This is a genomic window from Lentzea sp. NPDC058436, assembly GCF_042721515.1.
Classification (GTDB): domain Bacteria; phylum Actinomycetota; class Actinomycetes; order Mycobacteriales; family Pseudonocardiaceae; genus Lentzea.
In genome coordinates this window covers 448,420-503,053 of record NZ_JBHXLF010000004.1, presented here as the reverse complement: position 1 = coordinate 503,053, position 54,634 = coordinate 448,420, and the positions used below count along the sequence as shown (strand labels likewise).

Genomic DNA, 54,634 nt, shown 5'->3' with positions numbered 1-54,634 from the left:
CCAGAGGTGGAAGACCGGTAACGGTTGGAGCTGACTGGTACTAATAGGCCGAGGACTTGTTACAAAGACGCTACGCATCCACTGTGCGGTTCTGGAAGAACCGAGCGGCATTCCGATCGCCGCAGGTAGAATTCCATAGAGTTTCGGTGATCATAGCGTTGGGGAAACACCCGGTCCCATTCCGAACCCGGTAGTTAAGCCCTTCTGCGCCGATGGTACTGCACTGGTTACGGTGTGGGAGAGTAGGTCGTCGCCGAACATTACTTCGAGAAGACCCCTGAGGGTCGAGCACTCCGGTGCTCCCCTCAGGGGTCTTCTCGCATGCCCGGATTTCCGCTTGCGCCCTCTGATCTGATGGACGGATGGACGCTGTCGTGCACGTCACGCTGGAATCCTTCGACGCCGCCACACTCGATCGGCTGACAGCCGATCCGGTGCGAAACACCGTGGCTTTGACCTCGCTGGACCGGATCCGCCGCTCGCCGGCCACCGAAGAACCACCGGTCCTGATCACCTTCCAAGACCAAGGCGAGGTGATCGGTTCCTTGGTCCGCACTCCACCCTGGCCGTGGCAAGCGGCAGACCTCCCCGCCGCCGCGGCCGAGTTCGCGGCCGGCCTCGCCGCCAGGATCGACCCGGACGCCCCCGGCGTGACGGGACCGAGGGAGAGGTCTGAGGCCTTCGCCACAGCGACGGGCAAGAACTTCAAGGAATCCCTGGCCACCAGGCAGTACCGGCTGACCGCTCTGGTCCCACCCTCCGTCGACGGCACCAGCCGCCTGGCTACCGAGGACGACGTGGAGCTCCTGGCGGCCTGGCGCGAAGCGTTCCTCGCGGAGGCCGTACCGGAAGCGCCCGCGGCCCCCGCCGCGGAAGCCATGCGCACCTCGTTGCGACTGGGCCAGGGCCACGCCCTCTGGGAGATCAACGGCACACCGGTCGCCTGGGCGGTGGCCAGCCGCCCGCAGGCAGGCATGACGAGGATTGGTCCCGTTTACACCCCTCCCGAACACCGCAGGCACGGCTACGGCGCCGCGGTCAGCGCCGTCGCGTCGCAGTGGGCACTGGACCAGGGCGCCGCAGAGGTCCTGCTCTTCGCCGACCTGACCAACCCGACCTCGAACTCGATCTACCAACGGATCGGCTACGAACCACTCGACGACTGGGCGGAGTTCTGGTGGAAGCACTGAGCCACAACGACATCAGGGATTTCCTCGCCGTGGCAGGGGATTTCCTAGACGCGGACCCCGTGAACCACAGCGTGCACCTCACCGGCGCCGACGCCGCGCTGCAGGGCTGCAGACCGGCGGTCACGCTGATCTCCCTGCACGACAACGGGAACGTCGTCGGCGCGGCGACCAGGATGGAGGGCCGCCCGCTGCACGTCGCCGCGATGCCGGTCGCCGCGGCACCCCTCGTCGCGGAGGTCCTGCGCGGCCAGGAGATCAACGAGGTCACCGGCACGCGCGAGAAGGTCGAGGCTTTCCGGCGGCTGTGGCGCGACGGCGGCACTGAGACCTACACCCTGCGCCTGTACCGGCTGGAGGACCTGGTGGTGCCGGACGTGCCGGGGGAGTCGAGGCTCACCACCCCTGCCGACGACGAGCTGATCACCGAGTGGTGGATCCAGTTCGTCGCCGAGCTCGACGGACTCCCGCGTGAAGAGGCCGAGAAGCGCGCGATGGACAGCCGGTGGATGGACGCGGGGCACGTCCTGTGGCTCGTCGACGGCGTCCCGGTGTCGTGGGCCGGCAGCACCGCCCCGGTCGGCGGCGTGTCGAGGGTCGGCCCGGTCTACACCCCACCCGAACACCGCCGGCACGGCTACGCGGCCGCGGCCACTGCGGCGGTCAGCCAGTGGGCGTACGGCCAGGGCGTCGACCACGTCGTGCTGACCGCGGACCTGGCCAACCCCACGGCGAACTCGGTGTACCAGGGCATCGGCTTCCGCGCGGTGTCCGACTGGTCCGAGTACCGCTGGGACTAGGGCCTGTGTCGAGGCCCGGTCCGCGACAGCCGGGCCCGAGGCGGCCCCTGGCGGCACGGCCGGAACGCCCACGTACAACACCGGTACGCGGCCGTCCCGGCCGCACCACCAGGAACCACCTCAAGCGCGGCTCCCGTCGAACCGGGCCTCGACACAGGCCCTAGCCGAAGAGCTCGGGTGACAGCGGGCGGTTGCGCACGTGCGACGAGAACACCAGCGACGTCGTGGTGTCGCCGTACCGCTGCATCACCTCGACGAGCTCCTCCAGTTCGGCCATCGACCGGCAGACGACCCGCAGCAGCCAGCAGTCGTCGCCGGTCACGTGGTCGGCGTCCAGGATCTGAGGCAGCACCAGCACCTGCGAGCGGAACCGAGGTGTGTCGAGCGACCGCACCCGCACCCGCACGATCGACTCGATCGGCAGGCCCAGCCGGGCAGGCGACACCACGGCCGTGAAGCCCGTGATGACACCGAGCGTCTCCAGGCGGCGCACCCGTTCGGTCACCGCCGGCGCGGACAGCGAGACCTCGCGCCCGAGCGCCGTGAACGACATCCGCCCGTCCTCCTGCAGCAGCGACAGGATCTTCCAGTCCACAGCGTCCAGTTCCACCTGGAAATCATAAGGAGAACAGCTCCAACGCCTGGAGTTCCGCATGTCCTCAGAGGACCGGCGTCAGCAGGATCAAGGGCATGACGAACGCACTGCGCTTCCCCGCCGCCGCGCCCGAGACCGCCGCCGCCCACTTCGCCGCCGAGCTCGCGTTCGAGGCCGACCCCGACGACGTGCACCGCGACCTCCAAGACGGCGGGACCACCGGCTACGTCCTCGTGGAGACGCGGGCGCCGGAAGCGTTTGCGCAGGCCCGCATCCCCGGCGCCGTCAACCTGCCGTACCGCGACCTGCCCGCCGACCTCGACCTCGATCCGGACCTGGTCTACATCTGCTACTGCGAGAGCTTCCAGTGCAACGCGGCGACCAAGGGCGCCCTCGCGCTCGCCCAGCGCGGCTACCGGGTGAAGCGGCTCTCCGGTGGCATCACCGCGTGGCGTGAGGCGGGCTACCCGATCGAGTCGGACCAGCTGGTCAGCGCAGGTGTTGCCAAGGTCGCGTGTCACTGCTGACCTGCATCCACCTAGGCTCGGGTGCGTGAACGCACCACGCCTGCTCGTTCTGCAGCCCTCGGAGTCGGACCCGCTGGCCAAGCTCGGTGGCTGGCTCGAAGCCGAGGGCGTCGAGCTCGACCTCGTGCGGCTGAAGAACGAGCCCGCGCCCGCGACCCTCGACGGCTACCAGGGCGTTATCTGCCTCGGTGGCGAGATGGGCGCGCTGGACGACCTCGACCACCCGTGGCTCGCGGACGCGCGCAAGCTGCTGTCGAGCGCCGTGTCGAAGAAGCTGCCGACGCTCGCGATCTGCCTGGGCGCGCAGCTGCTCGCGGCCGCGACGGGCGGTCAGGTGCGCAAGGGTCCACAAGGGCCGGAGGTCGGCGTGCTGCTGGTGGCGAAGCGGGACGCGGCGGGCATGGACCCGCTGTTCGCCGACCTGCCGTTCACCCCGGACGTCCTGCAGTTCCACAACGACGAGGTGCACCTGCTGCCGCCCGGCGCCGAGCACCTCGCGGCGTCCCCGAAATATCCGAATCAGGCGTTCCGTGTCGGTGCGAGTGCTTACGGCCTGCAGTTCCACATCGAGACGACGCCCGAAATCGTCTTGAACTGGGCGGCCAAGGACCCCGATTCGGCGGCCTGCGCGCGGGCGCACCACTTCGACCAGGAGTTCCTCGAAGAGGCGCACCGGGACTTCGAGGAGGTGTGGCAGCCGTTCGTCGCCCGATTCGCCAAACTCGTTCGGGGAGAACTGTTGCCCGCAGGCGGTATGGGCACACAACTTCCGTTGGTGTGACGTTACTTTCGTAGGTTTTAAGACATCCTCCGTTAGCGGTACCGTAATCTCCTGGACAGCTTGTTCGATCCAGCCGGAGGATCAGTGTGGATCCCGCACTTGTAGTGATCATCGTCGTTGTCACTGCTCTCATCTTCGATTTCACCAACGGGTTCCACGACACGGCCAACGCCATGGCCACCTCCATCGCCACCGGTGCTCTGAAGCCCCGCACGGCGGTCGCGTTGTCGGCGGTGCTCAACCTCGTCGGCGCGTTCCTGTCCGTCGAGGTGGCCAAGACCATCTCCGGCGGCATCGTCGACGACGCCCAGATCACGCCCGCGATCATCTTCGGCGGGCTGGTCGGCGCGATCATGTGGAACCTCGTCACCTGGTACGTCGGCCTGCCGTCGAGCTCGTCGCACGCCCTGTTCGGCGGCCTGATCGGCGCGGCCTGGGTCGCGTCCGGTGTGGACGCCATCCACTTCGCCAAGGTCGTCGACAAGGTCCTGGTGCCCGCGATCGTGGCGCCGCTCGTCGCCGGCCTGGTCGCGGCCATCGCCACGATCGTCGTCTACCGCCTCAAGAAGGCGGCTGACCCGCGCGTCGCGCACACCGGCTTCAAGGTCGGCCAGGTCGCGTCCGCCTCGCTCGTCTCCCTCGCGCACGGCACGAACGACGCGCAGAAGACGATGGGCATCATCACGCTCGCGCTGATCACGTCCGGTTCGCTCGCTCCCGGCTCCGGCCCGCCCACCTGGGTGATCGTCAGCGCCGGACTCGCGATCGCGGCGGGCACGTACCTCGGCGGCTGGCGCATCACGCACACGCTGGGCCGCGGCCTGACGACCATCGAGCCCGCGCAGGGCTTCGCGGCGCAGACCTCCACGGCCACGGCGATCCTCGCGTCGTCGCACCTCGGCTTCGCGCTCTCCACCACGCACGTCGCGTCCGGCGGCATCATGGGCTCCGGCCTCGGTCGTGACCGCCGCGGCGTCAAGTGGGGCACCATGGGCAAGATGGCCGCGGGCTGGCTGTTCACCCTGCCCGCAGCCGGCATCGTCGGCGCGCTCGCGGGCAAGTGGGCGTCCACCGGCACCGTCGGCATCATCGGCGTCGCCGTCATCGGCATCGTCGTGTCGGTCGTCATCTGGATCATGGCGCGGCGCGAGCCGGTCAAGCCGGAGCACATCGTCGACGAGGTCGCGGCCCAGGCCGAACTGCACAAGGTGGCGGCATGAAGGTCGACTGGACGGCGCTGCTCCAGGTCTTCGGCGCCACGTTGCTGGTCACGGTTCTGGTCGTGACGTTGTTCGTCGTCGGGATCCGCGCTCTGTCGGGTGACAAGAAGGTCCCCGCGTACGCGAGCTTCGCCGGTTGCGTCGCCGTGGTGCTCTACGGACTCTCACTGATCGTCTTCTGATGCCGTGAGGGGATTAGGGTTGGCTCACGATGAGCGAACCAGTCCGCCACGCGTCCCCAGCAAGATTCGGGCTCACCGAGCCGCGCAGCGAGGAAACGCTGCGCGGCCTCGGCCTCTGGGCTGACCGAAGGCCCGCAGACGGTTCCGAGCCGGTGCTGTCGGCGCTGTCCCGCTGCCCCGACCCCGACCTCGCGTTGCGGGGTCTCGAACGCCTGCACGCCGTCGCCGACTGGGACGCCCTGTCGGCCGCGCTGCACGAGGACGTCGTGGTGCGCGGGCGGCTGCTCGCCGTGCTCGGCTCGTCCACCGCGCTGTCGGACTTCCTGGTCGTGAACCCCGACCGGTGGCGTTCGCTGACCGACGACGTCGACGTGTCGCTGGAACTGGCGGACGGCGACGTGCTGCGCACCGAGTACCGGGCGAAGCTGCTGCTCGTGGCCGCCAACGACCTCGCGCACGTCGTCGAGGCCGATCTGCCGTTCGTCCCCTACGACACGGTGGCCGCCCAACTGTCCGATTTGGCCGTGTCGGCTCTGCGGGCGTCGCTGAAGCTCGCCGCGGAACGCGTGAACGGCGCTGATCGCTGTCAGCTCGCGGTGATCGCGATGGGCAAGTGCGGCGCGAACGAGCTCAACTACGTGAGTGACGTGGACGTCGTGTTCGTCGCCGAGGGCGATCTGGGCGTGGCGACCCGGCTGGCCAGCACGATGATGCAGATCGCAGGCCAGTCGTGCTTCGAGGTCGACGCGGCGCTGCGGCCCGAGGGCAAGGCGGGCGCACTCGTCCGCACCGTGGACGGGCACGCCTCGTACTACAAGAAGTGGGCGCGGACCTGGGAGTTCCAGGCGCTGCTGAAGGCACGGCCGGTCGCCGGTGACGCCGAGCTCGGGCAGGCGTACCTCGACGTCGTGCGGCCCTACGTGTGGACGGCGGCGGAGCGCGAGAACTTCGTCGAGGACGTGCAGGCGATGCGGCGCCGGGTCGAGGACCACGTGCCGACCGGGCTCGCGGACCGCGAGCTGAAGCTCGGCCGCGGTGGCCTGCGCGACGTCGAGTTCGCGGTGCAGCTGCTGCAACTCGTGCACGGGCGTTCCGACGAGGACCTGCGGATCCAGGCGACGACGGCCGCGTTGGCCGTGCTGGGTCAGGGCGGGTACGTCGGACGGGAGGACGCGGCGGAGTTCGGGCGCTCGTACCGGTTCCTGCGCACGCTGGAGCACCGGCTGCAGCTGCAGCGCTTGCTGCGCACCCACCTCTTCCCGGCCGACGACGACGTGACGGCGTTGCGGTGGCTGGCGCGGTCGGTGGGGCTGGCCGCTGACGGGCGGAAGTCCGAGGGGCAGGTGCTGCTCGCGGAGTTCCGCAGGCACGCCAACCAGGTCCGGCGGCTGCACGAGAAGCTCTTCTACCGGCCGCTGCTGCAGTCCGTGGCGGGGGTGCCGACCGAGGCGTTGCGGCTCACCACCAAGGAGGCCGTGGCGCGGCTGGCGGCGTTGGGCTACACCTCGCCCGACGGCGCGTTGCGGCACATCCAGGCGTTGACGCAGGGAATGTCCCGGCGGGCTCGCATCCAGGGCGCGCTGCTGCCGGTGCTGCTCGACCTGTTCGCCGGCACGCCCGATCCCGACGGCGGGCTGCTCGCGTACCGGAAGGTGTCCGAGGCGCTCGCCGAAACCCCTTGGTACCTGAGGCTTCTGCGCGACGAGGGCGCGGTCGTCGAACGGCTCGCGGTGCTGCTCGGCACGTCGCGCCTCGTGCCAGACCTGCTCGTGCGCGCGCCGGAAGTGTTGCGGTTGCTGGCAGATACCGACGCGCTTGTTGGTGGCGATCCGCACTCGATCGGGAAACCCTTGCGCAGCGCCGTTTCCCGGTACGGCGACGCGGCGCGGGCCATCGCGGCCGCGCGGTCGTTGCGGCGCCACGAGATGTTGCGGATCGCCGCCGCGGACCTGCTCGGGTTCATGCCGCTGGACACGGTGTGCGTCTCGCTGTCCGAGGTGTGGGCTTCGGTGCTGCAGAGCGCTTTGGACGCGGCGGTGCGCGCGTCCGGTGACCCTCTCGCCGCACTGACCGTGATCGGCATGGGCCGGCTCGGCGGCCACGAGCTCGGGTACGGCTCGGACGCGGACGTGCTGTTCGTGTGCAGGCCGGTGGAGGGCGTGACCGACGCCGACGCGGTGAAGTGGGCGAGCGGGGTCGTGGAGAAGATCCGGCGGCTGCTCGGCGCGCCGTCGCAGGACCCGCCGCTGCAGGTCGACGCGGACCTGCGGCCGGAGGGCCGGCAGGGGCCGCTGGTGCGCACGCTCGACTCCTACCGCGCCTACTACCGGCAGTGGGCGGAGATCTGGGAGAAGCAGGCGCTGCTGCGGGCTCGGTTCCTCGCGGGCGATGCCGCTCTGGGAGCCGAGTTCGAGTCGTTGATCGAGCCGTTGCGGTATCCGGCGGACGGCCTGGACGCGGCGTCCGTGCGGGAGATCAGGCGGATCAAGGCCCGCGTTGACGCCGAACGGCTGCCGCGCGGCGCCGACCCGAGCACGCACACCAAGCTCGGCCGCGGCGGGCTCGCGGACGTCGAGTGGACCGTGCAGTTGTTGCAGCTGCAGCACTCCGGGGCCGTGCCGGGACTGCGCACACCGTCCACAATGGCCGCGATGGCGGCCGCGGTGGAGGCAGGGCTGCTGGCCGCCGAGGACGCCGCCGAGCTGACCGCCGCGTGGAACCTGGCGACGCAGGCCCGCAACGCCGTGACGCTGGTGCGGGGCAAGGCTTCTGATCAACTGCCGACGTCCGGACGTGACCTCGTCGCGGTCGCGTCGGTGATGGGGCACCCGCCCGGCGGCGATCCGGGTGAGTTCCTGGAGGAATATCGCAGGACCACCCGCCGTGCGCGTGCGGTGGCGGAGCGTGTCTTCTACGGTGAGAAACCGTGAAAGCAATCGCGCTGACCGCGTTCGGCGACGCCGAGGTCATGTCGTTGCAGGAGTTGCCCGACCCGTTGCTCGGGCCCGACCAGGTCCTGGTGGAGGTGCGTGCGGCCGGGGTGAACCCGGTGGACTACAAGATCAGAGCCGGTTACCTGCAGGGCCTGATGCCGCACCACACACCGTTGATCCCCGGCTGGGACGTGTCGGGTGTCGTGCGCGCGGTCGGCATCGGTGTGCAGGACTGGAAGCCGGGCGACGAGGTGCTCGCCTACGCGCGCAAGGACCACGTCCAGTTCGGCACCTACGCCGAGCTGGTCGCGTTGCCGGACCGGCTGGTGGCGCGCAAGCCGTCCAGCGTGGACTTCGTGACGGCGGCCGCGTTGCCGCTGGCAGGGCTCACGGCGTTGCAGTCGCTGAAGGTCGTCGGTACCGGTTCCGGTGACGTCGTCCTGGTGCACGCGGCCGCTGGCGGCGTCGGGCACCTCCAGGTGCAGATCGCGCGGGAGCTCGGCGCGTCACGGGTGATCGGCACCGCTTCGCCGCGCAACCACGAGTTCGTGCGGTCGCTGGGAGCGGAGCCAGTTGCTTACGGTGACGCGCTGGTCGACGCGGTCGCGGAACTCGTCGGCGGCGACGGCCAGGTCGACGTGGTGGCCGACAACGCGGGAGGACTCGCGTTCGACCAGTCGTTGCAACTGGTGCGCGACCGTGCGCGGATGACGTCCATTGTGGACGGACCGCGGGCGCTGGAGAACGGTGTCGTCAACACCTGGGCGCGGCCGAACGCCGAGCAGACCCAGTGGCTGGTGGACCTCGTCGCGGACGGCAGGTTGCGTGTCGAGGTGCAGCAGACATTTCCCTTGGCGGAGGCCGTGAAGGCGCACAGGCTGCTCGAAGGTGGTCACGTGCGAGGAAAAGTCGTGCTGACCGTCTGAAATCTTCAGGTATTTCTTCAGGTTTGGGGGCGTTCCGCGCGGAACGCCCCCGGTCTGATCTGCTCAGTCCTCGTCGGAATCGGGGTCCACCGCCGGAGCGCTGGTGTAGACCTCGATGACCCATTCCTCGACCAACGTGTCAGCGTCGTCGGTGTCGGGAACGAGCCTGTTGTAGACGCGGACACCGAGGTCGAGCACGTCAGCGGCCTGAACCGCTTCGAGAGCCTCGGTTGCCGAGTCGACGATGTGGGTGGTGAGCAGCTGCGGAGCCGTGAATTCGGCGACATCTTGAGACACGGGCGGACACTAGCGCATTGACGTTTCACCCAATCGAGATGAGACTGGAGCGCGCTCAGCGGGGGAGCTGTAGTTGTCGCGGGGGTCTAGCAGAGGAAGTCATGCAGCATCGCAGGGTCACGCGCGGAGGAAAGACCGTGATCGCCATCGCGGGCGTGGCTGCCGGAGTGCTCGCACTACTCGGCGTGATCGAGTACGCACTGAGCGGCAACAACTCCGCCGCTCAGCCCAACGCCACCGCGACGACCACGTCGAACGTCGTAGACACGCCTGACGCCGCACTGGAAACGACCGAGCCCTCCGCTGACGTGAAGGTCCAGACGGGTTCGTTCAAGCAGCAACGCGGCATGCTGACCATAGAGGTCAACCGAGTCGAGGCGGCGAACGGCCGCGTGAAGCTCTTCGTGACGGCCACCAACGCCTCCCAGGCGAGAATGACCCTTCCCGTCGTGGGAATCGCGGTCCTGGACGACCTGAACCGCACCTACGCGGCGTCGAGCAGCAAGTGGGACGGCCTCGTCACCCAGGGCACCAAGACCTCGGGCACCGTCGTCCTCGACGAGAAGATCGCCAACGGTGTGAACTCCCTCACCCTGACGTTCTCGTCGATCTCCGGCCAGTTCGCACCCACCGGCGCCGCCATCACGGTCACGGGAATCCCGCTCCCTAAGTGATTTTCTGACCTATGCGGGTACGCCTAGGTGCATGACTCAACGCGGAAGTGACACGCACGGCTTCGCGAAGGACGACCACCTGAAGAAGGAGGTCGAGAACGAGCTGCGCGCCAACGGCCCGACGCGATCCGAGGCGTGGCGCGAACCGGAGATGCCGGAGCCGGACGAAAAGCCGGAGGAATCCCGCTGAGTCGTCGCCTAACCTGCCGGTGTGAAGTACCTGTTCTTCTGGGGCCATCAGCCCGAACGAGACGGCAGCGTCGGCAAGGGCTGCCTCTCCCAATGGTGGCCGTGCACATTCGTCGTGGACGGCCAGTCGTTCGCCTCCGCCGAGCACTACATGATGTGGCGCAAGGCGTTGCTCTTCGACGACACCGCTGTGGCGTCACGCGTGCTGGCCGCCCGAACCCCGGCCGAGGCCAAGTCCCTGGGCCGCCAGGTGACGGACTTCTCCGGCGACGTCTGGGATTCCGAGCGCCTGGCCATCGTGGTCGAGGGCAACCTGGCGAAGTTCGGCCAGGACCCCGCGCTGCGTTCGTACCTGCTGGGCACCGGTTCCCGCGTGCTGGTCGAGGCCAGCCCGCAGGACCGCGTGTGGGGCATCGGCCTCGTGGCGTCCGACCCGCGCGCGTCGGACCCGTCGCAGTGGCTGGGGCTGAACCTGCTCGGCGAGGCCCTGATGGAGGTCCGCACCCGGCTCTCCGGGTGAGTCCTCTGTGGATCATCGTGAACCCCGCGGCCGTCCCGCACGTGTGTCAGGGCGTCAGGGACATCTCGCAGGGGAGAACTGATGTTCAGCTATTCCGGACCGGCCAGGCTCATCTACGCGGACGGCAACGCGTTCGCGATGGAGCGGGTCGATCTGATCGAGACCGTGAACGACGGCGGTGAGTGGCAGCTGTCCGGCGCCGGCACCGCCGCCGAGGAGCTCACCGGCGGCGAGGCCAGGATCAAGCTGCCGACCGGAGGCGAGGCCGACGTCCTGGTCTCCAACGTCCGGGTCAGCGGGGCGTCGTCGACCGTGACGTTGCTCGGGGTCTAGACAGGCCGAAGGCCCGGCGGGAGTTCCCGCCGGGCCTTCGACACAAAGCTCAACCGATCACACGTCGTAGGTTTGTCGGCGGTGGCCGGCTAGCTGCGGTTCGCCTTACTGCACCTAGTTTGACCTGCTGGTTTGTTCTCGACGTTTGCCGTCGTTGATCGACGCTGATCTACGTCTGACGGCCTGGAGACGGCCTGATCTTGGTGTGCCCACGACTTGCGCCCCCCTCACCGTTGGCCGTTGACGCGGAGCGTTGACGGGCGTCGATCGCCGTGCCCAGCTCGGTCAGCTTCGCCCCAGGCGATCGTCCCGGCCGATGCTCGCTGACAGCCAATGGGTTGATTCCGCTGTCGGCGGCGCGCTGCCGTGCGTCCAGGAGGACCGCGCCGCCGTGGCCGGCGGGCGGAGCGAAGCGGGAGCCCGACGTGCCCGGATGGATGCGGGCCACGCTGGTAAGCGACCGGCCCGCTGCGCGCCGCCGACGGCGGCGCCTTGATCCTATATAGGTGAATTCAGCAGTCCATCATGTCGTTCACCCGGCGCGACGTCCCTAGTGCGAAGGGCCTAGGTTCGTACTGGCAAGTAGTCACCTGACAGGCGTAGTGATGGCGTGCGAGGAATCGCTTGTTCGTGCATTAGCTTGTGTGGATGTCGCCAATCAACATCAACATCTCTGATGATCCCGATCAGGAGTGGTCGTCAGCTTTCTGGAGTTACGTGCATCGCGACAACGATGCGTTGTTCGGGAAGATTGACATGATCCGCGAAGATCTTCAGTCGATCTACTCGCTTGAGACGGGTGAGTCGTTGAAGATCTTCGTTGACCGAGAAGATCTTGGTTGGGGTGAGCAATGGGAAGAATCTCTGTTGGCTGGTGTGGGGACATCGGTTTTCTTCATTCCAGTGGTTACGGCGAGATATCTCAATAGCGAGTACTGTCGGACTGAGCTGCTCACCTTCTATTCGCACTGTAGGGCGAGAGGGCTGCTTGACCTGATTCTGCCAATTGTCTTGACTGGTGCTGACAAGATTAAAGACGACAGCACCGACGAGGTTGCTCGTATTATTGCGAAATCGCAATACGTTGACTTCTCGGAAGTCTGGCCCCGTGAGCGAGGTGGCGAAGCGTGGACCACGGCGATCCGTGAAATGGTACGGAAGTTGGTCGCTGCCGAAGCGCGTGTTGGGCCTCGTCTTCTTGCGGCGTTGGAACGCGAAGTGCAGCAGCGGTCCGCAGTTGATGTCGCGCAAGCGGGCGGGAGTCCGGGAACATCGTTGAGCTCGATATCCGCTGATGACGACGGAGACGACGATGACCCTGGGCTTCTTGAGTTGGCCGAGGAATTGGAGCCGTCAATGCGTGCCAGTACTGAGGCGCTGGGCGAAACGATGGAGAAATTTCAAGAGGTATCCGAAATTCTTTCCCGTTTTGGGGCTGAGGTGCGGGAAGCAAATGAAGATACTCAGAAGTACAAGCTCACCTTGATTCGAATGGCTGAGGCGATTCGGAAGCCGGCGGAGGATTTTGAGCTTCTAGGCAGTAATGCGCTTGACAAGATTCTATCTACTGACAGCCTGATGAAGCGGCTGTATTCGGTGCTAGATAGTGGATTCGCGGGAAGTATGGGATCGGAGCTGAAGGAGCAGATTGTTCGAAGCATGGGCGACATGGGGGGAGTTGTTGACAGTATCGACAGTCTCGACAAACTTGTTGTGATGATTGCCGATGCTGAGAAAATCAGTGTTATTACTAAGAAGGCGTTGCGTCCTGCGCGGCGTGGCGCTCGATACCTTCGTGATGCGGCGCGAACGTTCGCAAGCTGGTCCTCCTGACTTGCTCGAAGATCTAGAAAGGGCTCGCCGAGACCTACCGTCGGACGATCTTCGCCAACGTTTCAGCAATCCTGACAGCTGCGGTGGACGACGAGCGCATCCGCAAGAACCCCTGCAACGCCAAGTCGGTCAAGAAGCCGCGCGGCGAGTATCCGAAGATCGTGCCCTGGACGCCTGAGCGGGTGCAGGCGGGTCGGGCCTCAATCGGGGAGCGTTACCGCGTTGGCGTAGACCTCGGCGCGGGTGCCGGCCTGCGGCAGGGAGAGGTCTTCGGCTTCTCGCCGGACGACGTGGATGAGTCGGAGGGTGTCATCCACGTCATGCGGCAGATCAAGATCGTGCGCGGCAAGATGATCTTTGCTCCTCCGAAGCACGGGAAGACTCGGGACGTACCTCTGGCCAGCAGCCTGGGGGAGTCGATCGACGCGCACGTCCAGAAGTTCGAGCCGCTTCCGGTCACGCTGCCGTGGGGGACACCTGACGGCAAGCTCGTGACGGTGCCGCTGTTGATCTACACGCGGGAGTCGAAACAGATCTATCGGCATTCGTTCAACCACCACGTGTGGAAGCCGGCGCTCGTGGAGGCCGGTGTGCTCGCCCCTGGGCGTGCGGAAGGCTTCCACGCGCTGCGGCACTTCTTCGCGTCGATGATCCTGGATCAAGGCATCAGCATCAGGGCGCTGGCGGAGTTCCTCGGCCACGCTGACCCGGCGTTCACGCTTCGGGTCTACACCCACCTGATGCCTTCGAGTTTCGAGCGGGCTCGGTTGGCGATAGATAAGGGGATGGCGTCCGCGAGATGACTTCAGTGACGTGCATCTGTGGTGGCCTAGGGGCGCCTGGCCCGTTGAGGTCAGTTGCTGTCCTCTCCGTTGAGCTCAGCCCTCATCGAGTCTGCCAATGCTTGCAGACTCCGTTCGATTGCGGGCAAGTCAGAGTCGGCCTCGTCGCCACCGGAAGCAAGCTCGAAGGTGGCTACATCCATCAAATCGACTTGATCATCAACTCTCTGCCACATCTGTTGGGAGACAAGCCGCACCCGGCCAACGAGAATGTCAATATTCCGCCTGGGTTCGATCTCATCGTGCGGCGCATTGATCCAGTTGAGCCACTGATCGATGCTATTCCGCTGTCCGGAGTTGTTCGAGAGTTGATCTACGTTGACGGCCTTGAGGTCCTTGAGCCAGCGGTCAAGGCTGCCGATCAGGTTGGAGTACAGCTCGCTCTTGTGCATCGTGAACCGGTGACGGTCTTCGCGCTTCCACAACTCCGCGCGGTTCTCTCGTTCCCGTTGAGTTTGCAGCCACTGTCCGTAGTGGACGCCAATCAGGGTGAAAATCGCAGCAAGGACTGTGGCCGCCGCTCCGGCAAGAAGTACCCAAGGGTTAGGCATGTGGGCACACTAGGAGAGTTGCTCCGTAGTGGGCGGCAAGACACAAAGGCCGAGGGCCGGGCGACTGAAACAGTCACCCGGCCCTCGGCCTGTGGTCGATCAGGCGGCCTCTCCACGGCGGACGGCCTGGAGACGGCCTGACTGGGGCTTCAACCGGTGAAACGGCTGGTCAAAGCTCCGCGCCGATCACACGTCGTAGTAGAGCGCGAACTCGTAGGGGTTCGGGCGCAGACGCAGCGGGTCGATCTCCTCGGAGCGCTTGTACGAGATCCAGGTGTCGATGACGTCCGGCGTGAACACGCCGCCCTCGAGCAGGAACTCGTGGTCGGCCTCCAGGTTGTCGAGCACCGCGTCGAGGGTGGCCGGCACCTGCTTGACGTCGCGGGCCTCCTCGGGCGGGAGCTCGTAGAGGTCCTTGTCGATCGGGGCCGGCGGCTCGATCTTGTTCTTCACGCCGTCGAGGCCCGCCATGACCATCGCCGAGAAGGCGAGGTACGGGTTGCCCGACGAGTCGGGGCAGCGGAACTCGATGCGCTTGGCCTTCGGGTTGTTGCCCGTGATCGGGATGCGGACGCACGCCGAGCGGTTGCGCTGGGAGTAGACCAGCGAGACCGGGGCCTCGTAGCCGGGGACCAGGCGGTGGTACGAGTTGACCGTCGGGTTGGTGAAGGCCAGCAGCGACGGCGCGTGGTGCAGGATGCCGCCGATGTAGTGGCGGGCGGTGTCGGAGAGACCCGCGTAGCCGCTCTCGTCGTGGAACAGCGGCGAGCCGTCCTTCCACAGCGACTGGTGCGTGTGCATGCCCGAGCCGTTGTCGCCGAACAGCGGCTTCGGCATGAAGGTGACGGACTTGCCTGCCTGCCACGCGGTGTTCTTGATGATGTACTTGAACAGCATCAGGTCGTCCGCGGCGTGCAGCAGCGTGTTGAACTTGTAGTTGATCTCGGCCTGGCCGCCGGTGCCCACCTCGTGGTGCGCGCGCTCGACCGTGAAGCCCTGGGCCTCCATGTTGAGGACCATCTGGTCGCGCAGGTCGGCGTAGTGGTCGTTCGGGGTGACGGGGAAGTAGCCGCCCTTGTACTTGACCTTGTAGCCGAGGTTGCCGCCCTCTTCCTCACGGCCGGTGTTCCACCAGCCGGAGACCGCGTCGATCTTGTGGAACGCGGAGTTCGCGGTCGTGTCGAACTGCACCGAGTCGAAGATGTAGAACTCGGCCTCGGCGCCGAAGTACGCGGTGTCGGCGATGCCCGAGTCGGTGATGTACTGCTCGGCCTTGCGCGCGATGTTGCGCGGGTCGCGGCTGTACGCCTCACGCGTGAACGGGTCGTGCACGAAGAAGTTCACGATCAGCGTCTTCTCGATCCGGAACGGGTCGAGGCGCGCGGTGTACAGGTCGGGCAGCAGCAGCATGTCCGACTCGTGGATGGACTGGAAGCCGCGCACGGAGGAGCCGTCGAAGGCGAGACCCTCTTCGATGGCGTCGGCGTCGAACGCCTTCGCCGGCAGCGTGAAGTGCTGCATCACGCCAGGCAGGTCGCTGAAGCGCACGTCGACGAACTTGACGCCCTCGTCGGTGATGAACTTCAGCACCTCGTCGGAATTCTTGAACACCCTCGTCGACTCCTTGACTATGGACAACGGCTTGTCATCACGAGCGACCGTATGCGGGCGGTGTTGCCCGTCCGTCACTCCGATGTTTCGCCAGTGTTAACGGGGCCGCTCCAGGGGGCAAGGCGACCTGCCCGTGCTCACCCGTTGAGCACGGCTTTACTCTGGTGGGGTGAGCAGGTGGACCGGTTCGTGGCTGTCTGGACCCAATTCGGTGCTGTCGCCGGGTGACGACTCGAACGACGGCACGCAACAGCGCTGGCGTGGCGAGCGCCACGGCTTCCCCAAGGACGGGCCGGGCTCCATCGCCTCGATCGGGCGGCGCACGTTCGCCATCCTGGTCGACTTCTTCCTCGCGGCGGGCGTCGCGGGCCTGTTCACCATGCCCGACCTGCCGAAGAACTGGAGCCTGCTGGCCTGGTTCGTGATCACCACGGTCGCGGTCGCGTTCTTCGGGTTCACGCCGGGGCACGCGCTGCTCGGGCTGCGGGTGGCGCGGATCGACGGCAAGACGTTCGTGCACCTGCCGCGCGCTCTGCTGCGCACCGTGCTCATCTTCCCGCTGATCCCGGCCCTGGTCTGGGACTCGGACGGGCGGTGCCTGCACGACAAGGCGGCCGGCACCGTCGTCATCAAGGTCCGCTAGTTCCGCGCCGGAACCTGCCGGGCGCCACGCCGAACTCCCTCTTGAACGCCGTCGCGAAGGCGAACTCGGACGTGTAGCCGACCTGCCGCGCCACCGCGGCCAGGGTCTCGTCGCCGTCGCGCAGCATCCGCGCGCCGCTGCTCAGCCGCCACCAGGTCAGGTACGCCATCGGCGACTGGCCCACCAGCGCCGTGAACCGGCGGGCGAAGGCCGTCCTGGACATGCCCGCCCGGCCGGCGAGCTCCGCGACGGTCCACCTGTGCGCCGGTTCGCGGTGCACGTGGCGCAGGGTGGCGGCGATGACCGGGTCCGTGAACGCGGCGCACCAGCCCGCGCCGGGGCTGCGTTCGGACTCCTCCTCCAGCCACGCCCGCAGCAGGTACACGAGCAGCAGGTCGAGCAACGCGGGCAGCGCGGCTCCCGCGCCGGGCTTCGACTCCACGACGTCCGCGCCGAGCAGGTCCACGGCGGCGCGCAGCGCGGGATGCCTGCCGGGCCGGGCGCGCAGGTGCAGCACCTCCGGCAGCGTGCGCAGGAACGGGTGGGCCTGGCCGCGGTCGAGCCGGTAGGCGCCGCACACCAGGTGGGTGTGCGCGTCGGGATCGTCCGGGGCGTCGTCCGTCTCGCGCGCGGGCGGTAGTTCGGTGGCGGTGCGGTCCGGGCGGTCGCTCAGGCCGTGCATCGCGCCGTGCGGGAGGAAGACCACGTCACCGGCGTCGAGACGCGTCGGTTCGCCGGTCGGAGGGATCAGCCAGCACGACCCCCGCACCACGACGTGGAACCCGGCGCCGGGGTACGGGCCGAAGCGGTGGCCCCACGATCCGCTGAAGCGCGTGCGCGTGAACTTGGCGCGGCCCACGCGCATGGTGGCGATGACATCGGTGAAGACGTCCACCGTGTCAGCCTATAGGTGGGTGGATCGCGTATTTTTCAGGCCGTTTTGGACATGGGAACGACCGCGTGCCGGTACCTATGGTCGATCTCATGACCGCTTATGTAGTGATCGACTCGGACATCGCCGACGACGAGGGTTTCCAGCAGTACGTGGACCAGGTCTTCCCGCTCATGGAGAAGGTGGGCGCGCGCAACGTCCTCGACGAGGCCGCGCCGCTCGTGCTGGAGGGCGACTGGTCGTGGCGCAGGCTCGTGGTCCACGAGTTCGAGAGCAGGCAGGCCGTGCAGGACTTCTGGGACTCGCCGGAGTACCAGCCGCTCAAGGAGCTGCGCAGGAGGTACTCGACGGTGCGGGTCGTCGTCGGCGGGGCCTGAACATGCGCAACGGCGCCCGTCCCCGCTGGTGAAGGGGACGGGCGCCGTTGCGTGAGAACTGCTGGATCAGCCCCGGCGGCGCATGGCGCGCTGGACGTTGCGCATCTTGGCGCCCGCCGGCATCGGGCCCTTGGGCAGCGCGGCACCGCGGCTGGCCAGCGCGGCGAGGCGGGTCTCCAGCGTGTCGACCTGGGCCGCCGTGATGTTGCGCGGCAGCTTCATCAACGTCGACTGCAGCTTCTTCAGCGGGATCTGGCCGTCGCCGGAGCCGATGATGAAGTCGTAGATCGGGGTCTCGCCGATGACGCGCGAGATGCGCTTCTTCTCCTGCGCGAGGAGCGGCTTGACGCGCTGCGGTGCGCCCTCGGCGACCAGGACGACGCCCGGCCGGCCCAGCACGCGGTGCACGGCGTCGAGCTGGGTGGTGCCCGCGACGGCGGGGGTGACGCGCCAGCGGCCGCGCAGGTTCTCGAGCGCCCAGGCGCCCGCGCCCGGCTGGCCGTCCGCCTTGCGGAAGACGTTGCTCTGCACGCGACGGCCGAAGATGATCACGGCCAGCAGCGCGCCGAGCGCGACGCCCAGCGGCACGACCATCCAGACGATGTCGAAGATGATGCCCAGGACCACGGCGATCGCGGTGACGCCCAGCAGGGCGCCCAGCATCATCGGAACGAGCGCCTTGTCCTCGCGGCGCTGCATCTTGAACGCCTCGAAGATCTGCTTGCGCCGTTCGCGCGATGCCGCGCGGCGAACCTTCGCCGCTTCCTTCGCCGCCGCTTTGTCCTGCTTACCAGCCATGCCCATCAGGATACGGCGCGCTGGTATCGGTGTTGCATCGGCGGTCTGCGAGACTGCCTGGCTATGGACGCGTTGCTGGAGGGTCTTGATCCGGAACAGCGTGCAGCGGTCGAGGCTCCGCGCGGCCCCGTGTGCGTGCTCGCGGGCGCCGGTACCGGCAAAACGCGCACCATCACGCACCGCATCGCCTACCTGTGCCAACGCGGCCACGTCGCTCCGTCGCAGGTCCTCGCCGTCACGTTCACCAAGCGCGCCGCGGGGGAGATGCGCACGCGTCTGCGTTCTCTGGACGTGCACGGCGCACAGGCCGTGACGTTCCACGCCGCCGCCTCACGCCAGCTGCGTTACTTCTGGCCGCGCGTCATCGGTGGACCGCGCTGGGACCTCGTCGACCAGAAGATCCGCGTCGTCGCCCGTGCCGCGTCCCGGCTGGGCATGCCGACCGAGACCGACGTGCTGCGGGACCTGACCAGCGAGATCGAGTGGGCGAAGGCGTCGCTGCTGACGCCGGAGGACTACCCGGTCGCCGCCGCTCGCGCCGCGCGGGACATCCCGGCGCCCGCCGAGCAGATCATGAAGCTCTACACGACCTACGAGCAGCTCAAGAACGAGGCGCAGCTGCTCGACTTCGACGACCTGCTGCTCTACACGGCGGGCGCGCTGGAGGACAGCGCCGAGGTCGCGCAGGAGTTCCGCGACCGCTACCGCTGCTTCGTCGTGGACGAGTACCAGGACGTGACGCCGTTGCAGCAGCGCGTACTCGACTCGTGGCTGGGCGCGCGCGACGACCTGACGGTGGTCGGCGACGCGAACCAGACCATCTACTCGTTCGCGGGCGCCTCGCCGCAGCCGCTGCTGAACTTCGGGCGCCGGTTCCCCGAGGCGGTCGTCGTGCGGCTGGAGCGCGACTACCGGTCGACGCCGCAGGTCGTGGAGCTGGCCAACGACGTGATCAAGTGGGCGCGGGGGCGTCCCTCCGGGTCGCGGTTGCAGCTGATCGGGCAGCGGCCGGACGGGCCGAAGCCGCGGTTCCACGAGTTCGACGACGAGCCGAGCGAGGCCGACGCCGTCGCCGGCCGCGTCAAGACGTTGCTCGACGAGGGCGTCGCGGCGTCCGAGATCGCGATCCTCTACCGGGTGAACGCGCAGTCCGAGGTGTACGAGCAGGCACTCGCGTCGCTCGGCATCCCGTACCTGGTGCGCGGGGGTGAGCGCTTCTTCGAGCGCGCCGAGGTGCGCCAGGCCATGATCACGCTGCGGTCGGCGGGCCAGGCCGAGGGGAGCCTGCCCGAGGTCGTCCGCTCGGTGCTGGGCCGCGTCGGGCTGACCGACGAGCCGCCGACCGGTGGCAGCGCGCGCGAGCGCTGGGAGTCGCTGCTCGCACTGGTCGAGCTCGCCGAGGAGTTCGCCGTCTCCTCTCCCGATGCCGACCTGCCGCGGTTCTGCGTCGAGCTGGACCTGCGCGCCGAGGCGCAGCACCCGCCGACGGTCGAGGGCGTGACGCTGGCGTCGCTGCACGCGTCGAAGGGCCTCGAATGGGACGCCGTGTTCCTCGTCGGCCTCGTCGAGGGCACGATGCCGATCCAGTACGCCGACGGTGACGACGCGAAGATCGAAGAAGAACGCCGCCTTCTATACGTAGGTGTCACGCGCGCGCGTGAGCACATCTGGCTGTCGTGGGCGCTTGCGCGCGCGGCCGGTGGACGCAAGTACCGCCGCCGTTCGAGGTTCCTCTACAGCCTCGTTCCCGAGAACCACCCGGCCGCGCGGGTATCCGGCGGCGCCCAGCGGCCTCCTCTCATGAAGAAGGAGAAGCCGACCTGCAGGGTGTGCGCGTCGACGCTGGTCGAGGCGCAGGCCGTCAAGCTCGGCCGGTGCAGGAGCTGTCCGTCCGATGTGGACGAAGAGCTGCTGGACTCGCTGCGCCAGTGGCGTGCGGGACGGGCGCGGGAGCTGAAGGTGCCCGCATACGTCGTCTTCACGGACGCCACCCTGATGGCGATCGCGGAGCAGCGACCCACGGATTCGGCCGGACTGGTCGCGATCTCGGGCATCGGCGCCTCGAAGCTCGACAAGTTCGGTGACGACGTGTTGGGCCTGGTCCGAGCCGGTGTCGGGTACTCCGCCACCTGATCGGGACAAGTTTCGTTAAATAGGTTGCGAGCCCCAGGTACGGGGTCATAACCTGCTCATGCCGGGTCCGGAGGACCCGTCTGGGGAAGAAGAACTACTACTACACGCTCTAGCTCTCTGCAGCAGAGCTCTCTATGGAGGAGGTGGCCGTTGTGAAGCTCAACATGACTTCGCGCGCGCTCGGCCTCCCCGTGTCCGAGGGCTTCTGCGCGTCTGCCAACGCTCAGGCCATGTGGCAGGAATCTGCCCTGAAGCCAGTCGCACCGCAGACCCGCGAGCGGGCCACCGGACTGCGCGGCACCAGCCTGCGCAGCGAGCAGCCGATCGTCGCGCTGCCGGTGATCGATGGCGTCCACAACTACACGAATGCGCTGTCCGCGCATCAAGTGAGAAGGCTCCTGCCGACCCCGTAGAGGGGTCGAAGGACCACCAGGCTCACGAAAGCCGCGGACTCGCCAAGAGTCCGCGGCTTTCGTGTTTTTGCAGTACCCCACACAAGGAGAAAACCCTGATGTTGACCGCGACTGTCCCGCTCACGGGCGAGGCACTTCCGGACCTCGCGGAGGGGCTCGACATCCCCTGCCGCACCCACAACCCCGACCTCTGGTTCGCCGACGCACCTGCTGACCTCGAGAAGGCGAAGTCCTTCTGCGGCACCTGCCCGGTGCTCGCGGAGTGCCTCGCCGGCGCGATCGCACGTCACGAGCCGTGGGGCGTCTGGGGTGGAGAGATCTTCGAGCGCGGCGTCGTCATCGCGCGGAAGCGGCCGCGTGGCCGTCCGCGCAAGGACGCGGCAGTCGTTCCGGCCAGCAGGACGGAGTCGGCGGCATGAACACCGTGCAGCTCAACCACAACGCACTGCCCGCCTACCTGAACGAGGGCCTGACTCCCATGTCTCTGAACGAAGAACTCGTGCGAATACGAATACAAGAAGCCCAGAGGTTCGCTGAAGAGCAACGCCTGGCGAACCGCCTCGCGTCAGCGCAACGTTGGCGCAGGTTGTCGCGATGGGCGGGACGCAGAGCGGCTCGCTTCGACCTCTGACAGTCTCGAGCTGAGGCCGTCATCCACGAGAAGGTGGATGGCGGCCTTCGCCGTTCCTCCGTACCGTCCCCTGTGTGCCGCACCACACTCACGACGGAATCGACTGGTCCTCCCGCCTCCACGCGATGAGGCGCTACGGCTCGCTGCAGGCGGAGGCGCTGACCGCGGTCGCGCGCCGCCTCGTCGAACCTCTGCCCGACTCACCGGTGGTGATGGACGTCGGCTGCGGCGCCGGCTCCATGAGCGTGCCCCTGGTCTCGGCCCTGCGCGAACACGGCGGCGGCGTGCTGGTCCTGGTGGACGCCACCCCCGAACTGCTGGACGCCGCCTGTACAGCCGCACGCATCGAAGGCGACGGCGTGGTCCAGGTGAAGCCCGTCCTCGCCGACCTGTCGACGGAAGACCCGCTGTCGTTCGCCGGCCCGGTCGAGCTCGTCTGGGGCTCCCGCGTGATCCACCACCTCCCCGACCAGCTGCGCGGAGTCCGCCGCCTGGTCTCGGCACTGGCTCCCGGCGGCTGGCTGGCCCTGGCGGAAGGCGGCCTCGAAACCCGCTTCCTCCCGTGGGACCTCGGCGTGGGCGAGCCAGGACTCCAGGACCGCCTGGCCGCGGCGCGCGCGTCGTGGTTCGTGTCGATGCGCGAGAACATGACCGGCACCGTCCGCCTCCCCGTCGGCTGGAACGTGGCCCTGGCCGACGCCGGCTTGGGCGAGATCAGCGCCTTCAGCTTCGTGGTCGACCACCCGGCGCCGGCGAAGCAGCTGGTCCGTGACTGGGCCGCCGACCGCCTGACCTGGCTCACCGAGATCACGGGGCCTTCGCTGCACCCGGCTGACCGGGAGGCGTTGCGCCGCCTGCTCAACCCTTCCGACTCGGAGTACGTCGGGGGGCGGGAGGACGTGTTCCTGTTGGAGACCGACACCGTGCACGTGGGGCGGCGCCGGTGACCGCTGGGCCGGCCGGGTCTGGCGGGTCGGCTGGGTCTGGCGGGTCGGTCGGGCCTGCCCGGCCTGCCGGGTCTGGTGGGCAGGTCGGACCGGTGGGGTCAGCTAGGCCTAGCGGGTCGGTCGGACCTGGCAGGCCTGCCGGGTCGGCTGGGTCTGGCGGGGCTACTGGGCCGGTCGGGCCTGGCGGGTCTGCAGGGCCGGTCGGACCCGATAGGCCGATTGAGCCTGCTGGGCCGGTCGGGCCTGCTGGGCCTGTGCCGGTGGCCGCGTGCGGCAGGTGTGGGCGGCTGCGTTCCTCCGTTTCCGAGCTGGAGTTCCTGGCCTGGTCTTCGGAGCGGGTTGGTGGGGCGCTCCGGTGGTTGTGTCAGGTTTGTTCGAAGGCCCACGTTCGGGACATCGAGGGCAAGTTGCCGGACGAGTACTGGCGCTGACTCACCTGGGTTCGCGGATCGCGCGGGGGTGAGGTGGCGCTTTGTCCTGTGAGAGCAGCGCTGTACTAGCGGCGCCGTGGGTGGACCGCTGGGTCTGAAGTGGGGCGCCGGGTAGGTGTGAGAGTGGTGCGGCCTGCGTGAAGTCGGGCGGGCCGCCTGGCTGTAAAGGCCTGGCTGGTTGTGGGATCAGCGGCCGTCAGGTCGGGTAGCGGTGCGCTAAGGCCTGCCTGACCAGCGCCGTTCCCCGGCGGCTGCCCGCCCCGACCTCCTCCCGGAGGTCCGCCGGAGTGCACAGCCGTGCCGTCAGGACGGCGTCGAGGATCGCCATGACGGTGTGCGGGTTCAGCTCTCTTCGGGCCATGTCCACGGCGGCCCGTGCGGCTGTTGCCAGGCGCAGGTCGTGGCGCTCCACGACGGTGGGTGGGCGGCTTGTGCGTTCCAGCAGGATCCACGGGTGTGCTCGGCGTGCGTTTCTGCCTGCCAGCACGTGGATGTGCCGGGGAAGGGGTAGCGCCGCGCCCTGGCGGACCAGTGCGTCCGCTCCTGTGATCATCGCGGAAGGGCCGGCGTAGGCCAGTACGGCGCGCAGGCGGTCCAGGCGGGTCGGAGGGGTCGGGGAGGTCAGGACCACGCCTGGCAGCAGGCGCTGCCACGGTCCGAGAGGTGAGCAGCGGTGCAGGGTCTGCCGTGGGGAGATGCCGTGTTCGCGCAGGTCAGCGAGGGTTGCGATGGGTGCCATGGGTTCATCTTGGCCCAAAAGCAGGGGGCGAAATGGGGTGCAGGCGCAACCTGTGGACAACTTTGCCCGGGTTCACTCGGACGAGTCAGTCGTCGAATCCCGGCTGCCAGCGGGCGACGATCTCGCGGGCCGTCACGTGGGCGTCGAGCTGGCAGAGGATGCCCGTCGCGCCCAACGTCACGCGGTGGATCAGCAGGTACTGCGGCGGCAGGTTCAGGGAGCGGCCTGTCTGTGAGTCCGGGCTGCGCAGGTCGCCTACGCGTTCTGCCTGGGACTGCAGCCAGCGGCGGGTGAAGTGGAACGACTCGGTGCGCAGCGGCTCCACGAACGGCGCCAGGTAGCCGAGCACGTCCTCGCCGTGCAGTTCCATGCCCTCGCGGATGAAGTTCTCGGTACGCAGCAGCTCGACCAGGTCCGCGGAACGGCCGTCCAGGGCGAGGCGGGTCATCAGGCCCAGCGTCTTCGGCAGGCCGTCGGGGAGGCGGGCCACGGCACCGAAGTCGAGCACGCGCAGGCGGCCGTCGTCGCCCAGCATGAAGTTGCCGGGGTGCGGGTCGGCGTGCAGCAGGCCCGAGCGCGACGGGGCCGAGAAGTGGAACTCGGCCAGCAGTTGGCCCGCCAGGTCGCGGTCCTCGGCGGAGCCCTCGCGGATGATGTGCGCCAGGCCGACGCCGGACGTCCACTCGGTCACCATGACCTTGGGCGACGAGGCGATGACGCGGGGAACGACCACGTGCGGGTCGTTCTCGAAGGCCTTCGCGAACGTGCGCTGGTTCGCGGCCTCGTCGCGGTAGTCGAGTTCCTCCAGGTACCTGTCGCGCAGCTCCTCGAGCAACGGGCGCACGTCCGCGCCGGGCATGATCGCCTGCAGCAGCCTCGAGAAGCGCAGCAGCTGCTTCAGGTCGGCGCGCAGGGCCTCGTCCGCGCCGGGGTACTGCACCTTCACCGCCACGTCGCGGCCGTCGTGCCACACGGCACGGTGCACCTGGCCGATGGACGCCGACGCGGCGGGCTCGTCGTCGAACGACTGGAAGCGCTTCGTCCAGGACGCGCCGAGCTGCTCGGCGAGCACGCGGTGGGTGGTGCGGGCGGGCATCGGCGGGGCCGCGGTCTGCAGCTTCGTCAGCGCCTCGCGGTACGGCGCGGCCATCTCGTCCGGGACCGCGGCCTCGAACACGCTCAGGGCCTGGCCGAACTTCATCGCGCCGCCCTTGAGCTGGCCGAGCACCGCGAACACCTGCTCCGCCGTCTTGGCCGTCACCTCGGCGTTGACCTCGTCGGCCGCGCGTCCGGTCAGTCGCTTCCCCCAGCCGCCGACAACCCGGCCGGCCACCCCGATCGGGAGGCTCGCCAGCTTGGCGGTGCGCTGCACGGCCTTGCGCGGAATCTCGGTCACTCGGCCATGTTATGTGCGGAGCACTGACAGTCAGGGTGCGGATACCAGCTTCGCCTCTCAGTTACCCCGGTCGAGAGGTCGAGTTCGAGAGTGGCGTTCAGCACGGACGGGGGTGCCGGCTCGTGGCCGTTGACGTAGATCAACGACTCCAGGACCTGCGCCACGGCCAGCGCCGCGGTGCCCGAGGCGAACAGCACGTCGGTGGACGCGGGCCTGCCCACGAGCTGGGCCGCGATGACGGGCCAGGCGGGATCCTGGTCGGCGCGGTGCAGGTCCGCGCAGTTCAGGCACGAGGTGCGGCCGGGCAGCACCAGCGGTCCGACGATGCCCACGCCTTCACGCACGCGCACGGCCAGATGGGGCGTCCGGAACGCCATCAGCGTGCTGACCAGGTTCGGATCGGGGACGAGCGTCGCCGCCAGCACCGTCAGATCCGCGTTGTGCGCCAGCTGGACGCTCGACTCCGCGAGGAGCGAGGTGATGGAGAGCGCGAGGTGACCGGAGCCGTGGACGGCGGCTGTCCCACCCCTCGCGGGGGAGTCGCCGTCGAGCAGACCGGCTTCGTCGAGAGAAGCGAGAACTTCACCCAGCTGGGTGGGGTCCTCGCCGCGGGATTTCAGCCTCTCGCCCAGTTCGGCGACCGTGTGCCGGCCGTCCAGGGTGATCAGTTCGTCGACCAGCGCCTCGGGCAGCGAGTCGATCACCACCGCGTGTTTGGGGTCGATCCCGACCTGGACGACGCCGGGGGCTCTGCGCACCACGGCCAGTCCTGCACGCACGCGAGGTCTCATGTCCACGACGGCAAGACTGGCAGGGGGCGGCGCCCCCTGCCAGCGCGAACGTCAGACCTTGGCCTTGCCGAGGATCCGCGTCATCTTCGTGCCACAGACAGGGCAGGTGCCCTTCGCCATGCGCCGACCATTGGTCTCCTCGACGTTGCCGTCGAAGTCCCGCTTCTCGCGGCACTTGACGCAATAGCCGTTGTAGGACTCGGCCACAGCCCCTCCCTTGCAGTTGTGAGTGCGGACACACTCGGGGACCTTGGCGCGACGGTACCTCTGCGGAGGCGGGAAACCGCGCATGTCGATTCCGCGCGTGTCCAGCCGCCGTTCGGTGGAACTTCACCCGCCGGGTGCGCGCCTGCCGCCGGTTGGGGGCCGAAAATTGTCGGTGACGACGTTTACGGTGACTGCATGGCCGAACCGCGGGTGGAAGTGCGGCGGAGCCCCCGGCGCCGCCGCATGGTCAGCGCGTACCGGGAGGGTGACACCGTCGTCGTCCTCCTACCGGCACGGATGACCAAGGGGGAAGAGAAGCACTGGGTGGCGGAGATGTTGAGCCGCCTCCAGCGCAGTGAGACGCGCAGGAAGTCCCCTGCGCGGACATCGGACGAGGCGTTGATGGCGCGGTGCGCCGAGCTGTCGGCGCGCTACCTGGACTCGCTGGCCGAGCCTGTGAGCGTGCGCTGGGTGCCGCCCATGCGCACGCGCTGGGCGTCGTGCACGCCGACCGAGGGCACGATCCGCGTGTCCGAACGGCTGCGCGACGTGCCGCCGTGGGTGCTCGACTACGTGCTGGTGCACGAGCTCGCGCACCTGCTGGTCCCAGGGCACGGCAAGGACTTCTGGGAGTGGGTCCACCGCTACCAGAAGACCGAGCGGGCCATGGGCTACCTGGAGGGTCTCTCGGCCGCCGCAGGCCTGGGGATCACCGAAGACTGATCACGCCGCACCGGCTCGGCGGGGGTGTGCTCGCCGAGCTTCTCCGAACGACAGCGACGCGCCCGGCGAGGAGATCCTCACCGGGCGCGTCGCACGTTCTGGAACGAGGGGGTCAGCTGGCGTCGGACTTGCCGCCCTCGCCCTTCTCGCCGTCCTCGCGCATCGTGCGCTCCAGCTCGGCGATGGGGTCTTCGAGGGCGTTGCGGGTGTTGGTCAGGCGCTCCGCGAACTCCAGCGGGTCGTCCAGGTCCTCGGCCGTCGGGACGAGCTCGGCGTGCTCCCAGACGCTGTCGCGCACCTCGACGCCGTGCTGGTCGCCGATGAGCTTCCACAGCGCGGAGGCGGCCCGCAGCTTGCGCGGGCGCAGCTCCAGGCCGACGAGCGTCGCGAACGTCTGCTCGGCAGGGCCACCGGAGGCACGGCGGCGCCGCAGCGTCTCGCGCAGGGCGGGGGCGCCGGGCAGGCGGTCGGCGACGGCGGAGTCGACGACGACGTCCACCCAGCCCTCGACGAGCGCGAGCAGCGTCTCCAGGCGCTCCAGAGCGGCCTTCTGCTCCGGGGTGGTCTGCGGTTCGAGCAGGCCGGAACTCATGGCCTCCTCGATGGAGGCCGGGTTCGACGGGTCGATCTGACCCGCGAGCTGCTCCAGGGCCGAGGTGTCGACCTTGATGCCCTTCGCGAACTCCTCGACGGTGTCGAGCAGGCGCGGACGCAGCCACGGCACGTGCGTGAAGAGGCGCTGGTGCGCGGCCTCGCGGGCGGCGAGGAACACCATCACCTCGGACGCGGGACGCTCCAGGCCCTCGGTGAACTTCTCGATGTTCGCCGGCAGCAGCGCCGCGGTGCCCTCGGGTCCGAGCGGCAGGCCGACGTCGGTCGAGGTGAGGACCTCGGAGCCGAGCTGCGCGAGCGCGTTGCCCAGCTGCGAGCCGAACGCCATGCCGCCCATCTGCCCGAGCATGGACAGCAGCGGACCGGCGGCCTGCTTCGCCTCGGCGGGCATGGCCTCCACCCAGGCACCGGACATGCGCTGCGCGACCGGGTCGCACAGGCGCTGCCACGTGGGGATGGTGCGCTCGATCCAGTCGCGCGCGGTCCACGCCTGCGTGGTGCGGGTGCCGGCGGGCAGCGACGTGACCGGGTCGAGCCACATCTCCGCCAGGTGCACGGCGTCGGTGACCGCGCTCGACTGGTCGGCGGCGAACCCGATCGTCGTCGCCGTCGAGGACAGCTGCTGGAACGCGATCTGCTTGGCGAGGTCGTAGTTGACCGGCCCGCTCGACGTCCCGGCGCTGCTCAGCATCGCGCCCAGCTGGCTCAGCATGTTGCCCAGCTGACTGAAGTCGAACGGGTTGTCTCCCGGCTTCCCGCTCTTGTCGTCGGGGTCGTGCGGGCTGAACCCGAACGGCACGTCACTCATGCCTCTACCGTACGCGGATAGACATGGTCGTACGCTGTTCAGCCGTGAGTGAAACCGTCACGACCGCACCCCCGCCCGCGCCCCCGCCGAGGGAACGCGGACTCACCCGCCGGACGTGGACGCTGATCGTCAGCTTCCTGGTGGTCGCGATCCTCGGAACAGCGGGCGGCTTCGTCCAGGTTCCGTACGTCGCGCTGGGCCCCGGCCCGACCTACGACGTGCTCAGCAAGGTCAAGGACGCCGACGTCGTGTCGGTCGACGGCCAGGACACCTTCCCCACCGGGGGAACCCTGCGCATGACGACGGTCTCGCTCACCGACGACGTCTCGCTGCTCGGCGCGCTGGGCCTGTGGCTGTCCGGCCGCTACGCGCTGGCGCCGCGCGAGGAGTTCTTCAAGCCCGGCGAGTCCGAAGAACAGGTGCAGAAGAACAACGAGCTCGCGTTCAGCGAGTCGCAGACCTCCGCCGAGGTCGCCGCGCTGCACTTCCTCAAGTATCCGGGCATGGTGATCGCGAACCAGGTCACCAAGGGCAGCCCCGCGGAGAACGTCATCCCGCTCGGCGCCCGCATCATCTCGGTGAACGGCAAGCAGGTGCAGAGCGCCGCGGACGTCAGCAGCGCGCTCGAGAACACCAAGCCGGGCGACCGCATCGAGGTGGCGTTCGAGAAGGACGGCACCTCCCAGTCGACCCAGCTCACCCTCGGCACCCGCGACGACGGACGCCCGGCGGGCTTCATCGGCATCTCCCCGGTCGACCGCGCCGACGTGCCGTTCAAGATCAAGATCAGCCTCTCCGACGTCGGCGGTCCGTCGGCAGGCCTGATCTTCGCGCTGGCGATCGTCGACAAGCTGACGCCGGGCGAGCTCAACGGCGGCAAGGCCATCGCGGGCACCGGCGAGATCACCGGTGACGGCACCGTGAAGCCCATCGGCGGCATCGCGTTCAAGATGGTCGCCGCGAAGGAGGCGGGCGCGGAGGCGTTCCTCGTGCCGTCGGCCAACTGCAACGACGCGAAGCAGCAGGCGCCGGACGGCCTCAGGCTGATCAAGGTCGAGAACCTGTCGGACGCCGTGTCGTCGCTGGAGGCGCTCAACTCCGGCAAGGAGACGCCAAGCTGCTGACCGCCGCCGCGGTGTCCGCTCGCCGCGAACAGCGCACAACGAGTTGACAACCCCGGCGCGATCACGCGCCGGGGTTGTGCCAGCCTGGGGGCGTGACGACTAGGGCCGCAGCGTGGCGAGCAACGCGTCGGTGAGGTTGGGAGCCAGCTCGGGGTGCTCGACGAACTCCTCTGGCACCTCGACCGTGCCGCGCAGCCGCAGCACGCAGGAGACCGAACCGTCGCGCAGCACGGCCGCGACCAGCCGGGCCTCGCGGCGTGACGGGTGCTCGGCCGCGAACCTGCGGGCCGCCTCGTCGTCCAGGTCGCCGTGGCTCAGCTCCGTCTCCGCCTCCGGGGGGAGCACGACGATCTCCTGGGCCAGGGCGCAGCCGGTGACGGTCTGCGGCCACTCGATGCCCGCGAGCGCGTCGCCGAGATCACCTTCCAGGGCGTCCTGGGCGATCGGGGTCAGCGGACTCGACTCCGGGTCGAGCTGGCTGCGCAGCTCCGGCTGCTGGTCGAGCAGGTCTGCGGTCGCCACGAGGGCGAAGAGTTGCGGCGGCTGCTCCCAGCCACCTGCCGCTACGAACTCCTCAACCTCGCGGGCGACCGTCGGGAGGATGACCGCTGGCGTTTCACTCGCTGACACGCGTGTCATCGTAAGACTGCGGACTTCACGGGAACCCAGGGCGTCGTCCGTAGAGTTGGACTAAACGTACGTATCGATTTACCGCGATCCAGGAGCGTGCCTCGTGGCCACACGGCCTCCGGTCGAACTGCCGAAACTGTCCCGGCGCAGCCGAATACTGCTCATCGTGGGTGTAGTGCTCCTGTTCGGTCTCATCACGGGATCGCGGCTGCTCGACACCTACGTGAACTGGCTGTGGTTCGGCGAGGTGAAATTCCGCGACGTCTACAGCACAGTGCTGTTCACGCGCCTGGGGCTCTTCGTGGCCGTCGGCGCCGTGGTCGGCGGCATCGTCGCGCTCAACCTCTACCTCGCCTACCGGGCGCGGCCGGTGTTCGTGCCGGTGTCCGGGCCCGACGACCCGGTGGCGCGCTACCGGACCGTCGTGATGCGGCGGATGCGGTTGTTCGCGATCGGCATCCCCGTGTTCGTCGGCCTGATCGCGGGCGCGTCGGCCCAGGCCGACTGGCAGCAGATCCAGCTGTTCATGAACTCGCAGCCGTTCGGCGTGACCGACCCGCAGTTCGGGCACGACATCGGCTTCTACGCGTTCCAGCTGCCGTTCTACGAGTGGCTGCTGTCGTGGCTGTTCATCACGGTCGCGGTGTCGTTCATCGGCGCGGTGATCGCGCACTACCTGTTCGGCGGCATCCGGCTGGCCGGTCGCGGCGGTCAGCTCTCGGGTCCCGCGCGACTGCACCTGGCGCTCGTCGCCGGCACGTTCGTGCTGCTCAAGGCCGTCGCGTACTTCTTCGACCGGTACACGCTGCTGCTGCACGAGAACGAGAAGTTCGTCGGCGCGAGCTACACCGACCTCAACGCGGTGCTGCCGGCCAAGCTGATCCTGCTGTGCATCGCGGTGTTCTGCGCCGTCGCGTTCTTCGCGGGCGCGTTCATGCGCAACGTGCAGCTCCCCGCCATCGCGACCGTCCTGCTGGTGCTGTCGAGCGTGCTCGTCGGCGCAGCGTGGCCCGCGGTGCTGGAGCAGTTCTCGGTCAAGCCGAACGCCATCCAGAAGGAAGCCGAGTCGATCACGCGCAACATCGCGGCGACGAGGCAGTCGTTCGGGCTCACCGACGACAAGGTCGAGACGAAGCCGTACGACGGCAAGCAGAACGTCAGCAACGACCAGATCAAGACCAACGACGCGGCGACCCTGGGCAACATCCGCCTGCTCGACCCCGCCGTGCTCTCGCGCACGTTCACGCAGTTCCAGCAGCTGCGGCCGTTCTACGGCTTCCCGAACAAGCTCGACGTCGACCGGTACACAGTGGACGGAAAGCTCCGCGACTACATCGTCGCGGTGCGCGAGCTCAAGCTCGACAGCCTGCCGCAGGGCCAGCGCGACTGGATCAACCAGCACCTCATCTACACGCACGGCAACGGCTTCGTCTACGCCGAGGCGAACAAGGTGAACGCGGTCGCCGACGAGTCCAACGGCGGCTACCCGGACTTCAAGACCGGTGAGGTCAAGTCCAACGGCGACGTCGGCAACGTGCAGAACGGCATCAAGGTCGACCAGCCGCGCACGTACTACGGCGAGCTGTTCGGCGTGAACGACTACTCGATCGTCGGCGGCCGCCCGGCCGGTTCGGCGGCGGAGTACGACACGGACGCCAAGTCCTACACCTACACCGGCACCGGTGGCGTTCCCATCGGCAGCCTGATCAACAAGCTCGCGTTCGCCGCCTACTACGGCGAGCGGAACATCCTCTTCAACCAGTCGATCGCCGACGAGTCGAAGATCCTGTTCAAGCGCACCCCGCGCGACCGCGTGCAGGCCGTCGCCCCGTGGCTCACGGTGGACAGCGACCCGTACCCGGCCGTCGTCAACGGCCGCATCACGTGGATCGTCGACGGATACACCACCCTGGAGAACTACCCGTACGCGCAGCGCACCCAGCTCGGTGACGCGACGAACGACTCGCTCACCGCGGACGGCGTCGTCATCTCGCAGGTCAACAAGCCCGTCAACTACATCCGCAACTCGGTCAAGGCCACTGTGGACGCTTACGACGGCTCGGTGAACCTGTACCAGATCGACGAGAAGGACCCGGTCCTCAAGGCGTGGATGGGCGTCTTCCCCGGCACGGTGAAGCCGGGCAGCGAGATCTCCAACGAGCTGCGCCAGCACTTCCGCTACCCCGAGGACCTGTTCAAGGTGCAGCGGCAGATCCTGTCGAAGTACCACGTCTCGTCGCCGTCGGACTTCTACTCCGGTGTCGCCTACTGGGCGCCGCCGCAGGACCCGACGATCGACAACGTGACGACGGCCGACGCCCAGCGCGACGCGGCGAGCAAGCGCCGCGACGCCCAGCCGCCGTTCTACGTCCTCGCCGGCGACCCGAGCGACCCGAGCAAGGTCCGGTTCCAGCTGACCAGCCCGTTGGTGCGTGAGAACCGCGAGTTCATGGCGGCGCACGTCTCCGTCGGGTCCGATCCGGACAACTACGGGAAGATCAGCGTCCTGCAGCTCAACCAGGACGCGAAGGGCCCGCAGCAGATCCAGACGCAGTTCCTCACGTCGGACAACGTCAGTCGTGAGCTCAACCTGCTGACCCAGCAGAAGACGACGGTCGTCTACGGCAACCTGCTGACCCTGCCGGTGGGCGGAGCGTTGCTCTACGTCGAGCCCGTTTACATCGAACGGGCGTCGAACAACACGTCGTACCCGCAGCTGTCCAAGGTGCTCGTCTGGTACGGCGACAGGGTGGGCTACGCGTCCACGTTGAACGAGGCGCTGGACCAGGTGCTCAGCGGCGCCGGCGCGGTCGTGCCGCCTCCGTCAGACGGCAACAACAACGGCAACGGCCAGACCTCGACGCCACCGTCGTCCACGCCGCCTGCGAACGGGACGCTCAGCCCCGACCTGCAGAAGGCCGTCAACGACATCGACACGGCGCTGGCCGACATCAAGCGGGCGCAGTCGAGCGGCAACTTCACCGAGCTCGGCCAGGCGTACGCGAAGCTGGACGACGCGACGAAGAGGTTCAAGCAGTACAACACCGGGGCGGCCACACCGCCGCCCACGGGCCAGTCGTCGGTTGTGCCGAGCCCCACACCGTCCGGCTGACCTGACGATTTGCATTAAGTGCTCCGCCCCGCGTAAGGTTCTAATTACCGACGCGGGGTGGAGCAGCTCGGTAGCTCGCTGGGCTCATAACCCAGAGGTCGCAGGTTCAAATCCTGTCCCCGCTACAAGGCAGAAGCCCGGAGCCATCAGGTTCCGGGCTTCTTGCTTTTCGACAACTGCACGCACCACGACGTCGTTGACGCGGCTTTCGCCGGCCTGATTGCTTCGATGGCGTCCATGAGGCCCTTGACCTGCGGTGACGCGGTTAGAGGGGGGTGGTGAAAAAGCGGTTTTCGAAGGGTGTAGAGTTCTACTTACAACAGCAAGACAGCAACACAAGCTAGAAGCGGCGCGGGGTGGAGCAGCTCGGTAGCTCGCTGGGCTCATAACCCAGAGGTCGCAGGTTCAAATCCTGTCCCCGCTACTAGACAGAAGGCCCGGTTCACGGACAACGTGAACCGGGCCTTCTTCGTTTTGTGCTGAGCGCTGCGCCCTCCGGCCTCTGTGCCGGGAGGGCAAACCCTCTGGCTCTGCCGGTGGTGGCTGAAGGGACGATCCCCAGGGCCCCGCGGGTGACTCGGGAAGGCAAGCCTCCTCGGGCCCGTCCGGGGCCTGGACGCAAGCCCCGGACCTCGTGGCCGTCTTTCAGGTCATGTTCTCCGCCCAGTACTGGGCGCACAGCATGCTGGAGCAGATGCGGCCCTGGCCGTTGACGGTGCGGTGCTTGCGGATCTGCTTGCCGCACACCATGCACTCGTCCTTGCCCGCCTGCTCCGGGATGCCGCCCGTCACCCACGCCCTCGTGTGCGCCGCCACCTTCTTGTGGTCCAGCCACTTCAGGTTCAGGTTCTTCATGGTTCCCCGACCTCCGTCGTCGCGCCTGTCTGGCAGTGATCATTTTCCCGGAGACGCGGGCGTGGGAAAGAGGTCCGCGCGGACATCACCAGGTCGTGCGACGACTGGCCCCGACCGTCCATTCGGGTGGCTCCGGCCGGTGAGTCCCGTACCGCCGATCGAGTGAGTGCGGGGACTTTCGTTTCTGCGAAAGGACTTTTCCATCCGGGATGGACACGGACGGTCAAGCGGCCAAACGCGTGAGGCTGCGAAACTGCCGCTTACTCAGCGAGACTTTTCGTTGCTCCGCACGGCCCATCAGATTAGCCCGGTGATCAGCCACTGTGGACAGAACGGCTGACCATTGTGGACAGCTTCCCCCGGACGTGGGAACGTTGTCGTTGTGTCAGACCTGAATGCGACCGCAGCCGCCCTGCTCGGGCTGCTGCACGACGGACCCAAGACCGGTGGCCAGTTGGTGGCGGAGGCAGGAGACCGCTTCGGCGCGTTCTTCAGCGTGACCCGCTCCCAGGTGTACCGCGAGCTGCCCGCGCTGGCTGACCAAGGCCTGCTTCGCCTCGGCAAGCAGGGACCGCGGTCCAGCCAGCAGTACGTGCTGACGGCCGCGGGCAAGAAGGCCTTCAAGAACTGGCTGCTGTCCGAGCCGGGCCCGGACCACCTGCGCAGCCCGCTCATCCTGCGCCTGGTGCACGCCGGCTCGCTGACGGCGAAGCAGCGCGAGTCCCTGATCACGACCGCACGCACGACGTACGGTCAGGAACAGGAGAGCGCGAAGAGCGCGGCCAAGACGGCGGAGGACCCCTACGCCAAGGCGGTGGCCGAGTTCGGCCTCGCTCACGCGAAGGCGGTTCTCAAGCTCCTCGACGCCATCCCCACGGCGTAAGACGTCCTCCCCTTTTCACGCGAGAGGGGACGCCAGCGAAGCACCGGTCGTCACCGACGACCGGTGCTGGCGTAATCTTTTTGCGTGAACCCGGACGTCGAAGCAGACATCAAGGACCTCTCCGCGACGCTGTCGAGCATCGAGGCGGTGATGGACCTCGATGCGTTGCGCGCCGCTGTCGCGGACCTCGAGGCGCAGGCGACCCGCCCGGACCTGTGGGACGACCAGGAGAAGGCGCAGAAGGTCACCAGCCAGCTCTCCCACAAGCAGGGTGAGCTCCGCCGGGTCACCGGCCTCCGCTCCCGCCTCGACGACCTGCCGCTGCTCTACGAGCTCGCGGAAGAGGCCGAGGACGCCGAGGCGCAGGCCGACGCGGACAACGACAGGGCCAAGCTGCGCGACGAGATCGCGAGCCTGGAAGTGCGCACGCTGCTGTCCGGCGAGTACGACGAGCGCAACGCGCTGGTCACCATCCGCGCCGAGGCCGGTGGCGTCGACGCCGCGGACTTCGCCGAGATGCTGCTGCGCATGTACTCGCGCTGGGCCGAGCGCCACCAGTACGGCGTCGAGGTGTTCGACACCTCCTACGCGGAAGAGGCCGGCATCAAGTCCGCCACGTTCCGCATCACGGCCCCCTACGCCTACGGCACGCTGAGCGTCGAGCAGGGCACGCACCGCCTCGTGCGCATTTCGCCGTTCGACAACCAGGGCCGCCGCCAGACGTCGTTCGCCGGCGTCGAGGTCGTGCCCGTCGTCGAGCAGACCGACCACGTCGAGATCGACGAGAAGGACCTGCGCGTCGACGTCTACCGCTCGTCCGGTCCCGGCGGCCAGGGCGTCAACACGACGGACTCGGCCGTGCGCCTCACGCACATCCCGACCGGCATCGTCGTGTCCTGCCAGAACGAGCGCTCGCAGCTGCAGAACAAGGCCACGGCCATGAACGTCCTGCAGGCGAAGCTGCTCGAGCGCCGCCGGCAGGAGGAGCAGGCGAAGATGGACGCGCTCAAGGACTCCGGTTCCAGCTGGGGCAACCAGATGCGCTCCTACGTGCTGCACCCGTACCAGATGGTCAAGGACCTGCGCACCGAGCACGAGGTCGGCAACCCCGGCGCGGTGCTCGACGGCGAGATCGACGACTTCCTCGAAGCCGGCATCCGGTGGCGCAAGCAGTCCCAGCAGGGGTAGCGCGCTGATCTGAGGCGAAGAGCACGTTCGGCCCGGAAGTGGGCGGGACGTGCTCTTTTCGTGGACGGGTCGTGCCTGATCGGACACGGCGGGTCGAGGTTCGAACCGCCCTTCCGGGGCGGGAAGTAACCGGAACGGGGGCTTTACCCCGGCCATGAGTAGACTCGCGCCTCGTGATTCGTCTCGAACACGTTTCCAAGGTCTACAAGACCTCCACGCGTCCCGCGCTCGACGACGTGTCCGTCGAGATGGAAAAGGGCGAGTTCGTCTTCCTGATCGGGCCCTCGGGGTCCGGCAAGTCGACGTTCCTGCGCCTGCTGCTGCGCGAAGAGGTGCCGACCAGGGGACGCGTCTACGTCTCCAACTTCGACGTCGCCAAGATGTCGCGGCGCAGGGTCCCCCGCCTGCGCCAGTCGATCGGCTGCGTGTTCCAGGACTTCCGCCTTCTGCCCACGAAGACGGTCGCCGAGAACGTGGCGTTCGCGCTCGAGGTCATCGGCAAGCCCCGCAACACCATCGTCAAGGTGGTGCCGGAGGTGCTGCAGCTGGTCGGCCTCGACGGCAAGGAGGACCGGTTCCCGACGGAACTGTCCGGTGGTGAGCAGCAGCGCGTCGCGATCGCCCGTGCGTTCGTGAACCGCCCGCTGGTGCTGATCGCGGACGAGCCGACCGGAAACCTGGACCCCGACACGAGCCAGGACATCATGTTGCTGCTGGAGCGGATCAACCGCACCGGCACGACCGTCATCATGGCCACGCACGACCACGGCATCGTCGACTCGATGCGCCGCCGAGTGGTGGAGCTCTCGTACGGCAAGGTCGTCCGTGATGACGCGCGCGGCGTTTACGGCGTTGGCCGTTAAGCGTCCCTAGATCCCCGACCCCCAAGGAACCCCGCCCCCGATGCGTACCAGCTTCGTGTTCAGCGAGGTCATCACCGGACTTCGCCGGAACGTCACGATGACGATCGCGATGATCCTCACGACCGCCATCTCGCTCGGGCTGCTCGGCGGTGGCCTGCTCGTCGTCCGCATGGTCGACAAGATGCAGGCCAACTACGCGGGCAAGCTCGAGGTCTCCGTGCTGCTGACGAACGATGTCAGCGCCAACGACAAGGACTGCACACAGCAGCCGTGCGCGGGCCTGCGCTCCGCCCTGGAGCAGACGTCCGGCGTCGAGACCGTGGTGTTCCAGAACCGCGACGAGGGCTTCGAGCGCTTCAAGCGCATCTTCGAGGCCCAGCCGGAACTGCTCAAGCTCGCGCGCCCCGAGGCCATCCCGGCGACGTTCCGCGTGAAGCTGGAAGACCCGGAGCGCACCGACGTCATCAAGCAGGCCTTCGAGGGCAAGCCCGGTGTGAAGGGCGTCGACGACCAGGGCAAGTTCCTGGAGAGGTTCTTCGAGGGCCTCAACGGCCTGCGCGACGTCGCCCTGATCCTCGCGCTCATCCAGGCGTTCGCCGCGCTGCTGCTGATCTCGAACACCATCCAGGTGTCGGCGTTCACCCGCCGCGTCGAGGTCGGCATCATGCGACTGGTCGGCGCGACCCGGTGGTACACGCAGCTGCCGTTCCTCATCGAGGCGGTCGTCGCGGGCATCATCGGCTCGGTCACCGCGGTCGGCGGCCTGGTGCTGTTCAAGGCGTTCTTCCTCGACCGGATCACCAGGAACCTCACCGAGTCGGGCATCATCCCGCCGATCGGGTACCTGGACATCCTGATCGTGTCGCCCTGGCTGTTCCTCGTCGCGATAGTCATCTCGGCGACGACCGGCTACGTGACACTCCGTCTCTACGTGCGCCTTTAAGGATTTTGCCGAGCATTTAGACTGGTCGTCATGGTCAAGGAACGCGGGCAGAAGGTCATCGCGTCGAACCGCAAGGCTCGGCACGACTGGTCCATTCTGGACACCTACGAGGCGGGCATTCAGCTCGTCGGCACCGAGGTGAAGAGCCTGCGCATGGGCCGGGCGTCCCTCGTGGACGCCTTCGCCCAGGTCGACGACGGCGAGATCTGGCTGCACGCGCTGCACATCCCGGAGTACGTCGCGGGCACCTGGACGAACCACGAGGTCCGGCGCAAGCGCAAGCTGCTGCTGCACAAGGCGGAGATCGAACGGCTGATCGGCAAGACCAAGGAGTCCGGTCTGTCGCTCGTGCCGCTGCAGATGTACTTCAAGGACGGCTACGTCAAGGTCGAGATCGCCCTCGCGAAGGGCAAGAAGGCCTACGACAAGCGCCAGGACCTCGCGAAGCGCGACGCGAACCGCGAGATCGCCAGGGCGCACGGACGCGCCCTGAAGGGTCGCTACTGATGGCATTGGTGGACGTCCACGTCCACTTCATGCCGAAGAACGTCCTGGACAAGGTCTGGGCGTACTTCGACCGCGTGCGCGAGTCCGGTGTCGACTGGGTCATCTGGTACCGCACTGACGAGAACGCCCGGCTCACCGCACTGCGGGAGCTGGGCGTTTCCGCGTTCGCGCCGCTGGTCTACCCGCACCGGCCCGGCATGGCGGAGTGGCTGAACGACTGGGCGGCCGACTTCGCGACCCGCGTTCCCGAGGCCGTTCCGACGGGCACCTTCTACGCGGAACCGGGTGCCGAGGCGTACGTGCGCAAGGCCCTGGAGGCCGGTGCGCGCTGCTTCAAGTCGCACGTCCAGGTCGGTGCCTACGACCCGCGTGACGAGCTGCTGGACGGCGTCTGGGGCCAGCTGGCGGAGGCCGGCGTGCCGGTGGTCGTGCACTGCGGCGACGGGCCGTACCCCGGCGAGCACACGGGGCTCGGTGTCTTCGAAGCCGTCCTGCGGAAGCACCCGCGGCTGACGGCAGTCCTCGCGCACGCCGGGATGCCGGACTACTCAGGCGCGTTGGACCTGGTGGAGCGCTATCCGAACGTGCACGTCGACACCACGATGGTGGGCGTCCCGTTCGCCGAGCGGATGGCGCCGCTGCCCGCGGACTGGCGTTCGCGGATCGCCGGCCTCGCCGACAGGGTGGTGCTCGGCACCGACTTCCCGAACATCCCGTACCCCTACGAGGTGCAGCTCGACGCCATCCGGTCGTGGGGCCTGGACGCCGCGGCCGAGCAGGCCGTGCTGCACGACAACGGCGCCCGCCTGCTTCAGCTGTCCAGGTAGGCGAGGACGGCGCGCACCCGGCGGTGCTCGGAGTTCGACGGCTCCAGGCCGAGCTTCGCGAAGATGTTGCCGACGTGCTTCTCGACCGCGCCGTCGGAGACGACGAGCGAAGCCGCGATGGCCGTGTTGGACAGGCCCTGCGCCATCAGCCCGAGCACCTCGCGTTCGCGGGGAGTCAGCTTGTCGACGGGGCTCCTCTTGCTGCGCACCATGAGCTGCGTGATCACCTCGTGGTCGATGCTCGTGCCGCCGTCCGCGACCCTGCGCACCGCGTCGACGAACTCCTTCACGTCCGCGACCCGTTCCTTGAGCAGGTAGCCGACACCGCTCGCGCCGCCCGCGAGGAGCTCCACGGCGTAGCGCTCCTCGACGTACTGCGACAGCACCAGCACCGGCAGCCCCGGATAGCGGCGGCGGCACTCGATGGCCGCCCGCAGGCCCTCGTCGGTGAACGTCGGCGGCATCCGCACGTCCACCACGCACAGGTCCGGCTTGTGCTCCGTCACGGCGTCCAGCAGCCCGTCACCGTTCTCCACGGCCGCGACGGTCTCGATGCCCTCGTCGGCGAGCAACCGCTGCACGCCCTCCCTCAGCAGCACCGAGTCCTCGGCGATCACCACGCGCACGGCAACTCCGCTCGAATAACGGTCGGCCCACCCACGGGGCTGACGACGACAACCACACCGTCGATCGTGGCAGCACGGTCCGCGAGCCCGGCGAGACCGCCACCCGGCTTCAGCTCCGCGCCACCCTGACCGTTGTCGGTGACCTCGACCAGCACCCCCGTGTCCACCCTGTTGACCCGCACGGTCGCCCTGGTGCCGTTGGAGTGCTTGGTGATGTTCGTGAGCGCCTCGCCGACGGTGAAGTACGCGGCGCTCTCCACCGCCGTCGGCGGCCGCGGGTCGACGTTGACCTGCAGCTCGACCTCGATCGGCACACGGGCGGCGAGCGCGGACAGCGCGGCGTCGAGCCCCCGGTCGCCCAGGACCGACGGGTAGATGCCCCGCGCCAGGTCCCGCAGCTCCTTGATGGCGAGCTTCGCGTCCGCGTGCGCCTCCGCGATGAGCTCCGCCGCACCCTCCGGATCGGTGTCCATCTTGGACTTCGCCCTGCCCAGCCCCATCGCCACGGCCACCAGCCGCTGCTGCGCGCCGTCGTGCAGGTCGCGTTCGATGCGCCGGCGCTCCGCCTCCGCCGCCTCCACACCCCGCGCCCGGCTCGACGACAGCCGCTCCGCCTCGATCGCCAGCGCGTCCGCCCTCGTGGGCCCGAGCATGCCCCGCGCGAACCGGCCGTGCAGCGTGCCCAGCCACCGCGTGCCGAGCGCCGCGAACGGGATCAGCGCCAGCCCGATCAACGACACCGGCAACGCCGACACGAACGAGTCGATCGTCCAGAACTCGCCCACGACCACCGCGAACGGCGCCGAGCCGATCCAGAACGGCACCGCGATGAACGCCGCCGCCACCGCCCACATGGCGATCACCGCGCTGAACTCGAGGATCCCGACCGGCAGCAGCAGCAGGAGGTAACCGAAGTCGCGCCACGTCGCCGGATCCGTGAACTGGCCCTTCCACCGCTGCCAGAGCGTGCCCTGCGGCTTCTCGCGGTACGGCTGCGGGATGTCCGTGCGCAACGCCGCCCGCACCCAGGCCCGTTCGATCGTCGCGCCACCCCGCACGACGTTCATCGCGAGCCACAGCAGCGGCAGACCCACCCAGACCACGGCCGTCGCGAACCCGACCACCGTCAGCACCACGGAGAGGGTGAACCAGAAGATGCCGGTCACCAGGTTGGTCAGCAGGTAGAACCCGGCTGCGAGCGCGTTCGGTTTCCTCATGACGTCCATGGTGTCGTTCTCGCTGGTCAGAGACCATCTGGCCAGCCATCCGGTTCGAGGTGGGGACAGCCCTACCTGCCTCGGGAAGAACTCGCTGGCCCCAGTCGTTATGCTATGCGCACCACTACAAGGGGGTGAACGGTTTCGACTGTGGACGTTGATTCAGGGGAAGCGTGCCGGTGCAGGCGAGAGACCACCGTTAAGCGTCATCGCAAACCAATAAGCGCCACGTCTAACGACAAGCGCACCGCTTACGCTCTCGCTGCCTGACAGCAGAGCTAGTGGTTGTCGACCTAGGAGTGCCTTCGGCCTAGTGCTCGGCATCAGCTAGAGGGCTTACCTGCAGTCTCGGTCGCGGAGACTGTTCGGGAAACTCACAGCGACTGGGCCCGTCACACCAGCTCGTCCGCATGACTGGTGGGGTCAAGCAGAGACATCGCGGACTGCGCACGGAGAAGCCCTGATGAACCGCCACAGGACCCGGGTTCGATTCCCGGCACCTCCACTCTTGGGTGAGCGCTGTTCGCGGACAGCGCTCACCCGTTTCGTTTCGGGTGTCTTCTGGGGGCCGAGCCCCCAGACCCCCAGCCGGCGGGCTCCGCCCCCGGACCCCCGGGCCGGCTCGTCGCTTCGCGACATCGCGGCCCATCATGCGGCCCGTCGTGTGTGTCTCGGTGTGGTTAGCAGGTGGGGAGGCCCAGGCCCCCTCTGTCTCTTGGTAGTACGTAGACCTCGGAGAGGTAGCCGGTGGCTCCTGTTGAGGTCCTTACGCGGTACCAGAGGGCTGAGCGGGTTGCGTGTGGGTTCGTTTTTGAGTCCGGGGCGTCCAGGTTGTAGTTGACCAGTTCCGCGCCGATGGTGTGGCAGGTCGCCACCAGCAGGGCGCCGCTGGTCACTTCTGTGCCTTCCAGTTTGCAGGCGTGGCGTGAGCAGGCCGCGATCGTGCGCGTTGAGAGGTAGACCGGGGAGGTGTCCTCCCGGAGGTCTGTGGCGCCCAGTGCGACCTTGTTCTGCACCTCCAGGGCCATCGGGCGGCTCGCGGGAGGCGTTGTCGTGCTGGGTGGGGTCGCTGTCGAGCTGTCCTGCGTGATCAAGACGGTGGCGAGCGTCGCGACCGCGGCCGCGGTCAGAGCTGTTGCGGCGGCCGTCATGAGCAGTCGGCGGCGTGTGGGTGGTGGTGCGGGGGATGGTGTTGGCGCCTCAGCAGGTGCGGGGGCTGCTGCCAGTGCGGCGTGCCGAGCCCTCCAGGCATCCAGTTCGTGGGCGGGCAGGCCTGCCGCGGTGAGGACGTCCACCACCAGTTCGGCCTTGGGGAGGACCGTGCCGTTGATGGCGCGCGAAATGGTCGACTTCGACCACGGGACGCGCTGTTCGGCGGTGCGCAGCGAGAGGTTGTGGCGCTGCAGTGTCGCGGCGAAGTCCGCGAGGAACGCGGTGACGGTGTCATCGGGTCTTCGGGCCGGAGGATTCGTCATCGCCTCAGCGTCCCGGAGCAGGTGTACGGCCGATACCAGCCATCGAGGGAACCGGCACCTGCCGACCGGGTGATGTCGTGTCCCAGGGACAAGCGGGACGGAATGGGACACGATCTCGTGTCCACTATGTTCAGTCGGGTTTTCATTGTCCTGGAACGGAACTTGGTTGTCCCGGAGACGGTGGTCCTCTGGTGGGCCACCGGGTGCTCGCGGATCTTTGGTGGTCGAACCCGCCGGTCGGGCGGGAACCGAGATTCGAGGGAGAGCGCGATGAGGGGCAGGACTTTCGTCAGTTTCGTGTTGCTGGTGCTCGGGATGGTGGGGCTGTCCGCGGTGCCCGCGTCCGCCGCGGAATCGTCGGCGTGCAGCTTCGCCGCCTACGCGCCGGGCAGGTCCGGCGGCAACGTGGTCGGCTGGGGCGAGAAGTGGGACTGCGGCGGCGGCACGTCGTGGACGATCACCGTGCAGCGGCACCGCGGAGGTGCGTGGTGGCAGAACGAGGCGACGAACTTCGCGACCGGTGACGGCTGGCTGTCCGCGTCCGCCGGCTGCGTCGGAGGGACCAGGACGTACCGCACGGTTCTCCAGTCGAACGTCGGCCACCAGTCGGTGAGCGCGCACGCGACCTTCACCTGCTGAGTGTTTCTCGATGCCGCGGTGGACGTCTGGTCCGCCGCGGCATCGCCATGCCGGTCGACGGATGTGCGGTCAGGGGCGGTCGGTGGTGTGGATGAGCGGGGAGAGTGCCGTCAGGAAGTCCTGGGCGTCGAACATCTTGCCTGCTGAGGCGACGCCGGTTGTGTTGAAGCGGCCGCTCAGCAGGCGTTCTGTTGCCTCTACAGCCAGAGGGGCGCTCACGGCGTAGATGTCCTTGCCTGAGGCGATCATTCGGCGTTCCTCGCCTGCTCGGCGGATGCGGACGTCCACCTCGAAGGTCTCGGGGGACTGGCGGGTACCGGCTGCGGCTAGGCCCTGGGCGGCGGTGGAGGACATGTAGGTGGTGACCGCGGGGATTTTGAGGTGGCTGGGGATCGTGACGATGTCGGCCATCGAGAACTCGGCGATTACCTTGCGGGGGCCGGTGGGGAAGTCCCAGTCCTGGGTCGGTGGGGTGTCGTCGTGGTACTGGAGTTCGTTGTCGCTGTAGCGGACTCGGCGGCCTTCTCGGCGGTCTCGGGAGACCTGGCCCGCGGTGAGGGTGCCGGCGCTGGGTTGCCAGCCGCTCAGGCCGTAGGCGATGTGCGCGGAGTCGGCGGTGGGCCAGTCGGCCATCGCGGCGGTGGTCAGGAGGTCGGCCAGGCCGCCGAAGAAAGCCATGGCGGGGACTGCGGGGATTGAGGCGCCTCTGGCGAACGTGTCGGCGTTCGCCTCGATTTCCGCTGCCACGTCCACGTACGGGATGCCGGCTCGTTCTGCTGCGGCCAGCAGCGGGAGGGCCGTCACGGCGAACGGGCCCGCCGTGTTGATCACCGCCGCTGCTCCTGTCAGTGCGCGGTCCAGGGCTGCGAGGTTGTCTGCGGTGGCTTGTGCGCGGCCGAACGGGAGTGGGGTGTGGCCGCGCTTTTCCAGCTCTGCCAGGACGAAGCCTCCCGTGAGGCCGGAGGCGCCGTAGACCGCGATCTTGTGTCCCATGTGGACCATTCAAGCCATTGGGGTCAGAGGCAGCTAGTGTCTGGAACGACGTGATGCGTACAGTTTCGGACATGCTTGCGTTTGCTGTGACCGGTGGGATGTTGCACTTCGAGCTGACCGCCACGTACGAGATCTTCACCGCCCCGCAGCTCGACTACGAGGTCAAGGTGTGCGGCGACGCGCCGGTTCGCGTGGGGCGGTTCACGCTGGAGCCGGATCTTCCGCTTGACGGGCTCGCCGGAGCGGCGACGGTGGTGGTGCCTGCCATCGAGGACGTTGAGCAGCCGCTCGACCCGCGGCTCGTGCGGGCCGTCAAGGTGGCCCATGAGCGAGGGGCGCGGATCGTGTCGTTGTGCACGGGCGCGTTCGTATTGGCCGAGGCCGGGCTGCTGGACGGGCTCAAAGCCACCACCCACTGGGGGCACACCGACGAGCTCGCCCGCAGGTATCCGCTGGTCGAGGTCGACCCGGACGTGCTCTACGTCGACAACGGGCAGGTGCTCACGAGTGCGGGGAAGGCGGCGGCGATCGACCTGAGTCTGCACGTGATCCGGAGTGACTTCGGTGCCGCCACGGCCAACACGGCGGCGCGCCGGCTCGTCGTGCCGCCGCACCGGGACGGCGGGCAGGCGCAGTTCGTGCTGGCGCCGGTGCCGTCGGGGGAGGGGCATCCGCTCACCGAGTTGTTCGACTGGGTGTCGGCGCGGTTCGACCAGATGATCAGCGTCGAGGACATGGCGCGGCAGGCCAACATGAGCTCGCGGCACCTCGCGCGGCTCTTCCGGACCGTGACGGGCACCACGCCGCTGCAGTGGTTGCACGTTCAGCGGATCCGGCGCGCGCAGGAGCTGCTGGAGATGACGGACGACAGCGTCGACCAGATCGCGGAGGCGTCCGGGATGGGCACGGCCACGACGTTGCGCCGGCACTTCCACCGGACCGTCGGTGTGCCGCCGGACACGTACCGCCGCACGTTCCGGCCGATCGGTGGCAAATAGGTTCGGTCCCGGGCGTTAGGTTGTCCTGATGAGCAACGGACAGCGCATCGGGGCGCGGGTGTTGCGGCGCAAGCCGATCGACCAGCTGACTCATCCCGGCAGCGAACTCAAGCGCACCATGGGTGTCGGCCACCTCACCATGATCAGCATCGGCGCCACGCTCGGCACCGGCATCTTCGTCGTGCTCGGGGAGGCGGTGCCGCAGGCGGGGCCCGCCATCGTGTTGTCGTTCGTGCTGGCCGGCATCACCGCGTTGTTCTCCGCGCTGTCGTACGCCGAGCTCGCGGGCCTGATCCCCGCTTCCGGCTCCTCGTACTCCTACACCTACGCGACGCTCGGCGAGATCGTCGCGTGGGTCTGCGGCTGGTGCCTCGTGCTGGAGTACGGCGTCTCCGTGGCGGCGGTCGCGGTCGGGTGGGGGCAGTACGTCAACGAGCTGCTGCACCTCGTGACGGGGCTGCGGATTCCGGAGGCGCTGAGCCAGGCGCCGGGTGCGGGCGGGATCGTCAACGTCCCCGCCGTGCTGGTCGTGGTCATCGCGATGCTGGTGCTGCTCGGCGGCGCGAAGGGCAGTGCCCGCACGAACACCGTCCTGGTGTGGGTGAAGGTCGGCGCGCTGCTGATGTTCTGCGCGGTCGCCTTCACGGCGTTCAAGGCGGGCAACTTCGCGCCGCTGTTCCCGTTGGGGCTGGCCGGGATGAGCGCCGGCGCGGCCACCTTGTTCTTCTCCTACATCGGGTTCGACGCCGCGTCGACCGCCGGTGAGGAGGCGAAGAACCCGCAGCGCGACCTGCCGCGCGCGATCATCATCTCGCTCGTCGTGGTCACCGCGCTGTACTGCGCCGTCGCGCTGGCCGCGGTCGGGGCGATGCCGTGGCAGACGTTCGAGGGCACGGAGGCGGCGCTCGCGCGGGTGCTGACGGACAACACCGGCAGCACGATCTGGCCGATCCTGCTGTCGATCGGTGCCGTGGTCGCGATCACCTCGGTCGTGCTGACCGTCCTCTACGGACAGACGCGCATCCTGTACGCCATGTCGCGCGACGGGCTGGTGCCGTCGATCTTCTCGAAGCTCACGCCCAACGGTGTGCCGTTCGTGAACACGGTCGTCGTCGGCCTGTTCATCGCGGTGCTGGCCGCGCTGGTGCCGTTGGGAGCGCTGGCCGACGCGACGAGCATCGGCACGCTGTTCGCGTTCGCGCTGGTCAACGTCGCGGTGATCATCCTGCGCCGCACCGAGCCGGACCGCGAGCGCAGCTTCCGGGTGCCGTTCTCGCCCGTGACGCCGTTGCTGGGCCTGGCGTTCTGCGTCTACATGATGTTCAGCCTGGGGCTGGACACCTGGATCGCGTTCCTCGGCTGGATGGTGCTCGGGTTCGTCATCTACTTCGGCTACAGCGTGCGGAAGGCGCGACTCGGGGTTCAGGCCAGCGACTGAAGCTCGCGGGCCAGGTTGGTCCGCGCGGCGGCGTCCCACAGCTGCCGCGCGGGCTCGGTCACGAACAGCGCCTCGCGGTCGAGCAGGGTCTTCAGGACCTTCGACCGGCCCGCGCGCCACGTGTCGTCGTCGTACCGCGCGTACTCCTGGCGCACGGCCAGGCTGTAGCGGTCGTAGTGCTCCGGCTCCGAGCCGAGGATGGCCAGGTCGGCGTCGAGCAGCACGTGCGCCAGCGGGTCGTCGGACGAGTGCGTGATCGTCGCCAGCACCAACGACTCGACGCGTGCGATGTACGTCTCCTCCAGCCCGGCCAGGCGTTCACGGGCCCACACGGCCGACGCGCGTTCGTCCTCGCCGGGTTCGCCCTCGTAGATCACGTCGTGGGCGCAGGCAGCCAGCGCGAGGACCGCCCGTTCCTCCACGGTGAACGCGAACGCGTCGGCCAGCGCCGACGAGTCGCGCACGACGGACACCACGTGGAACGTGTTGTGGTACGTCCGGTGGGGTTCGGCGTAGCGCTCCATCAGATCGCCCGCGTCCGGTGCACCACCGAGCGTGCGGACCGCGTCGTCCCAGACCCGTCTCACCGCGCCAGCTCCTCCTCGACGACGTCCGCTGCGGCCGCGCTGCCGCCCGCCCGGTGCATCATCCGCCGCATGTCCTTCACCCGCGCGGAAATCGCGGAATCAGTGGCCAGTTGATCCACCAACGAGCGCACGCCCTCCACGGTCACCGTGTCGAGCAGCACACCGAGCCCCAGCTCCTCGACGCGGCGGCCGTTGAGCCGCTGGTCGGTCATGTGCGGCACGACGATCATCGGCACGCCGTGGTGCAGCGCCTCCATCACGCCGCCCATGCCGCCGCGCGTCACGAACACGCTCGCGTGCTCCAGCACGGCCAGTTGCGGCACCTCGTCGTGCGTCTCGACGTTGATCGCGGGGCTCAGCACCTTGCCCTTCGTGACGAGGTGCCAAGGCATTCCCCGTGCCGCGTCCGCGCAGACCTGCGTGCCCGTCGTCGCGAGCACCACGGGCCGGTCGGGCGGCTTCCACGTGCCCTGGAACGCGCGCTCGGTCAGGCAGGGGCCGGTGAAGACGACCTCGTCGCCGAACGTGTCGCCCTCGGGCTGGAACTGCCGGGGGAACAGGGCTATCCGGCGGCGCGCGCCCGAGACGAACTCCGGCAGCGCGCTGCCGAGGAAGCCGTGCACCCTGGTGAAGAACCTGACCGCGGCCGGGTCGAACGTGCGCGGCGGCAGCACCTCGGTGCCGAGCGACCAGTGCTCGTTGCTCGACAGCAGGCCTTCCACCAGCACGTTCGGCACGTCCAGCCGGTGTGCGAGGACACCGCCGGTCCAGGCGGCGATGTCCCACACGACCAGGTCCGGGCGGTCGTCGCGGAAGGTTTCTTCGAGCTGGGGCAACGCCGACTCGGCCTCGGTGAGCGCGAGCCGCGTGGCGTTGTAGAGCGAGCTGGGCAGGTCAGCGGGAAGCGTTGTCCCGTACGGGATCGCGGTCGCGCCGCACCCGGTGACGGCGGCGGTGAACGGCGCGGTGGCAGGGCAGGTGACGCGGTGCCCTCGGCGCACGAGCTCGGCGATCATCCCGAGGGCGGGCAGGAGGTGTCCGCGCTCGGCCATCAGGAAGACCGCTATGTGCGCCATGGAAGGGATCAACGTCGTTCAGCGCCCGGTGGTTCACCTGCTCCTGTCCCACGGCCGCTCGGGCCAGTGGTGCTTGGGGTAGCGGCCCTTCAGCTCGCTGCGCACGCGCGCGTAGCCGTTGCGCCAGAACGATCTGAGGTCGCTCGTCACGGCCGTGGGGCGGCCGGCGGGGGAGAGCAGGTGCACCACCACCGGGACTCCGGCGATCTGCGGTGTGTCGGCCCACTTCATGGCGTCCTGGATGCGGACGGAGAGAACGGGCTGGTCCTGCGTGTAGTCGACCTTGCCCTGGCCGATGCGCTCCGGGGCGAGCTTGTCGAACTCAGCGCCCTCCGGCCACGGCAGCAGGCTGCGGAGCAGGGCCGTCGTGTCGATCTTGGCCAGGTCGGAGCGCTTCTTCGCCTTGCCGAGGTCGATCGCGCGGACCAGGGCCTCGTCGTCGACGCCCGGCCAGTCGCGGGTCCTGTGCAGGAACGCCATGCGCTCGCGCAGGCGCAGGGCGCTGTCTGGCCACTTCAGCAGGCCGAGGCCTTCGGTTTCGAGGCCCAGACGGAGGGCCTGCTGCGACTTGGCGAGGTCGTTGAGCGGGCGTTCGTCGAGGGTGATCGCGCCGAGCTTGCGGACCTCGTTCGCGATGACGTCACCGCTCCACCGGATGTCGTCCTCGGTGTGCACGAGCGCCTGCGCGGCGGTGACGGCGAGCTCCTCGTCGGCAGGGGCGGCGAGGCGGACGCGGCCGTGCTTGCTGCCCGGTTCGCGGTCGGCGATCGCGACCGCCAGCCACTTGTTGTGCGAGTCGGTGTGCTCGACGGCCGTGCCGTTGGCCATCAGGTAGACGTTGCTGTTCTTGGACCTGCGCTTCGCCAGCCGTTCCGGGTAGGCGAGGGCGACGACCAGCGCGGGATCGCCGTTGCCCGCCGGGTTCGTGCCGAGCTTCTCCAGCTTCTTGGCCTCCTGGCGCCACTTGCCTGGCGACTTCAGCGCGGTCGCCAGGTCGCTCGTGGCGGGGTGCGCGCTGTCGTCGAGCAGCGCCACGACCTCGGCGGCGGTCCGGTTGCCCGCGAGCGCGCTGCCGTCGATCAGGGCGCGGCCGAGCCTCGGGTGCAGGCCGACGTTCGCGATGCGGTCGCGGCGGTCGGGGTCGAGCGCGCCGATGGCGTTCAACGTCTCCTGCGCCGCCTTGAGCGCGCCCTCCGGCGGTGCGTCCCACCAGTTCAGGGCGCTGCCGTCCGGCGTGCCCCACACCGCGAGTTCGAGGGCGAGCCGGGTGAGGTCGGCGGTCTTGATCTCCGGTTCCGGGTAGCGGGGGAGCGTCGAGTGCTCGTGCTCCGGCCAGCAGCGGTAGACGCGGCCCGGTGCTTCGCGGCCCGCTCGTCCGGCGCGTTGTTCGGCCACGGCCTGGGAGACGCGGATGGTCGTGAGGCCGGCGAGGCCACGGCGGTGGTCGACGCGCGGCACTCGGGCGAGCCCCGCGTCCACGACCGCGCGGACGCCGGGGACGGTGAGGCTGGACTCGGCGATGCTCGTGGCGAGCACGACCCGTTGGCGCGGGCCGGGTTTGAGGGCCTCGTCCTGGGGCCGGGAGTTCAACTGGCCGTGCAGGATCACGGTGTCCGCGTTGAGCAGACCCCTGGTGCGGTTGATCTCCCTGACACCGGGCAGGAACGCGAGCACGTCGCCGTCCACTTCGGACAGTGCTTTGTTGATGGCCCTCGCGACCGTGTTCTCGACGTGCTCGTTGCGCGCGGGCGGGACGTACGTGATCTCCGTCGGGAACATGCGCGACTCTGACTGCAGGACCGGTGCGTCGAGCAGGTCCGAGAGTCGTTGCGCGGCAACGGTCGCGCTCGTGGCGAGGAGCTTGAGGTCCGGGCGGAGACCCGCCTTGGCGTCCAGCAGCAGCGCGAGCAGGAGGTCGGCGTCGAGGTGGCGTTCGTGGCACTCGTCCAGCAGGACCGTGCCGACGCCCTTGAGCTCTTGGTCGTGCTGGAGCCTGCGCACGAGAAGACCGCTGGTCACGACCTCGATGCGGGTGTGCCTGCTCGTCTTGCGGTCGCCCCTGACCGAGTAGCCGACGGTGTGGCCGACCGGTTCGCCGAGCAGGCTCGCCATCCGTGCGGCGGCGGCGCGCGCGGCGATCCGGCGTGGCTCCGCGACGACGACCCTGCCTTCCAGCGCGAGCGGGACCAGCGTCGTCTTGCCGGTGCCCGGCGGCGCCACCAGGACGGCCGCACCGTGCTCCTGGAGCTGCTCCAGGAGTTGCGGGAGAACGGATTTCACCGGGAGATCGGGCAGGTCCACGTCGTTCAGTGTGTCAGGGTTGTCCCATGGGGATGATCGGAGTGGCATCCGCGGTCCTGTCCTTGGTGCGGTCCGCGCGGACCGTGCAGCAGTGGCGGCACGTGCCGATGGTGTCGGCGTCGTCGGTGACGGCGTCCGTGCTGGCCGTGGTGCCCGCACGCAACGAGGAAGCCACGTTGCCTTCGTTGCTGCCCGGTCTCGTCGGACAGCCCGGCGTGCGCGTTGTGGTGGTGGACGACGCTTCCGGGGACGCGACGGTGTCCGTTGCCCGGTCCCTGGGCGCTCAGGTGATCGAGTCGTCCGGTCCCGCTCCTGGCTGGGCCGGGAAGACGCACGCCATGCACCTCGGCGTCCAGGCGGCTCAGGACGAGGAGTGGTTGTTGTTCGTGGACGCCGACGTGACCTGCGCGCCCGGCCTGGTCGGACGGCTCGTGGCGACGGCGTCCGAGCTGGGCGCGGACCTCGTGTCGTCGTCGGGGCGCGGGACCGGTGCCGGCTGGTGGTTCCTGCTGCCCGCGTTCAACACGCTGGTGTTCGAGGGCTCGCCGCCGGACGGCCGCGGGGCCACGGCGCTCGCGGTCGGGCACTGCGTCCTGGTGCGCCGCGCCGCGTTCCTCGCCGCGGGTGGCTGGGAGGCGCTGGCGGAGACGCACGCGGACGACGTCGGTCTGGCCACGTTGATCAGGGACTCCGGCGGGGTCGTGCGGTTCGTCGACGCCTCGATGCTGCTGACGACCTCGGGCATCAACACGTTCGCCGACTGCTGGCGGTCGTTGCGCAAGAGCATCCAGCCGGCGTTCCGGGAGATGTTCGGGCCGTGGGGGCGTCCGCTGCTGGTGGCCGCCGGGCTGCTGCACCTGGCGTACGGGCTGGTCCCGGTGCTGCGGTGGCGGTCGCCGTGGTCGTGGCTGGCGTGGTTCGCGCAGGCCGTGTCGCACCACGAGTTCACCCGCCGGGTCGGCCAGCCGGAGATCTCGGCCGTGCTCGCGCCGCTGTCGTGGGCGACGATCGGAGTGTTCCTCCTGGACTGCGCGTTGCGTCCAGGTGCCCAGTGGAAGGACCGCCGCGTTGGTTGACCCGTTGCGCGACCCGGACGACCCGGAGCTGCTCGACCCCTACCAGTCGCGTTCGCTCGCGATCCTGGTCGAAGGGGCGCGGCTCGCGTCCGGCGCCGTCCGGTACGGGAAGGTGGGCAAGGTCGGCAGTGCCGCGGTCGTGGTCAACCGCGAGAACCCGCTGCCGTCCGGCAACTTCGGCTGCGCCCTGGACGGGACGTCGGTCGAGGTCGCGTCGACGTTGCTGCGGCTGGAGCAGACGTTCGCGGACGTGGGGCGCGCGGAGGCCGTCGTGTACGCGTCGCCGACCACCGTGGACGAGATCGAGGGCATCGCCGACGACTCCGGCTGGTACGCGGTCGAGGAGCTGCTGACGGTGGTCCACCGGGGTCCTGCGGTCGTGTCCCCCGAGGTCAGGCGGGCTGTCGACGCGGACGTGCCGGGGATCGTGGAGCTGCTGTCCGACGAGCTCGTCGGCAACCGGGAGCGGTTGTCGCGGTGGCTCGGGCACCGGCTGGACGACCCGCGCTGCCCGGTGCTGGTGGTGGACGACGGCGACCGGATCGGCGGGTTCGTCTCGGGGTTCGCCGAACGCGGTGTGGGCCTGGTCGAGCAGTGCGTGGTGCGTCCGGCCCGGCGTCGTCGTGGCGTGGGGCGGTCGTTGGTCGTGTCCGCCGTGTCGGCGTTGCGCTCCTCGGGCGCGATGCTGGTCGCGTCGCAGGTCGACGAGGGTCCGGGGGAGCGGTTCGCCGAGGCGTGCGGGTTCGTCGCGGCGTACCCGGTGACTGCTTATGTACGCAGAGTTGATGAGCTACTCGACTGAGTTACTTAGTTGCCGCGTGACATATCCTTAGCAGGGCTAAGGGAGGCTTTGTGCGCGAGCGGTTGCCGGTCGAGGTGTGGGTTCTGGTCGCGGCGAGCTTCATCATCGCCGTGGGGTTCGGGATCGTGGCACCCGTTCTGCCGGTGTACGCGGCGTCGTTCGGCGTCGGTCACACCGCCGTAGCGGCCCTGATCAGCGCTTTCGCGTTCGTCCGGCTGGCGTTCGCGCCGGTCAGCGGCAGGCTGGTCAACCGGTTCGGCGAGCCCCGCGTGTACATCGTCGGCATCCTCATCGTGGCCCTCGGCACGGCGATGTCCGGGTTCTCGACGAGCTACGCCGAGATGCTGTCGTGGCGCGCGGTGGCCGGTGTCGGGTCGACGATGTTCACCGTGGCCGCGCTGGGCCTGCTGATCCGGATCACCCCGGCGCCGATGCGCGGCCGTGCCTCCGGCATGTGGGCGGCGGGCTTCCTCATCGGCAACGTCGCCGGCCCGATCGTCGGCGCCGGGCTCGTGCCGTTCGGGCTGTGGGTGCCGTTCGTGTCGTACGGCCTGTTGCTGTGCCTCGCGGCGTTCGTGGTCTGGTTCTTCCTGCGGCGCTCGACGCTGGTGGAGATCGACAGGACCAACACCGACACACCTATGACCGTGCGTGAGGCCGTGCGCAACGGCGCCTACCGCGCCGCCCTGGCGTCCGGGTTCGCGAACGGCTGGGCGGTGTTCGGCGTCCGGATCTCGCTGGTGCCGGTGTTCGTCATCGAGGCCCTGAAGCACAGCCCGGCCGTCGCCGGCATCTCGATGTCGGTGTTCGCCGGCGGCAACGCGGCGATGCTGTTCCTGTCCGGCCGGATCGCCGACACCCGCGGCCGCAAGCCCGTCGCCATCGTCGGCCTGCTGGTCAGCGGCGCCGCGACGGTCTGGATGGGCTTCACCGGCGACCTGTGGACGTTCATGGCCGCGTCGCTGATCGCGGGCATGGGCGCGGGCCTGCTGAACCCGCCGCAGAACGCCGTCGTGGCCGACGTCATCGGCCCGCGCGGCAAGGGCGGACCGGTCCTCGCGGGCTTCCAGATGGTGACGGACCTGGGCGCGATCATCGGCCCGCTGTGCGCGGGCCTGCTGGCCGACTCGTTCGGCTTCGAGGCGTCGTTCGCCATCACCGGCGCCGCACTGCTGCTCTCGGTGCTCTTCTGGTTCACGGCCCCCGAGACCCTGCCCACACACGAAGAGGAGCACACGGCCACCGCCGTGGCGCCGGAAAGCGGCTGCCTCGACGAAAGCGCCGAGATCCCGACCGGCGAACGCGTGGGTGGCAAGCCGCGTCACCCGGAAGCGTGATTGCGCGCTCAGCTTTCTTTTAGTTTGTGTCGCTACCCTCGTCGCCGTGGGTGGAGCAGAGCGCAGTGCGCGGAAGAAGAAGCAGGCCGCGCGTGCGGTGGTCCAGGCCCGTTCGACGGGCGGTTCCGATCGCACGAAGGTGATCGCGGGCATCGCCGTGGTGGCAGTCCTGGCCGTCGCGGTCATCGGCTACGTCGTCTACGAGCAGATGAAGCCCTCCACGTCCGCCACGGACGCCATCCCCCTCGCGCCGGCAGACCACACGATCTCGGCCCCCGCCGTCCGCGAGGGCAACACCGTGCTCGTGGGCAAGGACACGGCCACCGTGACGGTCGACGTGTACGAGGACTTCCTGTGCCCGATCTGCGGCACGTTCGAGAAGACCTACGGCACCGACATCAAGAAGGCCGTCGAGGACGGCAAGGTCAAGATCCGCTACAACATCCTGCCGATGCTCAACCGCCTGTCGAAGCCGGAGGGCTACTCGACCGAATCGGCCAACGCCGCCCTGTGCGTCGCCGACGACGGCAAGTTCAACGCGTTCCACGCGGCGCTGTTCAACAAGCAGCCGGAGGAAGGCGACGCCGGCTACACC

At 68.6% G+C, this 54,634-nt stretch carries 56 protein-coding genes, 2 tRNA genes, 1 rRNA gene and 1 other RNA gene (1 of these 60 cut by a window edge); 40 read left to right on the top strand and 20 right to left on the bottom strand.

Going from position 1 to position 54,634, the window contains the following annotated elements; all coding sequences use genetic code 11:
* Nucleotides 1-142: 142 nt before the first annotated feature.
* The 3 genes from rrf to ACFWN2_RS21120 all read left to right on the top strand — a co-directional run bounded on the left by rrf (nt 143) and on the right by ACFWN2_RS21120 (nt 1,987).
* A 5S ribosomal RNA gene (gene rrf / locus ACFWN2_RS21130) occupies nt 143-259 on the top strand.
* A 103-nt stretch (nt 260-362) separates the two neighbouring features.
* Complete coding sequence (locus ACFWN2_RS21125; RefSeq protein ID WP_382429646.1) at nt 363-1,190, top strand: GNAT family N-acetyltransferase; 828 nt, start codon at nt 363-365, stop codon at nt 1,188-1,190.
* On the top strand, nt 1,178-1,987 hold the full coding sequence (locus ACFWN2_RS21120; protein ID WP_382429644.1) for a GNAT family N-acetyltransferase: 810 nt from the start codon (nt 1,178-1,180) through the stop codon (nt 1,985-1,987). The genes ACFWN2_RS21125 and ACFWN2_RS21120 overlap by 13 nt, the downstream gene beginning before the upstream one ends.
* Before the next feature lie 160 nt (nt 1,988-2,147).
* Here ACFWN2_RS21120 and ACFWN2_RS21115 read toward each other — a convergent pair whose 3' ends face one another.
* On the bottom strand, nt 2,148-2,597 hold the full coding sequence (locus tag ACFWN2_RS21115) for an Lrp/AsnC family transcriptional regulator (RefSeq protein ID WP_382429642.1): 450 nt from the start codon (nt 2,595-2,597) through the stop codon (nt 2,148-2,150).
* Between the two features lie 80 nt (nt 2,598-2,677).
* Here ACFWN2_RS21115 and ACFWN2_RS21110 point away from each other — a divergent pair, with 80 nt between their 5' ends.
* From ACFWN2_RS21110 to ACFWN2_RS21085, 6 genes are all read left to right on the top strand, one after another.
* A complete protein-coding gene (locus tag ACFWN2_RS21110; RefSeq protein ID WP_382429640.1) occupies nt 2,678-3,109 on the top strand; it encodes a rhodanese-like domain-containing protein in 432 nt (143 codons plus the stop codon).
* A 25-nt stretch (nt 3,110-3,134) separates the two neighbouring features.
* Nucleotides 3,135-3,890 (top strand): type 1 glutamine amidotransferase, encoded by a 756-nt coding sequence (locus tag ACFWN2_RS21105; RefSeq protein ID WP_382429638.1) that lies wholly within the window; start codon nt 3,135-3,137, stop codon nt 3,888-3,890.
* 86 nt (nt 3,891-3,976) lie between these two features.
* Nucleotides 3,977-5,110: an anion permease gene (locus ACFWN2_RS21100; protein WP_382429636.1), complete on the top strand. Its 1,134-nt coding sequence runs from the start codon at nt 3,977-3,979 to the stop codon at nt 5,108-5,110.
* A complete protein-coding gene (locus ACFWN2_RS21095; protein ID WP_089921782.1) occupies nt 5,107-5,292 on the top strand; it encodes a hypothetical protein in 186 nt (61 codons plus the stop codon). The genes ACFWN2_RS21100 and ACFWN2_RS21095 overlap by 4 nt, the downstream gene beginning before the upstream one ends.
* A 29-nt stretch (nt 5,293-5,321) precedes the next feature.
* A complete protein-coding gene (locus ACFWN2_RS21090) occupies nt 5,322-8,222 on the top strand; it encodes a bifunctional [glutamine synthetase] adenylyltransferase/[glutamine synthetase]-adenylyl-L-tyrosine phosphorylase (RefSeq protein ID WP_382429633.1) in 2,901 nt (966 codons plus the stop codon).
* Entirely contained in the window at nt 8,219-9,151 is a 933-nt protein-coding gene (locus tag ACFWN2_RS21085; protein WP_382429631.1) for an NADP-dependent oxidoreductase, read from the top strand. Before ACFWN2_RS21090 ends, ACFWN2_RS21085 begins: the two co-directional genes overlap by 4 nt.
* Nucleotides 9,152-9,214: 63 nt before the next feature.
* Here ACFWN2_RS21085 and ACFWN2_RS21080 read toward each other — a convergent pair whose 3' ends face one another.
* Entirely contained in the window at nt 9,215-9,448 is a 234-nt protein-coding gene (locus tag ACFWN2_RS21080; protein ID WP_382429629.1) for a hypothetical protein, read from the bottom strand.
* A 137-nt stretch (nt 9,449-9,585) separates the two neighbouring features.
* Here ACFWN2_RS21080 and ACFWN2_RS21075 point away from each other — a divergent pair, with 137 nt between their 5' ends.
* From ACFWN2_RS21075 to ACFWN2_RS21050, 6 genes are all read left to right on the top strand, one after another.
* A complete protein-coding gene (locus tag ACFWN2_RS21075; protein WP_382429627.1) occupies nt 9,586-10,122 on the top strand; it encodes a hypothetical protein in 537 nt (178 codons plus the stop codon).
* 31 nt (nt 10,123-10,153) lie between these two features.
* The gene (locus ACFWN2_RS21070; RefSeq protein WP_382429625.1) at nt 10,154-10,312 is read left to right on the top strand and encodes a hypothetical protein; all 159 of its coding nucleotides are present in this window, start codon (nt 10,154-10,156) and stop codon (nt 10,310-10,312) included.
* Between the two features lie 21 nt (nt 10,313-10,333).
* Nucleotides 10,334-10,831: an NADAR family protein gene (locus ACFWN2_RS21065; RefSeq protein ID WP_382429623.1), complete on the top strand. Its 498-nt coding sequence runs from the start codon at nt 10,334-10,336 to the stop codon at nt 10,829-10,831.
* Between the two features lie 81 nt (nt 10,832-10,912).
* A complete protein-coding gene (locus tag ACFWN2_RS21060; RefSeq protein ID WP_382429621.1) occupies nt 10,913-11,164 on the top strand; it encodes a hypothetical protein in 252 nt (83 codons plus the stop codon).
* A 648-nt stretch (nt 11,165-11,812) separates the two neighbouring features.
* Nucleotides 11,813-12,997 carry a TIR domain-containing protein gene (locus ACFWN2_RS21055; protein WP_382429619.1) on the top strand — a complete coding sequence of 395 codons (1,185 nt, stop codon included), beginning with the start codon at nt 11,813-11,815 and terminating at the stop codon, nt 12,995-12,997.
* 83 nt (nt 12,998-13,080) lie between these two features.
* Nucleotides 13,081-13,800, top strand: coding sequence for a tyrosine-type recombinase/integrase (locus ACFWN2_RS21050; protein ID WP_382429617.1), 720 nt, complete (start codon nt 13,081-13,083; stop codon nt 13,798-13,800).
* A gap of 50 nt (nt 13,801-13,850) precedes the next feature.
* Here the strand turns inward: ACFWN2_RS21050 and ACFWN2_RS21045 are convergent, their stop codons facing one another.
* Together ACFWN2_RS21045 and glnA are read right to left on the bottom strand one after the other, a co-directional pair.
* Nucleotides 13,851-14,390 carry a hypothetical protein gene (locus tag ACFWN2_RS21045; protein ID WP_382429615.1) on the bottom strand — a complete coding sequence of 180 codons (540 nt, stop codon included), beginning with the start codon at nt 14,388-14,390 and terminating at the stop codon, nt 13,851-13,853.
* A gap of 186 nt (nt 14,391-14,576) precedes the next feature.
* Nucleotides 14,577-16,001 carry a type I glutamate--ammonia ligase gene (glnA, locus tag ACFWN2_RS21040; protein WP_189160466.1) on the bottom strand — a complete coding sequence of 475 codons (1,425 nt, stop codon included), beginning with the start codon at nt 15,999-16,001 and terminating at the stop codon, nt 14,577-14,579.
* Nucleotides 16,002-16,170: 169 nt separating this feature from the next.
* Here glnA and ACFWN2_RS21035 point away from each other — a divergent pair, with 169 nt between their 5' ends.
* Nucleotides 16,171-16,644 carry an RDD family protein gene (locus tag ACFWN2_RS21035; RefSeq protein WP_382429613.1) on the top strand — a complete coding sequence of 158 codons (474 nt, stop codon included), beginning with the start codon at nt 16,171-16,173 and terminating at the stop codon, nt 16,642-16,644.
* On the opposite strand, the gene ACFWN2_RS21030 is transcribed toward ACFWN2_RS21035, so the two are convergent.
* Entirely contained in the window at nt 16,631-17,539 is a 909-nt protein-coding gene (locus ACFWN2_RS21030; RefSeq protein ID WP_382429611.1) for an AraC family transcriptional regulator, read from the bottom strand. The genes ACFWN2_RS21035 and ACFWN2_RS21030 overlap by 14 nt on opposite strands.
* Nucleotides 17,540-17,628: 89 nt before the next feature.
* Here ACFWN2_RS21030 and ACFWN2_RS21025 point away from each other — a divergent pair, with 89 nt between their 5' ends.
* Nucleotides 17,629-17,913, top strand: a complete 285-nt coding sequence (locus ACFWN2_RS21025; protein WP_382429609.1) for a DUF1330 domain-containing protein — start codon at nt 17,629-17,631, stop codon at nt 17,911-17,913.
* Between the two features lie 66 nt (nt 17,914-17,979).
* Here ACFWN2_RS21025 and ACFWN2_RS21020 read toward each other — a convergent pair whose 3' ends face one another.
* On the bottom strand, nt 17,980-18,711 hold the full coding sequence (locus tag ACFWN2_RS21020) for a DUF4191 domain-containing protein (RefSeq protein WP_382429607.1): 732 nt from the start codon (nt 18,709-18,711) through the stop codon (nt 17,980-17,982).
* Between the two features lie 63 nt (nt 18,712-18,774).
* Between ACFWN2_RS21020 and ACFWN2_RS21015 the strand changes: the two genes are divergently transcribed.
* From ACFWN2_RS21015 to ACFWN2_RS21000, 4 genes are all read left to right on the top strand, one after another.
* Nucleotides 18,775-20,844 carry an ATP-dependent DNA helicase UvrD2 gene (locus tag ACFWN2_RS21015; RefSeq protein ID WP_382429605.1) on the top strand — a complete coding sequence of 690 codons (2,070 nt, stop codon included), beginning with the start codon at nt 18,775-18,777 and terminating at the stop codon, nt 20,842-20,844.
* Nucleotides 20,845-20,996: 152 nt separating this feature from the next.
* The gene (locus ACFWN2_RS21010) at nt 20,997-21,257 is read left to right on the top strand and encodes a hypothetical protein (protein ID WP_382429603.1); all 261 of its coding nucleotides are present in this window, start codon (nt 20,997-20,999) and stop codon (nt 21,255-21,257) included.
* Between the two features lie 98 nt (nt 21,258-21,355).
* Entirely contained in the window at nt 21,356-21,676 is a 321-nt protein-coding gene (locus ACFWN2_RS21005) for a WhiB family transcriptional regulator (RefSeq protein WP_089921809.1), read from the top strand.
* A gap of 286 nt (nt 21,677-21,962) precedes the next feature.
* Nucleotides 21,963-22,835 (top strand): class I SAM-dependent methyltransferase, encoded by an 873-nt coding sequence (locus ACFWN2_RS21000; RefSeq protein ID WP_382429601.1) that lies wholly within the window; start codon nt 21,963-21,965, stop codon nt 22,833-22,835.
* A gap of 627 nt (nt 22,836-23,462) precedes the next feature.
* Here ACFWN2_RS21000 and ACFWN2_RS20995 read toward each other — a convergent pair.
* From ACFWN2_RS20995 to ACFWN2_RS20980, 4 genes are all read right to left on the bottom strand, one after another.
* Nucleotides 23,463-24,005 (bottom strand): hypothetical protein, encoded by a 543-nt coding sequence (locus ACFWN2_RS20995; protein ID WP_382429599.1) that lies wholly within the window; start codon nt 24,003-24,005, stop codon nt 23,463-23,465.
* An 85-nt stretch (nt 24,006-24,090) separates the two neighbouring features.
* On the bottom strand, nt 24,091-25,401 hold the full coding sequence (locus tag ACFWN2_RS20990; RefSeq protein WP_382429597.1) for an ABC1 kinase family protein: 1,311 nt from the start codon (nt 25,399-25,401) through the stop codon (nt 24,091-24,093).
* Complete coding sequence (locus ACFWN2_RS20985; RefSeq protein WP_382429669.1) at nt 25,398-26,192, bottom strand: TOMM precursor leader peptide-binding protein; 795 nt, start codon at nt 26,190-26,192, stop codon at nt 25,398-25,400. Before ACFWN2_RS20985 ends, ACFWN2_RS20990 begins: the two co-directional genes overlap by 4 nt.
* Nucleotides 26,193-26,243: 51 nt before the next feature.
* Nucleotides 26,244-26,399 carry a DUF5679 domain-containing protein gene (locus ACFWN2_RS20980; RefSeq protein WP_189160476.1) on the bottom strand — a complete coding sequence of 52 codons (156 nt, stop codon included), beginning with the start codon at nt 26,397-26,399 and terminating at the stop codon, nt 26,244-26,246.
* A 195-nt stretch (nt 26,400-26,594) separates the two neighbouring features.
* Between ACFWN2_RS20980 and ACFWN2_RS20975 the strand changes: the two genes are divergently transcribed.
* On the top strand, nt 26,595-27,122 hold the full coding sequence (locus ACFWN2_RS20975; protein WP_382429595.1) for a M48 family metallopeptidase: 528 nt from the start codon (nt 26,595-26,597) through the stop codon (nt 27,120-27,122).
* A 112-nt stretch (nt 27,123-27,234) separates the two neighbouring features.
* On the opposite strand, the gene ACFWN2_RS20970 is transcribed toward ACFWN2_RS20975, so the two are convergent.
* Nucleotides 27,235-28,542, bottom strand: coding sequence for a zinc-dependent metalloprotease (locus ACFWN2_RS20970; protein WP_382429593.1), 1,308 nt, complete (start codon nt 28,540-28,542; stop codon nt 27,235-27,237).
* A gap of 44 nt (nt 28,543-28,586) precedes the next feature.
* Here ACFWN2_RS20970 and ACFWN2_RS20965 point away from each other — a divergent pair, with 44 nt between their 5' ends.
* On the top strand, nt 28,587-29,666 hold the full coding sequence (locus tag ACFWN2_RS20965; RefSeq protein ID WP_382429591.1) for a PDZ domain-containing protein: 1,080 nt from the start codon (nt 28,587-28,589) through the stop codon (nt 29,664-29,666).
* A 99-nt stretch (nt 29,667-29,765) separates the two neighbouring features.
* Here the strand turns inward: ACFWN2_RS20965 and ACFWN2_RS20960 are convergent, their stop codons facing one another.
* Nucleotides 29,766-30,305, bottom strand: a complete 540-nt coding sequence (locus ACFWN2_RS20960) for a PPA1309 family protein (RefSeq protein ID WP_382429589.1) — start codon at nt 30,303-30,305, stop codon at nt 29,766-29,768.
* Nucleotides 30,306-30,399: 94 nt separating this feature from the next.
* Here ACFWN2_RS20960 and ACFWN2_RS20955 point away from each other — a divergent pair, with 94 nt between their 5' ends.
* The 3 genes from ACFWN2_RS20955 (at nt 30,400) to ACFWN2_RS20945 (ending at nt 33,832) form a co-directional block, all read left to right on the top strand.
* Nucleotides 30,400-33,408, top strand: coding sequence for a UPF0182 family protein (locus ACFWN2_RS20955; RefSeq protein WP_382429587.1), 3,009 nt, complete (start codon nt 30,400-30,402; stop codon nt 33,406-33,408).
* Nucleotides 33,409-33,459: 51 nt separating this feature from the next.
* Nucleotides 33,460-33,533 (top strand) — tRNA-Met (locus tag ACFWN2_RS20950).
* A gap of 225 nt (nt 33,534-33,758) precedes the next feature.
* Nucleotides 33,759-33,832 (top strand) — tRNA-Met (locus tag ACFWN2_RS20945).
* Nucleotides 33,833-34,053: 221 nt separating this feature from the next.
* Here ACFWN2_RS20945 and ACFWN2_RS20940 read toward each other — a convergent pair.
* Nucleotides 34,054-34,263, bottom strand: a complete 210-nt coding sequence (locus ACFWN2_RS20940; RefSeq protein ID WP_090068106.1) for a hypothetical protein — start codon at nt 34,261-34,263, stop codon at nt 34,054-34,056.
* A gap of 382 nt (nt 34,264-34,645) precedes the next feature.
* On the opposite strand from ACFWN2_RS20940, the gene ACFWN2_RS20935 reads away from it, so the two are divergent.
* From ACFWN2_RS20935 to ACFWN2_RS20910, 6 genes are all read left to right on the top strand, one after another.
* Complete coding sequence (locus tag ACFWN2_RS20935; protein ID WP_089921819.1) at nt 34,646-35,146, top strand: PadR family transcriptional regulator; 501 nt, start codon at nt 34,646-34,648, stop codon at nt 35,144-35,146.
* A gap of 84 nt (nt 35,147-35,230) precedes the next feature.
* On the top strand, nt 35,231-36,334 hold the full coding sequence (gene prfB, locus ACFWN2_RS20930) for a peptide chain release factor 2 (RefSeq protein ID WP_382429584.1): 1,104 nt from the start codon (nt 35,231-35,233) through the stop codon (nt 36,332-36,334).
* Nucleotides 36,335-36,507: 173 nt separating this feature from the next.
* A complete protein-coding gene (gene ftsE / locus ACFWN2_RS20925) occupies nt 36,508-37,197 on the top strand; it encodes a cell division ATP-binding protein FtsE (RefSeq protein ID WP_030470385.1) in 690 nt (229 codons plus the stop codon).
* A 40-nt stretch (nt 37,198-37,237) separates the two neighbouring features.
* Entirely contained in the window at nt 37,238-38,140 is a 903-nt protein-coding gene (ftsX, locus tag ACFWN2_RS20920; protein WP_382429582.1) for a permease-like cell division protein FtsX, read from the top strand.
* 30 nt (nt 38,141-38,170) lie between these two features.
* A complete protein-coding gene (gene smpB / locus ACFWN2_RS20915; RefSeq protein ID WP_191305269.1) occupies nt 38,171-38,647 on the top strand; it encodes an SsrA-binding protein SmpB in 477 nt (158 codons plus the stop codon).
* Nucleotides 38,647-39,474 carry an amidohydrolase family protein gene (locus ACFWN2_RS20910; protein WP_382429579.1) on the top strand — a complete coding sequence of 276 codons (828 nt, stop codon included), beginning with the start codon at nt 38,647-38,649 and terminating at the stop codon, nt 39,472-39,474. The genes smpB and ACFWN2_RS20910 overlap by 1 nt, the downstream gene beginning before the upstream one ends.
* On the opposite strand, the gene ACFWN2_RS20905 is transcribed toward ACFWN2_RS20910, so the two are convergent.
* Nucleotides 39,459-40,100 carry a response regulator gene (locus ACFWN2_RS20905; RefSeq protein ID WP_382429577.1) on the bottom strand — a complete coding sequence of 214 codons (642 nt, stop codon included), beginning with the start codon at nt 40,098-40,100 and terminating at the stop codon, nt 39,459-39,461. The two genes, ACFWN2_RS20910 and ACFWN2_RS20905, sit on opposite strands and share 16 nt — an antisense overlap.
* On the bottom strand, nt 40,088-41,326 hold the full coding sequence (locus ACFWN2_RS20900; RefSeq protein WP_382429575.1) for a sensor histidine kinase: 1,239 nt from the start codon (nt 41,324-41,326) through the stop codon (nt 40,088-40,090). Before ACFWN2_RS20900 ends, ACFWN2_RS20905 begins: the two co-directional genes overlap by 13 nt.
* A gap of 121 nt (nt 41,327-41,447) precedes the next feature.
* Between ACFWN2_RS20900 and ssrA the strand changes: the two genes are divergently transcribed.
* Nucleotides 41,448-41,825: a transfer-messenger RNA gene (gene ssrA, locus ACFWN2_RS20895) on the top strand.
* Nucleotides 41,826-41,997: 172 nt separating this feature from the next.
* Here the strand turns inward: ssrA and ACFWN2_RS20890 are convergent.
* Nucleotides 41,998-42,792: a helix-turn-helix domain-containing protein gene (locus tag ACFWN2_RS20890; protein ID WP_382429573.1), complete on the bottom strand. Its 795-nt coding sequence runs from the start codon at nt 42,790-42,792 to the stop codon at nt 41,998-42,000.
* A 270-nt stretch (nt 42,793-43,062) separates the two neighbouring features.
* Here ACFWN2_RS20890 and ACFWN2_RS20885 point away from each other — a divergent pair, with 270 nt between their 5' ends.
* Nucleotides 43,063-43,431 carry a hypothetical protein gene (locus ACFWN2_RS20885; protein ID WP_382429571.1) on the top strand — a complete coding sequence of 123 codons (369 nt, stop codon included), beginning with the start codon at nt 43,063-43,065 and terminating at the stop codon, nt 43,429-43,431.
* 69 nt (nt 43,432-43,500) lie between these two features.
* Here ACFWN2_RS20885 and ACFWN2_RS20880 read toward each other — a convergent pair whose 3' ends face one another.
* A complete protein-coding gene (locus ACFWN2_RS20880) occupies nt 43,501-44,424 on the bottom strand; it encodes a saccharopine dehydrogenase (RefSeq protein ID WP_382429569.1) in 924 nt (307 codons plus the stop codon).
* Between the two features lie 71 nt (nt 44,425-44,495).
* On the opposite strand from ACFWN2_RS20880, the gene ACFWN2_RS20875 reads away from it, so the two are divergent.
* Together ACFWN2_RS20875 and ACFWN2_RS20870 are read left to right on the top strand one after the other, a co-directional pair.
* Nucleotides 44,496-45,422: a GlxA family transcriptional regulator gene (locus ACFWN2_RS20875; protein ID WP_382429567.1), complete on the top strand. Its 927-nt coding sequence runs from the start codon at nt 44,496-44,498 to the stop codon at nt 45,420-45,422.
* A 28-nt stretch (nt 45,423-45,450) separates the two neighbouring features.
* Complete coding sequence (locus ACFWN2_RS20870) at nt 45,451-46,860, top strand: amino acid permease (protein WP_382429565.1); 1,410 nt, start codon at nt 45,451-45,453, stop codon at nt 46,858-46,860.
* Here ACFWN2_RS20870 and ACFWN2_RS20865 read toward each other — a convergent pair.
* From ACFWN2_RS20865 to hrpB, 3 genes are read right to left on the bottom strand one after another with little or no spacing between them, the layout of a single operon-like run.
* The gene (locus tag ACFWN2_RS20865) at nt 46,845-47,447 is read right to left on the bottom strand and encodes a hypothetical protein (RefSeq protein WP_382429563.1); all 603 of its coding nucleotides are present in this window, start codon (nt 47,445-47,447) and stop codon (nt 46,845-46,847) included. The two genes, ACFWN2_RS20870 and ACFWN2_RS20865, sit on opposite strands and share 16 nt — an antisense overlap.
* Nucleotides 47,444-48,523, bottom strand: coding sequence for a macrolide family glycosyltransferase (locus ACFWN2_RS20860; protein WP_382429561.1), 1,080 nt, complete (start codon nt 48,521-48,523; stop codon nt 47,444-47,446). Before ACFWN2_RS20860 ends, ACFWN2_RS20865 begins: the two co-directional genes overlap by 4 nt.
* Nucleotides 48,524-48,556: 33 nt before the next feature.
* Complete coding sequence (gene hrpB, locus ACFWN2_RS20855; protein WP_382429559.1) at nt 48,557-50,824, bottom strand: ATP-dependent helicase HrpB; 2,268 nt, start codon at nt 50,822-50,824, stop codon at nt 48,557-48,559.
* Nucleotides 50,825-50,850: 26 nt separating this feature from the next.
* On the opposite strand from hrpB, the gene ACFWN2_RS20850 reads away from it, so the two are divergent.
* The 4 genes in view from ACFWN2_RS20850 to ACFWN2_RS20835 are tightly spaced (at most 50 nt apart) and all read left to right on the top strand, a layout consistent with a single transcriptional unit that may run on beyond the window.
* Nucleotides 50,851-51,900 carry a glycosyltransferase gene (locus tag ACFWN2_RS20850; RefSeq protein WP_382429557.1) on the top strand — a complete coding sequence of 350 codons (1,050 nt, stop codon included), beginning with the start codon at nt 50,851-50,853 and terminating at the stop codon, nt 51,898-51,900.
* Nucleotides 51,893-52,702: a GNAT family N-acetyltransferase gene (locus tag ACFWN2_RS20845; protein ID WP_382429555.1), complete on the top strand. Its 810-nt coding sequence runs from the start codon at nt 51,893-51,895 to the stop codon at nt 52,700-52,702. Before ACFWN2_RS20850 ends, ACFWN2_RS20845 begins: the two co-directional genes overlap by 8 nt.
* A 50-nt stretch (nt 52,703-52,752) precedes the next feature.
* Complete coding sequence (locus tag ACFWN2_RS20840) at nt 52,753-54,039, top strand: MFS transporter (protein ID WP_382429553.1); 1,287 nt, start codon at nt 52,753-52,755, stop codon at nt 54,037-54,039.
* 46 nt (nt 54,040-54,085) lie between these two features.
* Nucleotides 54,086-54,634 carry the 5' portion of a DsbA family protein gene (locus tag ACFWN2_RS20835; RefSeq protein WP_382429551.1) on the top strand. Its footprint extends 237 nt past the window's final position, so 549 of the gene's 786 nt are visible here — the first part of the coding sequence; it begins with the start codon at nt 54,086-54,088; its stop codon lies beyond the right edge, outside the window.

Bases quoted from the DNA above. Each gene is read 5' to 3' on its own strand.
- ACFWN2_RS21015 (WP_382429605.1), top strand. From the start codon at position 18,775: ATGGACGCGTTGCTGGAGGGTCTTGATCCGGAACAGCGTGCAGCGGTC.
- ftsX (WP_382429582.1), top strand. From the start codon at position 37,238: ATGCGTACCAGCTTCGTGTTCAGCGAGGTCATCACCGGACTTCGCCGG.
- ACFWN2_RS20885 (WP_382429571.1), top strand. From the start codon at position 43,063: ATGAGGGGCAGGACTTTCGTCAGTTTCGTGTTGCTGGTGCTCGGGATG.
- ACFWN2_RS20960 (WP_382429589.1), bottom strand. From the start codon at position 30,305: ATGACACGCGTGTCAGCGAGTGAAACGCCAGCGGTCATCCTCCCGACG.
- ACFWN2_RS21110 (WP_382429640.1), top strand. From the start codon at position 2,678: ATGACGAACGCACTGCGCTTCCCCGCCGCCGCGCCCGAGACCGCCGCC.
- ACFWN2_RS21020 (WP_382429607.1), bottom strand. From the start codon at position 18,711: ATGGCTGGTAAGCAGGACAAAGCGGCGGCGAAGGAAGCGGCGAAGGTT.
- ACFWN2_RS20880 (WP_382429569.1), bottom strand. From the start codon at position 44,424: ATGGGACACAAGATCGCGGTCTACGGCGCCTCCGGCCTCACGGGAGGC.
- ACFWN2_RS20940 (WP_090068106.1), bottom strand. From the start codon at position 34,263: ATGAAGAACCTGAACCTGAAGTGGCTGGACCACAAGAAGGTGGCGGCG.
- ACFWN2_RS20870 (WP_382429565.1), top strand. From the start codon at position 45,451: ATGAGCAACGGACAGCGCATCGGGGCGCGGGTGTTGCGGCGCAAGCCG.
- ACFWN2_RS20985 (WP_382429669.1), bottom strand. From the start codon at position 26,192: ATGAGACCTCGCGTGCGTGCAGGACTGGCCGTGGTGCGCAGAGCCCCC.
- ACFWN2_RS20970 (WP_382429593.1), bottom strand. From the start codon at position 28,542: ATGAGTGACGTGCCGTTCGGGTTCAGCCCGCACGACCCCGACGACAAG.
- ACFWN2_RS20900 (WP_382429575.1), bottom strand. From the start codon at position 41,326: ATGGACGTCATGAGGAAACCGAACGCGCTCGCAGCCGGGTTCTACCTG.
- smpB (WP_191305269.1), top strand. From the start codon at position 38,171: ATGGTCAAGGAACGCGGGCAGAAGGTCATCGCGTCGAACCGCAAGGCT.
- ACFWN2_RS21095 (WP_089921782.1), top strand. From the start codon at position 5,107: ATGAAGGTCGACTGGACGGCGCTGCTCCAGGTCTTCGGCGCCACGTTG.
- ACFWN2_RS20975 (WP_382429595.1), top strand. From the start codon at position 26,595: ATGGCCGAACCGCGGGTGGAAGTGCGGCGGAGCCCCCGGCGCCGCCGC.
- ACFWN2_RS21045 (WP_382429615.1), bottom strand. From the start codon at position 14,390: ATGCCTAACCCTTGGGTACTTCTTGCCGGAGCGGCGGCCACAGTCCTT.
- ACFWN2_RS21055 (WP_382429619.1), top strand. From the start codon at position 11,813: ATGTCGCCAATCAACATCAACATCTCTGATGATCCCGATCAGGAGTGG.
- ACFWN2_RS20850 (WP_382429557.1), top strand. From the start codon at position 50,851: ATGGGGATGATCGGAGTGGCATCCGCGGTCCTGTCCTTGGTGCGGTCC.
- ACFWN2_RS20910 (WP_382429579.1), top strand. From the start codon at position 38,647: ATGGCATTGGTGGACGTCCACGTCCACTTCATGCCGAAGAACGTCCTG.
- ACFWN2_RS21060 (WP_382429621.1), top strand. From the start codon at position 10,913: ATGTTCAGCTATTCCGGACCGGCCAGGCTCATCTACGCGGACGGCAAC.
- ACFWN2_RS21090 (WP_382429633.1), top strand. From the start codon at position 5,322: ATGAGCGAACCAGTCCGCCACGCGTCCCCAGCAAGATTCGGGCTCACC.
- ACFWN2_RS20890 (WP_382429573.1), bottom strand. From the start codon at position 42,792: ATGACGAATCCTCCGGCCCGAAGACCCGATGACACCGTCACCGCGTTC.
- ACFWN2_RS20875 (WP_382429567.1), top strand. From the start codon at position 44,496: ATGCTTGCGTTTGCTGTGACCGGTGGGATGTTGCACTTCGAGCTGACC.
- ACFWN2_RS20860 (WP_382429561.1), bottom strand. From the start codon at position 48,523: ATGGCGCACATAGCGGTCTTCCTGATGGCCGAGCGCGGACACCTCCTG.
- ACFWN2_RS21025 (WP_382429609.1), top strand. From the start codon at position 17,629: ATGACCGCTTATGTAGTGATCGACTCGGACATCGCCGACGACGAGGGT.
- ACFWN2_RS21125 (WP_382429646.1), top strand. From the start codon at position 363: ATGGACGCTGTCGTGCACGTCACGCTGGAATCCTTCGACGCCGCCACA.
- ACFWN2_RS21070 (WP_382429625.1), top strand. From the start codon at position 10,154: ATGACTCAACGCGGAAGTGACACGCACGGCTTCGCGAAGGACGACCAC.
- ACFWN2_RS20995 (WP_382429599.1), bottom strand. From the start codon at position 24,005: ATGGCACCCATCGCAACCCTCGCTGACCTGCGCGAACACGGCATCTCC.
- ACFWN2_RS21005 (WP_089921809.1), top strand. From the start codon at position 21,356: ATGTTGACCGCGACTGTCCCGCTCACGGGCGAGGCACTTCCGGACCTC.